At 70.6% G+C, this 57,671-nt stretch carries 41 protein-coding genes (1 of these 41 running past the window's edge); 30 read left to right on the plus strand and 11 right to left on the minus strand.

What is annotated here, in order from left to right:
- The coding region (locus tag B073_RS40620; RefSeq protein ID WP_037812342.1) for a transposase at nt 1-187 on the minus strand (187 nt) is incomplete at its 3' end.
- Between the two features lie 380 nt (nt 188-567).
- Nucleotides 568-894 carry a hypothetical protein gene (locus B073_RS46555; protein WP_158690176.1) on the minus strand — a complete coding sequence of 109 codons (327 nt, stop codon included), beginning with the start codon at nt 892-894 and terminating at the stop codon, nt 568-570.
- A gap of 62 nt (nt 895-956) precedes the next feature.
- Here B073_RS46555 and B073_RS0122040 point away from each other — a divergent pair, with 62 nt between their 5' ends.
- Complete coding sequence (locus tag B073_RS0122040) at nt 957-1,190, plus strand: hypothetical protein (protein WP_018540247.1); 234 nt, start codon at nt 957-959, stop codon at nt 1,188-1,190.
- Between the two features lie 719 nt (nt 1,191-1,909).
- Here the strand turns inward: B073_RS0122040 and B073_RS40625 are convergent.
- Entirely contained in the window at nt 1,910-4,249 is a 2,340-nt protein-coding gene (locus B073_RS40625) for a CRISPR-associated endonuclease Cas3'' (RefSeq protein ID WP_018540248.1), read from the minus strand.
- Nucleotides 4,250-4,460: 211 nt separating this feature from the next.
- Between B073_RS40625 and cas5c the strand changes: the two genes are divergently transcribed.
- The 3 genes from cas5c to cas7c are packed head-to-tail and all read left to right on the plus strand — an operon-like array spanning nt 4,461 to nt 7,938.
- A complete protein-coding gene (cas5c, locus tag B073_RS0122050) occupies nt 4,461-5,177 on the plus strand; it encodes a type I-C CRISPR-associated protein Cas5c (protein WP_018540249.1) in 717 nt (238 codons plus the stop codon).
- A gap of 1 nt (nt 5,178) precedes the next feature.
- Nucleotides 5,179-7,014, plus strand: coding sequence for a type I-C CRISPR-associated protein Cas8c/Csd1 (gene cas8c, locus B073_RS0122055; protein ID WP_018540250.1), 1,836 nt, complete (start codon nt 5,179-5,181; stop codon nt 7,012-7,014).
- A gap of 54 nt (nt 7,015-7,068) precedes the next feature.
- Nucleotides 7,069-7,938, plus strand: coding sequence for a type I-C CRISPR-associated protein Cas7/Csd2 (gene cas7c / locus B073_RS0122060; RefSeq protein WP_018540251.1), 870 nt, complete (start codon nt 7,069-7,071; stop codon nt 7,936-7,938).
- Nucleotides 7,939-11,756: 3,818 nt separating this feature from the next.
- Here cas7c and B073_RS40630 read toward each other — a convergent pair.
- On the minus strand, nt 11,757-12,425 hold the full coding sequence (locus tag B073_RS40630; RefSeq protein WP_018540253.1) for a TetR/AcrR family transcriptional regulator: 669 nt from the start codon (nt 12,423-12,425) through the stop codon (nt 11,757-11,759).
- Between the two features lie 343 nt (nt 12,426-12,768).
- Between B073_RS40630 and B073_RS0122075 the strand changes: the two genes are divergently transcribed.
- From B073_RS0122075 to B073_RS0122135, 13 genes are all read left to right on the plus strand, one after another.
- Entirely contained in the window at nt 12,769-14,277 is a 1,509-nt protein-coding gene (locus tag B073_RS0122075; RefSeq protein WP_078508113.1) for a class I adenylate-forming enzyme family protein, read from the plus strand.
- A gap of 188 nt (nt 14,278-14,465) precedes the next feature.
- Nucleotides 14,466-15,794, plus strand: coding sequence for a LysR family transcriptional regulator (locus B073_RS0122080; protein ID WP_018540255.1), 1,329 nt, complete (start codon nt 14,466-14,468; stop codon nt 15,792-15,794).
- 179 nt (nt 15,795-15,973) lie between these two features.
- Complete coding sequence (locus B073_RS0122085; RefSeq protein WP_078508118.1) at nt 15,974-17,122, plus strand: LLM class flavin-dependent oxidoreductase; 1,149 nt, start codon at nt 15,974-15,976, stop codon at nt 17,120-17,122.
- 32 nt (nt 17,123-17,154) lie between these two features.
- On the plus strand, nt 17,155-18,753 hold the full coding sequence (locus B073_RS0122090) for a (2,3-dihydroxybenzoyl)adenylate synthase (RefSeq protein ID WP_018540257.1): 1,599 nt from the start codon (nt 17,155-17,157) through the stop codon (nt 18,751-18,753).
- On the plus strand, nt 18,753-19,700 hold the full coding sequence (locus B073_RS0122095; protein WP_018540258.1) for a ferritin-like domain-containing protein: 948 nt from the start codon (nt 18,753-18,755) through the stop codon (nt 19,698-19,700). The genes B073_RS0122090 and B073_RS0122095 overlap by 1 nt, the downstream gene beginning before the upstream one ends.
- A 125-nt stretch (nt 19,701-19,825) precedes the next feature.
- Nucleotides 19,826-21,253: an MFS transporter gene (locus B073_RS40635; protein ID WP_267881427.1), complete on the plus strand. Its 1,428-nt coding sequence runs from the start codon at nt 19,826-19,828 to the stop codon at nt 21,251-21,253.
- 37 nt (nt 21,254-21,290) lie between these two features.
- Nucleotides 21,291-22,535 (plus strand): NAD(P)/FAD-dependent oxidoreductase, encoded by a 1,245-nt coding sequence (locus tag B073_RS0122105; RefSeq protein WP_018540260.1) that lies wholly within the window; start codon nt 21,291-21,293, stop codon nt 22,533-22,535.
- Nucleotides 22,535-23,488 carry an alpha/beta hydrolase gene (locus B073_RS0122110; protein WP_018540261.1) on the plus strand — a complete coding sequence of 318 codons (954 nt, stop codon included), beginning with the start codon at nt 22,535-22,537 and terminating at the stop codon, nt 23,486-23,488. The genes B073_RS0122105 and B073_RS0122110 overlap by 1 nt, the downstream gene beginning before the upstream one ends.
- A gap of 157 nt (nt 23,489-23,645) precedes the next feature.
- Nucleotides 23,646-30,215, plus strand: a complete 6,570-nt coding sequence (locus tag B073_RS40640) for a non-ribosomal peptide synthetase (RefSeq protein ID WP_018540262.1) — start codon at nt 23,646-23,648, stop codon at nt 30,213-30,215.
- Nucleotides 30,212-35,332, plus strand: a complete 5,121-nt coding sequence (locus B073_RS40645) for a non-ribosomal peptide synthetase (protein ID WP_018540263.1) — start codon at nt 30,212-30,214, stop codon at nt 35,330-35,332. The genes B073_RS40640 and B073_RS40645 overlap by 4 nt, the downstream gene beginning before the upstream one ends.
- On the plus strand, nt 35,329-36,453 hold the full coding sequence (locus B073_RS40650) for a saccharopine dehydrogenase NADP-binding domain-containing protein (RefSeq protein ID WP_018540264.1): 1,125 nt from the start codon (nt 35,329-35,331) through the stop codon (nt 36,451-36,453). The genes B073_RS40645 and B073_RS40650 overlap by 4 nt, the downstream gene beginning before the upstream one ends.
- A gap of 2 nt (nt 36,454-36,455) precedes the next feature.
- On the plus strand, nt 36,456-37,592 hold the full coding sequence (locus B073_RS0122130) for a Gfo/Idh/MocA family oxidoreductase (RefSeq protein WP_037812334.1): 1,137 nt from the start codon (nt 36,456-36,458) through the stop codon (nt 37,590-37,592).
- The gene (locus B073_RS0122135) at nt 37,592-38,347 is read left to right on the plus strand and encodes a thioesterase II family protein (protein ID WP_018540266.1); all 756 of its coding nucleotides are present in this window, start codon (nt 37,592-37,594) and stop codon (nt 38,345-38,347) included. Before B073_RS0122130 ends, B073_RS0122135 begins: the two co-directional genes overlap by 1 nt.
- A gap of 25 nt (nt 38,348-38,372) precedes the next feature.
- Here B073_RS0122135 and B073_RS0122140 read toward each other — a convergent pair whose 3' ends face one another.
- Complete coding sequence (locus tag B073_RS0122140) at nt 38,373-39,416, minus strand: methyltransferase (protein WP_018540267.1); 1,044 nt, start codon at nt 39,414-39,416, stop codon at nt 38,373-38,375.
- Nucleotides 39,413-39,826 carry a cupin domain-containing protein gene (locus tag B073_RS42870; RefSeq protein ID WP_078508114.1) on the minus strand — a complete coding sequence of 138 codons (414 nt, stop codon included), beginning with the start codon at nt 39,824-39,826 and terminating at the stop codon, nt 39,413-39,415. Before B073_RS42870 ends, B073_RS0122140 begins: the two co-directional genes overlap by 4 nt.
- A gap of 234 nt (nt 39,827-40,060) precedes the next feature.
- Between B073_RS42870 and B073_RS0122150 the strand changes: the two genes are divergently transcribed.
- The 4 genes from B073_RS0122150 to B073_RS0122165 are packed head-to-tail and all read left to right on the plus strand — an operon-like array spanning nt 40,061 to nt 44,110.
- On the plus strand, nt 40,061-41,065 hold the full coding sequence (locus B073_RS0122150) for a methyltransferase (RefSeq protein ID WP_018540269.1): 1,005 nt from the start codon (nt 40,061-40,063) through the stop codon (nt 41,063-41,065).
- Nucleotides 41,062-42,642, plus strand: a complete 1,581-nt coding sequence (locus B073_RS40660; RefSeq protein WP_018540270.1) for an AMP-binding protein — start codon at nt 41,062-41,064, stop codon at nt 42,640-42,642. The genes B073_RS0122150 and B073_RS40660 overlap by 4 nt, the downstream gene beginning before the upstream one ends.
- A complete protein-coding gene (locus B073_RS40665; RefSeq protein ID WP_018540271.1) occupies nt 42,639-43,016 on the plus strand; it encodes a hypothetical protein in 378 nt (125 codons plus the stop codon). Before B073_RS40660 ends, B073_RS40665 begins: the two co-directional genes overlap by 4 nt.
- Nucleotides 43,013-44,110, plus strand: a complete 1,098-nt coding sequence (locus B073_RS0122165; RefSeq protein WP_018540272.1) for a class I SAM-dependent methyltransferase — start codon at nt 43,013-43,015, stop codon at nt 44,108-44,110. Before B073_RS40665 ends, B073_RS0122165 begins: the two co-directional genes overlap by 4 nt.
- Nucleotides 44,111-44,157: 47 nt before the next feature.
- Here B073_RS0122165 and B073_RS48820 read toward each other — a convergent pair whose 3' ends face one another.
- Nucleotides 44,158-45,363: a cytochrome P450 gene (locus B073_RS48820; RefSeq protein ID WP_018540273.1), complete on the minus strand. Its 1,206-nt coding sequence runs from the start codon at nt 45,361-45,363 to the stop codon at nt 44,158-44,160.
- A gap of 145 nt (nt 45,364-45,508) precedes the next feature.
- On the opposite strand from B073_RS48820, the gene B073_RS40670 reads away from it, so the two are divergent.
- Nucleotides 45,509-46,801, plus strand: a complete 1,293-nt coding sequence (locus tag B073_RS40670) for a condensation domain-containing protein (RefSeq protein WP_018540274.1) — start codon at nt 45,509-45,511, stop codon at nt 46,799-46,801.
- On the opposite strand, the gene B073_RS0122180 is transcribed toward B073_RS40670, so the two are convergent.
- From B073_RS0122180 to B073_RS47245, 4 genes are all read right to left on the minus strand, one after another.
- On the minus strand, nt 46,791-47,198 hold the full coding sequence (locus B073_RS0122180; RefSeq protein ID WP_018540275.1) for a VOC family protein: 408 nt from the start codon (nt 47,196-47,198) through the stop codon (nt 46,791-46,793). The genes B073_RS40670 and B073_RS0122180 overlap by 11 nt on opposite strands.
- Before the next feature lie 99 nt (nt 47,199-47,297).
- A complete protein-coding gene (locus tag B073_RS42875; RefSeq protein ID WP_018540276.1) occupies nt 47,298-48,260 on the minus strand; it encodes a helix-turn-helix domain-containing protein in 963 nt (320 codons plus the stop codon).
- Entirely contained in the window at nt 48,244-49,914 is a 1,671-nt protein-coding gene (locus tag B073_RS40680; RefSeq protein ID WP_199788178.1) for a cation:proton antiporter, read from the minus strand. The genes B073_RS42875 and B073_RS40680 overlap by 17 nt, the downstream gene beginning before the upstream one ends.
- Nucleotides 49,911-50,129 (minus strand): hypothetical protein, encoded by a 219-nt coding sequence (locus B073_RS47245; protein WP_018540278.1) that lies wholly within the window; start codon nt 50,127-50,129, stop codon nt 49,911-49,913. Before B073_RS47245 ends, B073_RS40680 begins: the two co-directional genes overlap by 4 nt.
- A 131-nt stretch (nt 50,130-50,260) precedes the next feature.
- On the opposite strand from B073_RS47245, the gene B073_RS0122200 reads away from it, so the two are divergent.
- The 8 genes from B073_RS0122200 to B073_RS0122235 all read left to right on the plus strand — a co-directional run.
- A complete protein-coding gene (locus tag B073_RS0122200; protein WP_026247608.1) occupies nt 50,261-51,400 on the plus strand; it encodes a steroid 3-ketoacyl-CoA thiolase in 1,140 nt (379 codons plus the stop codon).
- Nucleotides 51,401-51,413: 13 nt separating this feature from the next.
- Nucleotides 51,414-52,634: a CaiB/BaiF CoA transferase family protein gene (locus tag B073_RS0122205; RefSeq protein WP_018540280.1), complete on the plus strand. Its 1,221-nt coding sequence runs from the start codon at nt 51,414-51,416 to the stop codon at nt 52,632-52,634.
- A 205-nt stretch (nt 52,635-52,839) separates the two neighbouring features.
- Nucleotides 52,840-53,589, plus strand: a complete 750-nt coding sequence (fabG, locus tag B073_RS0122210) for a 3-oxoacyl-ACP reductase FabG (RefSeq protein WP_018540281.1) — start codon at nt 52,840-52,842, stop codon at nt 53,587-53,589.
- On the plus strand, nt 53,589-54,524 hold the full coding sequence (locus B073_RS46560; protein WP_018540282.1) for a hypothetical protein: 936 nt from the start codon (nt 53,589-53,591) through the stop codon (nt 54,522-54,524). Before fabG ends, B073_RS46560 begins: the two co-directional genes overlap by 1 nt.
- Nucleotides 54,521-54,775: an acyl carrier protein gene (locus B073_RS0122220; protein WP_018540283.1), complete on the plus strand. Its 255-nt coding sequence runs from the start codon at nt 54,521-54,523 to the stop codon at nt 54,773-54,775. The genes B073_RS46560 and B073_RS0122220 overlap by 4 nt, the downstream gene beginning before the upstream one ends.
- Nucleotides 54,776-54,778: 3 nt before the next feature.
- Entirely contained in the window at nt 54,779-55,987 is a 1,209-nt protein-coding gene (locus tag B073_RS0122225) for a beta-ketoacyl-[acyl-carrier-protein] synthase family protein (protein ID WP_018540284.1), read from the plus strand.
- Complete coding sequence (locus B073_RS43320) at nt 55,984-57,144, plus strand: beta-ketoacyl synthase N-terminal-like domain-containing protein (RefSeq protein WP_199788179.1); 1,161 nt, start codon at nt 55,984-55,986, stop codon at nt 57,142-57,144. Before B073_RS0122225 ends, B073_RS43320 begins: the two co-directional genes overlap by 4 nt.
- Nucleotides 57,122-57,671, plus strand: the beginning of a protein-coding gene (locus B073_RS0122235; RefSeq protein WP_026247611.1) for a beta-ketoacyl synthase N-terminal-like domain-containing protein. Its footprint extends 572 nt past the window's final position; the window shows 550 of its 1,122 coding nt (coding positions 1-550); its start codon is at nt 57,122-57,124; its stop codon lies beyond the right edge, outside the window. Before B073_RS43320 ends, B073_RS0122235 begins: the two co-directional genes overlap by 23 nt.

Below are 57,671 nucleotides of genomic sequence, written 5' to 3' on the forward strand. Positions count from 1 at the left end.
GAAGGTAGGCCCACTGACAGCCGGTCCGCCCCTGGTAGAGGATCGCGTTCACGATCTCCCGCATCGCATAGGCGCCCTGATGACCGCTGACCGAGCGGTGCCGGTCCTTCCACGCGGTGATCACCGGCTCGATCAACGACCACTGCCCGTCCGATAAGTCGCTGGGATATGACTTGCGTTCACTCACCCCGCCAACCCCAGCAGACCCCACACGACGGACCCGCGGATTCCGCCCACACCTCACACCATCGGGCGACCACAGAACGACTCAAAGACTCACGAACCGCCCACTTAGAGGTTTCGATCCACAGTCGCACCCGGGGGCGAAGCCACTCTATGTCCCGTAGGTCATTGGCCCGCCGCAGGGTGATGTTGCGATCCACGGTCCCGCCGGAGGGCAACCGCCAACGGTCAGCTGCGGCTGCATGCCATGGAACGCGAGGACGTTGCGATCCCCGGCTGCCCGGTGGGCGACCGCCACGGTGCCCATTCGTATTGCACCAGGCTGCTGCAGTCGTTGCGATCCTCGGCCGCCCCAGAGGACGACCGCCACTCCGGCTCGCTCGGTTACGTGCTGGCTGACGACAAGGTGTTGTGATCCACGGCCGCCCCGGAGGACAACCGCCACCGGCGATGCGTTCGACGAACGGGCCGGAGGCGACGAGGTTGCGATCCACGGTCGCCCCGCAGGACGACCGCCACGCCCAGCTCGATGGACACCGACCGCAGGTAGTCGGCGCTGCGATCCACGGTCGCCCAGAAGACGACCGCCACCGCAAGGCCCCGGCCCGCACGCTGCGTCGTATCGAGTTGCGATCCACGGCCCCCCTGAAAGGCGACCACCACGACGATCCGTTTCCTGCTGGCGGCGACCTGCTTGTAGTTGCGATCCACGGTCGTCCCGGACGACGACCGCCACTTCCGGGTCGGCCGGCGGGGTTTCCACCACCGCATCGTTGCGACCCGCGGTCGCCCCGGAGAACGACCATGACGACGTCGGCGAACCATGCCTTGTACAGGTCGTAGAGGTTGCGATCCACGGTCGCCCCCGGGCGACCGCCACCCAGACCGGCAACCGCGTCTACGCGGTCACCCTCTACTGGCTGCGATCCGCGGTCGCCCTGGAGGACGACCGCCACAGTCCCCGCGGCCCCGTCGAGATCGACCCCGACAGCGCGTTGCGATCCTAGGTCGCCCCAGAGCACAACCGCCACTCTCGAACCCACATCAGGTACGGGCCGGGCCTGCGGTTGCGATCCGTGGTTGTCCCGGAGGACGGCCGCCACCAGGACGTCGGCCTTCTGCTGGGGGCTGTTGATGTTGTTGCGATCCTCGGTCGCCCCGGAGGGGAGGGCGACCGCCATTTGAGATGGTGCGGTCATCAGCCGACGTTGGGCACAGGGAGGCGATCTCATCACTCCCTCTGCCGGGGTGACCCTCGTGGTCCTGATCGGTCGTGTCCCCCGATCGCTTGCTGCCGACGAAGTCCAGTGACGGTTTGAAGGCGATGGACGACGCTATGAGGTCCTCCCACTGGCAGTCGCGGACAGGATGGGTGGAGACCATGCCGTCCGGTTCACCGCCGCTCTGCTGCGTCGCCCGACCGCTGCTATACACGGCGGCGTTATCGTGTTCGGCGCGAGTGGAGTCGCAACTTCCCGAGAAGACAGGACGGGGCGGGCCGTGGCCAAATAAGCCGTCACCATCGGTGCCCAGGCCGTCTGGTTCCAGCTTGGTGAGACCGTGCCTGTCACCGCACCGTGCCGCTGGCCCCGCCGCTGTCATGGACTGCCCGGCCATCGAAATTCCACGGCTCGGCTGACCTCAGCTTACGTACCCGCATCGACACGTAACGGAATTGCGCCCCTGGAGCCGTCGCAGTGTTGGCGAGGATCTCGCCGAGTGCACCTTACGAGGGCGGCTCGATGCCTCGTTGCGGATGATAGGGACCTGTCCACTCGTGCAGGTCGCCGACGATTTCGACCGCGTGGCCGGTGTTGATTGCTGTCTGCAGTTCTTGTTGTGGGATGGATGCCATGTGGTCCTGGAGTGTGCGGTAGGTCTCCGGGGTCGGTACTCCGCTGCGGAGTTGTTTGATGGCGTTTTGGGCGGTCTGCCGGTCCTTCTGGTTGAGTTGGGAGCGGATGACGACGACGGCCACGGATTGCTCGTTGTCGATCATGCGCATTCTGCGGGCGACTTCCGGGTAGTCCAGCTTCTCTCGTAGTGCCTCGATGGCTTCTCCGGTGGCTCCGTTGAGGTCTGTGGAGGAGCTTCCGGCCTGGAGTCGGTAGCGGTGCCGGTAGTAGGAGCGCAGTGCGTCGAGATCGTCTGGATTTTTCAGCCCCTGGCCGAAGCGGCGGGATGCTGCGGCGATGCCGCAACGGTTGTAGACCACGCGTGGCTGGAGGCCGTCTGATGGTTCGAAGATGGTCATGACGCTGTCCTCGGCCCGGTGGCGGCCTTCGCGGTTGATGCGTCCGGCGGCCTGCTGTTCAGACTCCGGAAGCGACCTGGCACGGAATCCACGCGGGAAGTCGAGGTCGACGCCGGCTTCGATCAACGACGTCGACACCAGCAGAGTGTCCAGGCCTGCCTCAAGGCGTTGCTTTGCCGCCTGGATGGTCTCTCTGCGGTGGCCGCCGGTCATGCGGGTTGACAGGTGCAGAGTGCCCGGATTTTCCTCGCGGTCGCCGAGCCACACTTTGTGCACGTGGCTGGCGTCCTTCGTTCCATTGACCACCACCAGAGCGTCGTCGTGCGTGGCGGCCTCTGCGGCGATGCTCCCGAGGGTCACCTCTGGACCGGTGCGCCACTCGTACCGGACCCGGCGCAGCTGATGGAAGAGCGGCGCTGGATTGGCGACGACGTTCCGCTGCGGCAGGCCGGTTTGCCAGGGGTTCAGTGCGGCGAGTTCCGGCTGGGTCGCCGACGACAGCACGAGGGTCACCCCGTAGTGCTCCACGAGTTGCCGCAGTCCGGACAGGATGGGTGTGAGCAGCGTGTCGGGGAGGGCCTGGACCTCGTCCAGGACGATGACGGAGTTCGCGAGGCGGTGGAGCCGGCGGGTGGCGGACGGGCTGTTTCCGAAGAGGCTCTCGATCAGGCGGACTGTGGTGGTCACGATGAACGGTGCGTCCCAGTTCTCCGCGGCCAGCTTCGCCCACGGGTTGGAGCGGACATGCCTCTGACCTGGGTGGACGCCCCCCGAGGTACCCGAGGGCCGCGACCCGCGCCGGTCGGACGCCTCGAAATTCACCGCGGAGTGGTGTTCCAGGACCACCTCTGACCCATGCTCTGGATCCAGCAGGCGCCGGTAGACCGCCGCGTTCTGCTCCGTGATCGAAATGAATGGGACCGCTACGATGACGCGCCGCAGCCCGTGCAGTGCGGCATGGCGGAGGGCGAAGCCGCCGCCGGCGAATGTCTTTCCCGCACCAGTCGGCAGGTGCAGCCGGTATACCCCAGGCTCGCTGGCGGCTGCTTCGATGGCCTCCCGATAGACATCCTCGCGGAGCCTGTCCAGCCACGAGGGAGCCTTGCAGCATTGGCGTTCGGCAACAGCCTCCCGCCGACGGGTCTCGTACCGCCCCCATAATTCCGTAATGCCCACGTGCGGCCGGGGGGGCGTGCCGGGCCTGAAGTGTGCGGCGGTGTCGAGGCGGTCCGCGTCCACTACAGCCGAGTAGGTCATGCGGATCAGCATCTCCACGCTGGTCCTGTCGCGCGGGTCAAGCCATTCCGGAGCGGCCGGGCACGTTCCGTCCAGGATCTCCGGCATGACTTCGGCGACCTGGCTAATCGCCTGGTTCACCTCTGCGGAGTCCAGCATCAGCCTCTTGAGCCGGATCCTGAGTTCCGACCAGGCGGACAGGCCGGTGTGGTGTCCCTCGATGACACCGGCAAACGGTGTCAGCACCGGATGGCGCCGGGCCGCCTGGGCGAACAGGAACGCCCCAGCGTCGTGGTGTGAGGGGCGGTGGACCTTGCGGCCGGTCGTGGCTTCTTCGATCAGTCCGTCCTGCCAGGCGCACGCGCCCTTGCCTGTGTCGTGGTCGCGCCCCAGCCGGTAGGCGAGTTCTCTGCCTCCCCAGGGTTCGGCGAAGCGGCGGGCCAGCTCGCCGGTGCCTCGGGCGTGGTCTTCGTACCAGTGCCAGATGCCCCGATGGCCGGGTGAGTGGGCTACCAGCCTGCCTTCCGGAACCGGAACCGGACCGCATAACGGTTCAACTTCCTTATTTTCAAGCATATTTGACTTCCCATCATTTTTGCGCTGAGATCCGAACAGGCCGCCACATTCTCCGCCGATCCGCGTAGCGCAAGTCGTGGATCGAGGTGACGCAACGACGCTAGCCGCCAGCACTGACAACGGGCCGGGCCAGCCAGTGCATGAGGGAGGAAGATGCATGATTACGGGGCATAAACGGCAGCGTGGGGAGAGGGGCGATCGGCCGCTTCACGTGCAGGTGGAGGCATGGGGGCCGCTGGCCTGCTTCACCCGCCCAGAGCTCAAGGTCGAACGGGTCTCCTACCCGGCCATGACCCCCTCGGCAGCGAGAGGGCTGCTGGAGGCGATCCTTTGGAAGCCGGAGATCACCTACCGGGTCGAGCGGATCGAACTGCTCAAGTCGGTGCAGTGGACCAGATTCCGGCGCAACGAGGTCAACAACTCGATCATCACCAAGAAGACCTACGAGGACCTGCGCGCCAACAACGGCTACCGCTACGACGTCGCCGAGGACCGCGGGCAGCGCGTCACCGTCGCACTGCGGGACGTCGCCTACCGCATCCACGCCACCATCAACGCCACCAACCGCCGCACCGCGCCGCTGCCGAAGTACCGCGACCAGTTCGACCGCCGAGTCGAGCGCGGTGCCTGCTTCGAGCAACCCCACTTGGGATGCCGAGAGTTCACGGCCTACTTCGGCCCTCGCGGATCAGCCGAGGAGTCCGGCGTCGTCACCGCCGCCGACCAGGCAGGGATTCCCCCGGTCGACGAGATCGGGCTGATGCTCCACCACATCGAGTACCTGCCGAAGGGCCAGGAGCGCTACCACTGGTTCCGCGCCCGCCTGGAACACGGTGTTCTCCACGTGCCGGACCGCCCGCTCGATCCCGCCCAGGTGGGCGGGATGCCCGGGGCCGAGGGCCGCGCCTCTGCCGAGGGGACGGCCTGACGTGCTGCTGCACAGCCTCGTCCAGCACGCCGACAGCCGCGAGGATGCCATCCCCGACTACTACCAGCGGCGACCGGTCATGTGGCAGATCGATCTTTCCAGCACCGACGACAGCGAGCCGCTGATCATTGATCTGCGCCCCAGCAAGGGGGACAAGCCACGGCAGGTCACCGCCCCCTACGGAGTCCGCTCTGGGAAGAACCCGCCGCCATTCCTGCTCGCCGACAGTGCGCTGTACGTCCTCGCCCACCCTGGCCTGGTGAAGCAGCTGGACGGAGAGAAGCTGCCGTCGACCAGCCCGAAGGACCTCACGAAGGCCCAGTATCGTCACGCCGCCTACCGCTCCATGGTGACCTCCTGGTGCGACGAACACCCCGACCTTCCCCAGGCCCGCACGCTGGCCAAGTGGCTGGACAGCTACACGTCGGGCCGCTGGCCGGAGGCGATGGACCAGGGGCATCTAGTGGCCATTAGTGTGGACGGCGAATGGATCCACGACCTGCCGCAAGCTCAGCGCTGGTGGGCCGAGATGGTCACGAGCGCCAAGAGCGGAAAGCCGGGCAAGAGCCAGGAAGGCATCTGCCTCGTCTGCGGACAGACGGGACCGTTACTGAACACTCTCCCGGTTCCCATCAAGGGCCTTCCTAACTCCGGGATGAACACGCAGCTGATCTGCCTCAACCAGCCCGCTCACTACCGGGCCGGCATCAAGCAGCTCGGCGCCACCCCCGTCTGCGTCCGCTGCGGAACCAAGGCCACCACCGCCCTGAACACGCTGCTGGCCGACCCCGAACACCGCACCTACGCCGGAGACTCGGCCATCGTCTGGTGGACCCGCGACCCCACCACCGAAACCGGCATGTGGACCCTGGACAACCCCGACCCCACGGAGGTTGCCCAACTCGTCGACGGGCTCCGCCACCCCCACAAGGGACGCGACGCGCTGACTGCCCTCGACGAGGACGCCTTCCACGCCGTCACCTTGCGGGTAAACACCAACAGGGTCATCGTCGCCGACTGGATCACCATCCCCGTCCCCGAGCTCAAGCGACGGCTGGGGACCTGGTTCGCCGACCAGCAGACCTGGGACGGCTGGAACAACACCTACGTCTACTGGTCAGTCTGGCGCCTCGCCCTGGCCGCAGCCCGCTGGGACAAGCGGAGAAACAAGTACATCGACACCACCATCCCCGTGCATCTCCAAGCCGACCTCGCCAAAGCCGCACTCCACGGCACCCCGCCGCCTGCCCACGTCCTGCCGGTCCTCATGCAGCGCATCCGCGCCGACCACCACATCGACCGGCCCCGCATCGCGCTGCTGCGCCTCGCCCTGACCCGTACAACCACCCGCCACAAGGAGCTGCGCGTGCCCCAGCTGAACGCCACCTCGACCGAGCCCGGATACGTATGCGGACGGATCATGGCCATGCTCGAAGCGATCCAGCGCAAGGCCATGCCCAAGGTCAACACCACCATCACCGACAAGTACCTGACCACCGCCGTCGTCTCGCCCCGAGCCGTCCTCACCCGGCTCCGCATCGGCGCACGCCCCCACCTGCGCACCATCGCCCGCACGAGCGAACCCGCGGCCAGGGCCATGGAAATCCGCATGCGGGAAGCCTTCGACCTGCTCGATGACCTCCCCGCCCACCTGAACGCCGAGCAGCAGGCCCTGTTCATCCTCGGCTACGAACACCAACGCGCCCACTCCGCACGTGCCGCAGCCGAAGCCATCAAGGCCCGCGAGGCCGGCAAGGACCTCGCCGACGACCAGGTAGCGGAAGCCCTCCCCGAAGCCGTCGAGGAGGCAGGCGCAACACACAGCGCTCTCCGGTAAGCGCCCAACACCCCACAACCACGACCAAACCTGGAAAGGACACCAAGCACAGTCATGACCGACGCACATCTGGACCCCACCCGCAAGCACGACTACGTCTTCCTCATCGACGTCAAGGACGGCAACCCCAACGGTGACCCCGACGCCGGAGGTATGCCCCGCATCGACCCCATCACCAGCCAGGGCCTCATTACCGATGTCGCCCTCAAGCGAAAGATCCGCAACACCATCACGCTCGCCCATCAAGGGCAGCCTGGCTTCGAGATGTACGTCGAGGAAGGCGTCGCCCTCAACCCGCAGATCCAGCGCGCCTACCACGAAGGCGGAGCCAAGGAAGGCAACACCGCCACCGCCCAGCAGTGGATGATCCGCAACTTCTACGACGTGCGCCTGTTCGGCGCCGTCATGTCCGTCGGCGACCAGAAGAAGCATGCAGGAAAGGCCCGCGGACCCATGCAGCTCACCTTCTCCCGCTCCATCGACCCCATCACCCCCCTTGAGGTCGGCATCACCCGCGTCGCCCCGAACAAGCCCGAAGACCTCGCGAACGGCAAGGTCACCGAAATGGGCAACAAGCACTACGTCCCCTACGGCCTCTACCGCGGCCACGGCTTCTACTCCGGAGCCCTCGGCACCAAGGCAGACGTCACCTCGAAAGACCTAGCCGCCTACTGGCAAGCCACGACCATGATGTTCGACCACGACCGAGCCGCCTCCCGAGGCGAGATGGCCATCCGCGGCCTGTATATCTTCTCCCACGACAACTCGTACGGGCGGGCACCCGCCCACAAGCTCTTCGACCGGATCTGCATCAAGCCACTGGGCCACAGCGAGGCACGATCCTGGGACGACTACGCCGACCAAATCGACATCGACGAAGACACCATGCCCGAAGGCGTGACCCTCACCCGCCTCGTTGGCTGACGGCGCCCCAGGAACGCAACACTTGCCGCATCGGCAACGACCGCACGTCTCAAGTGGCGGCTGCTCGTCAGGGTGGCCGAGGATCGCAACTGGGATGACGTATGGAAGGACGATGACAATATCCTGTGGCGGCCGTCCTGCGGAGCGGCAGGGGATCGCAACCGGCTAGAGGCCGGCGAGTCGGGACTGTTCCCGGATGTGGCGATCGTCCTCAGGAGCGGCCGAGAATCGCAATCCGGTAGCCTCGGCGGTCTTGCGCATCGGCCAGCGGGTGGCATTCGTCCTCCGAGGTGATCGTGGATCGCAACCTCTTTGGCCAGGGCGGTACGCGCTGCCTGCCGGAGTGGCGGTCGCCTCCGAGGCGACCGTGGGTCGCAACGAGATGGCCGACACCCAGGCCAACATCCGGGGCACGCGGCGGTCGTCCTCCGGAGCGACCGTGGATCGCAATCACCACCAGGTGGGGTCCTCCCCAAGGATCTCCTGAGGTGGAAGTCGTCCTCCGGGGCGACCGAGGATCGCAACTGGCTTACGCAGATCATGACCGAGGCCCACCGCGCGTGGCGGTCGCCCTCCGAGGCGGTCGAGGATCGCAACGTCGTCCCTCGCCGGGTGCCCCGCCCGGCAGCAGATGTGGCGGTCGCCTTCCAGGGCGTCCGAGGATCGCAACTCCTGAAGGTCCATGGTCACCACGCCATCCACGGTGGTGGCGGTCGTCCTCTGGGGCGACCGCGGATCGCAACGATGCGGTGGTGGAAACCCCGCTGGCCGACCCGGAAGTGGCGGTCGCCCTCCGGGGCGACCGAGGATCGTAATCTGGGAATGGCGGCATAGCCGATCAGACCGAGGAGGTGGCGGTCGTCCTGCTGGGCGAGCGTGGATCGCAACAGCTCCAACGACCCCCTGGGCAGTAACGAGGCGTTCACGTGGCAGTCGTCCTCCAGAGCAGCCGTGGATCGCGACTGTGGGGTGGTCTCGAAGTTTCCAGGGGGTACAGGTGTGGTGGTTGTCCTCCGGGGCAGCCGAGGATCGCAACACCACCGCCCTTCGGGTACGGAAGGAGGCCGTAGGCGTGGCGGTAGTCCTTCGGGGCGACTCCGGATCGCAACTCCTGACCGTCCGCAGTAGGCCGTAGATCTCCGCTGTGGCAGTCGTCCTCCGGGGAGACTGTGAATCGCAACCTTGGCGCAATCACCCTCGTGCCGCTGCTCAATTCGTGTGGCGGTCGCCCTCCGGAACTACTGTGGATTGCAACCACCAGGGGCCGAAGTAGCGGCGTGACCAGTCGGTGGTGGCGGTCGTCCCCTGGGGCGGCCGTGGATCGCAACCCCGGCATCGTTGCGGCCGCCGGTGGCGAGCCGAGTGGCGGTGGTCCTCCTAGGCGACCGTGGATCGCAACCAGTGGGACCGCGAGATCAGTAAGACCGTGTTCGGGTGGTGGTCGTCCTCAAGGGCAGCCATGGATCGCAACTGCTACCACCCCAAGGCACTGCCCCAACTCCCCCAGCGGTGGCGATCGTCCTGCGGGGCGGCCGAGGATCGCAACCTCGGCACCCGTACGGGCCTGACGTGGAGGCCGCCAGGTGGCGGTCGCCCTCCGGAGCGGCCAAGGATCGGAACCTTGCGGCGGCTGTGGGTGGTGCCGGCGCGGATGGCGCGGCAGTCGTCCACCAGGGCAGCCTAGTATCGCAATGCTGCGGCAGACAATCCGGAATGGCTGACTATGACGTGGCGGGTGTCTTCCGAGGGGACCATGGATCGCAACTTCCGCTCCACGGTTTACGCAGCCGTCCCCGGACGGTGCGGCGGTCGCCCTCCGGGGCGACCGTGGATCGCAACGTTCTGCACACCGCAGATTACGAGGAGTTCTGCCAGCAGGTGGCGGTCGCCCTCCGGAGCGGCCGAGGATCGCAACCTCGGCGGTCTGCCGCGTGCGGAGATGGACGCCCTGGTGGCGGTCGTCCTCCGAGGCAGCCGAGAATCGCGACTCGATGTTGAACTCCCGCACGCGGCGGGCGCCGAGGAGTGACGGTTGTCCTCCGGGCCGACCGTGGATCGCAACCAACGACGTATGGCGCTGGAAGCACGTGCACGGCGTGTGGCGGTCGTTCTTCAGGGCGACCGTGGATTGCAACATCAGCCCGAGGACGGCCAGGTCATGGCGCTCGCTGTGGCGGTCGTCCTCAGGGGCGACCGCGGATCGCAACTGCGACGGCACAAACGGCTACCTCGGGGCCAGTGGTAGCGATTGCCCTTTGGGGCAGCCGAGGATCGCAACTGTACGATTGCGTAGAGGCCCCGCCGGAGACGTGGGGTCGTGGTCGTCCTCCGGGACGACCGTCGGTCGCAACCTGGTGCCGGAAGGCCACACCCACGAGGATGTCTCCAGTGGCGGTCGTCTCCAGGGCGGCCGTGGTTCGCAACTGCTCTTCGCTGAGCCTCACTGAACGCACAACCCTCGTGGCGGTCGCCCTCGGGGACGACCGTGGATCCCAACGTCCTCGGGCAGCCGGAGGTTTTCCCGGATGACGACGTGGCGTGGCGGTTGTCCTCCGGGGCGGCCGAGGATCACAACATGCCGACGGTGACGATTCCGGCCACGGTGCGTGTGGCGGCGGCCGCCCTCCGAGGTGGCCGAGGTTCGCAACTCGATGATGAACTCCCGCACGCGGCGGGCGCCGAGGAGTGGCGGTCGTCCTCCGGGGCGACCGTGGATCGCAATGTCATCAGCGGGCGCAACCGCCTGCCGTGGGCCGACGTGGCGGTCATCCCACGGAGCGGCCGAGGATCGCAACCCGAGGGGAGCGTGCCGAAGGGGTACGACATCCCCAGTGGCGGTCGTCCTCCGGAGGCTGTGGATCGCAACATCGTCGTGGACGGCCAGCACTTCGTCCCGCTTTGGTGTGGCAGCCGCCCTCCGGAGCTGCCGTGGGTCGCACCAGCCGCTAGGGAAGTCGATGTTCCAGTGGTCGGCGGGTGGCGGTCGTCCTCCGGGCGGGCATGGATCGCAACTGGTACCCCGCCAGCGCCGTGCAGTCCATCGCCCTGTGGCGGTTGCCCCGGGGGCGACCGAGCATCGCAACCGACCCTCCCTGCGGCGGGTTGTGGGCAGAGTCTGGTGGCGGTCGCCCTACGAGGCGGCCAGGGGTCGCAACATGGAGTGGAACATCGACGGGTGCACCGAGTTCTGCATGGTGGTCGCCCCGGGGACAATCCTGGATTGAAACATGAACACTCAGCCAGGACACGTTCGAAACCATGGCGATCGCCCTCCCAGGCGACTGTGGATCGGAACACGGTGTAGGTGACCTCCACGCCGTAGCCGGTGAGTGGTGGCGCTCGCCGCCCGGGGCAGCCGGTGTTGGCGTACGTGGTTTCTGGCTCTGACCGCAGTTTCGTGAATCCCCAGGTCAGGGGTGGGAACGAGGGATCGTTTCAGCACGGTGTTCCCTGCCGTGGCGAGCAAGACGATCGAGGATGTGCTGTTTGCCGGGATCGGCGTGCGAGTGGAGCGCGTCAACGATGTCTCCGGCGGCCTGGTGCTGGAGGCGGTGTCCACGGCGCGTCCGGGCCGGTGCCCGGACTGCCGGAAGCGGGCGGAACGCGTGCACAGTACGTACCAACGCTCCCTGGACGAGAGGCCGTTGGGTCTGCGTCGGATCACAATCCGGCTCCGGGTGCGACGGAACGGCCCTTCGTGCACGTTCGCACTACCGGCACACTCTGTGCCGTGGATGAGCTGTGGGCCGGCGAAATCGCCGCTTCTGTTGGCCACTTGGTAGTGCCTGGACTAATTCGACTTGTGGCGGGAGGTGATGCTACGGGGTCTCGGTGGGCGGGGAGCTGGTGACGGCGTCCAGCAGTGCGGTGAGCAGGAGTTCCAGGTCTTCGCGGAAGGAGTTCCCCCGGGAAGCGGAGCGCCAGTACGAGGAGAGTGCCGCGATGGTGGGGTACGTCTGTGGGTCCGCTTCTGCGGGGATGGTCACCTGGGCCGGGGGTGCCGTGGCGCGGCGGTCCCGGTGCACCCGGTGGGTGAGTGAGCCGATCACGAAGTTCCACACGATGCGGTAGACCACGGCGGCTTGCTCGGGGGTGGTGCCGCACTGAGTGAGAGCGGCGTAGATCTTCTCCATCGTCCCCAGGATGGACGGCGGCATGAGATCCCCGGCCTGAACAATCGGGATGGCCCAGGGGTGGGCGCTCAGCCCGTGATACTGCCAGTCGATGAGCGTGATGAGGCACTGTCGGGGATCGTCGGGGAGAACGGGTTCCGGAGCGGCGGCCACGGAGCGGTCCAGAAGCAGGGTGACCAACTCGTCCCGGTCCCGGATGTGCCGGTAGAGCGCCATGGGAGTACAGCCGAGGTCGGCGGCGATACGGCGCATGGAGAGCCCCTCGAACCCCTGGCTCTCCACGAGCTGATGCGCGGTGTCCACGATGACTTCGCGCGACAGCGGGGTGCTCTTCCCGTGCCGTGGTTGAATCACGAATATATCCTTCCAGTCGCCAATCGGCGCTTTGGGGAGATCTTTGCTCAGAGGGCTTTGCCTGCGGTCCAGCTGGCGTGTATACGCGTATCCTTGCCGTGTCAGGGAGTATACGCATGGTCAGGATCTTCCCCTGGCCTGCGGTTATGCGAGATGGGCGAGATGGGGACGATCGGTTGTAATAGGTGTCTCCCCCCTGGCTCCCTGGTGCTCGCGTGGCCGTACGAGTAGCGTTCCGGCTGTGCACGGGGGAGAACCGCGGGGTCGGCGTGAACCCCTGCCACGCCAAGGACTATTCCGAATTCAGTCCTATCGAATCCGGCGGAGGGGTGATGGACAGGTTATGTCGCCTTCCCATGGCACGGTCTTGAGTGCGAGATTAATTTCCGCGGAGCGGGAAATTTACGGGGAAGAATTCGACCGGGCAGTCAATAGTGTGGTGGACGCACTGCTGGGTGCCGGACTCCGAAGTGGTGACCGTATCTCCTGGGTTCTTCGCAACCGCTACGAGATTCCGCTGATCGGCCTCGCCGCGCAGCGGATCGGGGCGACCGTCGTGCCGATCGGTTGGCGCAACACTCCCAGGGAGACCGGGCGCATGCTCGCCGCGGTGGAGCCCTCCGTCGTGGTGATGGAGGAGCGTACGGAACCCGTCTTGCGGGAGGCCCTTGCATCCGGCCCTCGGGAGTTGGACCCGCTGCTGATGGACGCCGGATCACTGCTGAGCGGATGCGGTGAATGCCACGCCGCGACGGAACCCGCCGCGCATGCGGACGTAGACGCGCGGACAGCGCGCCCTGACCGGCTCGGAGGTGGAGCGTCGATCGTGTTCACGTCGGGGTCGACCGGGGTCCCGCGGGCGGTGGTCCGCACCGGGGGGCATCGTGAGTTGGCCGGGCGCATCGGCGATGCGATGGGGATCGGGGCGGACACCCGGTACCTGGTCGCCGGTCCGCTGTACCACTCCGGGCCGTGGACCTGTGCGCTCATGGTGCTCAGCCGCGGGGGGACGCTGGTGCTCAACTCCCTTTTTCGGCCGGAGGGTTGGCTGGCGACTGCCGTCGAGCACGAAGTGAGCGCCGGGTTTCTTACGCCCACTCAGCTGCGCCGGATCGTGGAGTGTGCCGAGAGGGCGGCTCCGGTGCCCCGATCCCTGACCCATGTCGTGGTCTCCGGCGAGCGCTTCCCGACATCCCTCAAGCGGCGGGCCGTCGCGGCGCTCGGAGACTGCCTGATCGACTGCTACGGCAGCTCGGAGACCGGGCCCGTCTCCTGCACGGCACCCGGGGAACTCCTCACCCGGCCGGAATCCGCCGGTCATCTTTTTCCCGGTATTGAGATGGCTGCCTTTGACGGGGACCGGCAGCTTCCTCCGGGGAGTCATGGGGTGCTCCGGGTGCGCACCCCGCTGGCCTTCGACGGATACGCAGGACCGGACGGCGTGCAGCGGGCGGCAAAGGACGACTGGGTGACCGTACGGGACATCGGAACCGTCGACCGGGACGGCTGGGTCAGTGTGACCGACCGTGCCGACGACCTCATCATCAGCGGCGGGGTGAATATCTCCCCCGCTGAGGTCGAAGCGGTAGTGGAGGGCTGTCCGGGAGTGCGGCAGTGCATGGTTCTCGGACTGCCGGATCCTGAATGGGGAGAGGCCGTATCCGCCGTGCTGGTCGCGGACCGGAAGATCAGCGTCCAGGAGCTCAGGAACTGGCTCCTCGGCCGGATCGCCGATGACAAACGACCCCGCAACGTCTTCTGCCTCGACGCCATTCCCATGACCGGCACGGAGAAATCCTCGCGCCAGGCCGTGCGGAACCTGTTGACCGCCAGAAACACCACCGAAGCGTAGAGCCACCCGTGAACGACCGACCATACGGCCGACTCGCGGTACTCGCCCGACGGTCCGGCCGTGTTCCTGCGCACCGGTTTGCAAAAAGCCGCGTGCTACGCAACTTGGGGGATGAGTTGACGACCGCGACCATTGCCACAGCGGCCTGTACTGAGACCGAAGAGACCGATTCCTCGGGTCACGGCCCGATGTTGGACGCGATACCTGAGGAAATCCCTGGCCGAGAGGAGCTGAGGCTCCTTCAGCTCCTCGCTGAGAACGGAAGCCTGGAACAGGCGTCCCAGCGCTCCCGGCAGAGTCAGGAGACGCTGAGCCGTAGGCTGAACCGACTGGAGCGCCGGCTGGGCGCACCCTTGGTCGAAAACCACCGCAACCGACAGCGGCTGACCCGCGACGGATGGTCGCTGTTGGTCGCCGGCACCCGCCTGGTGTCCACGCTGGAATCGTTGCACCTCGGCGGCGCGGCACCCGGCGAGGGGTGCTGCGCGCGCAGCCGACTGTCCACCCTGCGGATGGCGACCCCGGAGACCGACTGCTGCGACATCACGGACTGCCTCGCCCGGCACGTCCCGGACATTATTCTCAGCGCCGAGGGCACCCATCCGGCAGGTGCTCTGGATCTCTTCGAGCGGTACGCCGTGGACGCCGCCTATTTGTGGGAGGGCGACGGCACGCCGCAGTGCCGGCGGCCCTCGACCTCGCAACTCGTCCTTGAGGAACCGCAGTGGGTCGCTCTCCCGGTCGGTCACCGCTGTGCCGACCGGAGCAGCGTGGAGCTGGCCGAACTCGCGGAGGACCCCTGGGTGGTGGGTGTCAGCGAGGACTCTCACGCCTTCTTCGCCCGTACCTGCCGCGGACGCATTGCACCTCGCGTCGGCTACGTGGTGGAGCGGGAGTCAGAGATGCGCGGCCTGGTCAGCCATGGGCAAGGCGTGGCACTGGTCTCCCCGCTCACTGTTGTCAGCTGCACGTCCGGTTTCGTCATCAGACCGCTCCGGGACGTCCCCGCGCGCCGTTATGTGCTGATCACCGACCCCGGTGCGGTCGGCGCGCAGCTCAGCCGGACGCTGACCGCCGCCCTGCGCAGTGCCTACATCAGTGCCGCAGAGCGGATCAACAGCGGGTTCCGCTGCTCCCGTTCCTTCCCGGTACGGAATGTGGAGGCCACAGCTGCGGGGGCCGGAGATGCCGCTCTGCTGCGCAGCCTCGCCCTGTCCTCCGCGCAGCGCGCACGGGGCCAGGACGTCTCGCTGGAGGTGGAGGACCTGCACCTGCTGCGGGTGGTCGGCAAGTGCGGCAGCCTCAATCGCGCCGCGCCGGTTCTACTGATCACTCAGCCCGCGCTCACCCGCAGGATCGGCCGTCTGGAGGAGCGGCTGGGCGTACGCCTGTTGCAGCGTGGTCCCCGGGGCACGGTGCTCACCCAAGCGGCGCAGCAGCTGATGGACGCCGTACGCGATGCCGAGACAGGTTTTGTCTCCGTGCTCCTAGGGCTGCGAGGGGAGCCCGTGAACTGATCCGGCCGCCGCAAGTGGTGCATCCACAGCTCAGAGCCGGTCCGCGGCACCGCCCGTCCCTGGGCGGCTATACCGAATCCCCGCGGCTATGCCGCCTCCCTCGTCCCTGTCGATTTCGTGGGCGGTGCGGTGGCAGATTTGCCGCACTCTGACGTCGCATCGAGGTGGTGGCCAAGGTGATGCCAGTACGGACCGCCGGGAATCTGGGGGCGGCGGCCGGGGGCGGGACCCCCGGGGCGGCGGAACCCCTACGGCTGCACTGGTTTCTCCCCGGGCACGGCGATGGCCGGGACATCGCGCGCAATCAGGACCGCTCGGATCTGCGGCGGGAGCCGGACATCAACTACCTGGCCCAGGTCGCCAAGGCCACCGACGCGCTGGGTTTCTGCGGGGTGCTGACGCCGTTCGGGATGTTCTGCGAGGATCCCTGGCTGGTGGCGGCGGCGCTGGCCGCGGCGACCGATCGGCTGCGGTTCATGGTGGCGCTGCGCCCCGGCCTGATGTCGCCGATGCTCGCCGCGCAGATGGCCGCCACGTGCCAGCGGATGTCCGGCAACCGGCTGATGCTCAACATCGTGGCCGGCGGCGACCGGGACGAACTCGCGCGATACGGCGACCGGTTGGACCACGACCGCCGCTACGCGCGAGCCGGCGAGTTCCTGGCGATCTTTCGCGGCGCGCTGAGCGGTACCCCGTACGACTTCTGCGGCGACCACTACGAGGTCAAGGGAGCCACCGTGCCGCGGCCGCCGGACCAGTTGCCGGAGATTTTCCTCGGCGGCTCCTCGCAGGCTGCCAAGGAGACCGCGGCGCGGTACGCGGACACCTATCTGGCCTGGGGCGAACGCCCCGAGGACATGGCCGCGCATCTGACGGGACTGAAGAAGGAGACCGCGGTGACGGGGCGCACGGTCACGGCCGGAACCCGCTTCCAGGTCATCTCCCGCGATACCTCCGCCGAGGCGTGGGCCGTCGCGGAGCGCCTGCTGGAGGGGATGGACCCGGCCCGGATCACCCAGGCACAACAGAGGTTCGCGCGGAGCGAGTCCGAGGGACAGCGCCGCATGGCGGCGCTGCACGGTGGCGACCCGACCCGGCTGGAGGTCTACCCCAACATCTGGACCGGCTACGGCCTGGTGCGGCCCGGCCCCACGGTCACCCTCGTCGGCAGCCACGAGGAGGTCTGCGACCGGCTGGCCGAGTTCCATGCTCTCGGCCTGCGTGACGTCATCCTCTCCGGCCAGCCGCACATCGAGGAGGCGTACTGGTTCGGCGAGGGCGTCATCCCACGGCTGCGCCGCCGCGGACTGCTGGATACGACGGCTTGATCAAGGACCGCTCCGGCGCTGGAGGAGTAACGATGGGCACCGACTTCCACCCTTGGCCCGACGAGTTCGCCGGCCGCTACCGCCGTGCCGGCCACTGGCGTGGCGAGGTGCTGGGCGACCTCGTACGCGACCACGCCCGGGTGCACGGGGAGCGCACGGCACTGGTCGCCGACGGGGGCCGCATGACGTACGCGCGGCTCGACCGGCTGGCGGACCGCCGCGCCGCAGGGATGGCCGCGCGGCTGGGGCTGCGGCGCGGCGACCGGGTCGTGGTGCAGCTGCCCAATTGCACCGAGTTCGTCGTCTCCACGCTCGCTCTCTTCCGCCTCGGGGCCGTCCCGGTTTTCGCGCTGCCTGCACACCGGATGCGGGAGCTGAGCCATCTGTGCGAGATGACCGGGGCCGCGGCGTACCTCAGCTGCGACCAGTGGCAGGGAGAGGACCACCGCGAGCTGGCCACGCGGCTACGCGCCGAGCTGCCCCGGCTGCGGCACGCGGCGCTCACCGGCGATCCGGGTCCGCACACGGGTCTGGACGCACTCACCGCCGAACCCGCCCTGCACCCCCGCCCGTCGAGCGCGGACGTGGCCTTCTGCCTGCTCTCCGGCGGAACCACCGGGGTGCCCAAGCTCATCCCGCGCACACACGACGACTACGCGTACCAACTCCGCACCACGGCAACCGAGATGGGGTTCACACAGGATTCGGTCTACCTGGCCGCGCTGCCCGCCGCGCACAACGCCGCGCTCGGCTGCCCCGGGGTGCTGGGCGCGCTGTACGCAGGCGGAACCGCCGTGCTGGCCGGCTCGCCCGCGCCGGACGAGGTGTTCGACCTGGTCGCCGCGGAAGGGGTGACCCTCACCACCGTCATGCCTGCCGTGCTCGAACTCTGGCTGGAAGCGGCCCGGTTGCTGGAGCCCGATCTGTCCCGGCTCACCGTGGAGATCGGCGGGGCTCCGCTCGACCCCGCGCTGGCCGTACGGGCTCACAGGGAACTGGGGTTGGGCATCACACACTGGTTCGGTATGGCTGAGGGGCTGCTCTGCTTCACCCGGCCCGGGGAGGCGGTGGAGGCGGCGGCCCGCACCCAGGGGCTTCCGCTTTCGGCGGACGACGAACTGCAGATCGTGGACGAGCGGGAGCGGCCGGTGCCCGAGGGGGAGAGCGGCGAACTCCTGGTGCGCGGGCCGTACACGCTGCGCGGCTACTACGGCGACCCGGCGCGGGGAGACGGTTCGCACTCGTTCACCCACGACGGATTCCTGCGCACCGGTGATCTGGTGCGGCGGGACCCGGAGGGCCGTCTCGTGGTGACCGGGCGGATCAAGGAGGTGGTCAACCGCGGCGGCGAGAAGGTGCCGGTGCACGAGCTGGAGCAGTTGCTGCGCGCTCACCCTGCGGTCGACAACGTGGCCGTCGTCGGGCTGCCGGACAGCGCGCTGGGGGAGCGGACCTGCGCTTTCCTGGTCATGACCGGGGAGGCCACCGGTGAGGAGCTGACGGAGTATCTGACCGACCTGGGCCTGGCCAGGTACAAGCTCCCGGACCGCTACGAGTTCCGCGAGGCTCTGCCCTACACACCGGTGGGGAAGGTGGACCGCAAGGTGCTGGTGTCGCAGGTGGCGCCCTGATGGAACCGATGACCGTCGGAGCCTCGGTGGAGTCCGTGCTGACCTGGGACTACCGTCCCGCTGACGGGCGTCTGGCGACGCTCTACGAACGGGCCAAGGCCGGTCAGTGGAACGCCGCCACCGATGTGGACTGGTCCCTGCCTGTGACGTTCGGCCGAGCGCTGAACCGGGACTCCGCGGCTGGCTGGGCCTCCTTCCGGGCTTCCCCGCTGGCCCGGCGCGGTCCCAGGGCCTGGGACACCTTCCGTTGGGAGCTGCAGTCCTGGATGGTCAGCCAGTTCCTGCACGGCGAACAGGCCGCGTTGGCCGTGGCCGGGCGGCTGGCTGGAGAACTCCCGGACCTGGACGGCAAGTTCTGCGCCGCCAGCCAGGCGGCGGACGAGGCGCGGCACGTGGAGGTCTTCGCCCGGTATCTGCACGAGCACGTCCCCGAGCCGTACCCGGTCTCTCCGCCACTGCGGTCGCTGCTCACCGACGTGCTCGCCGACGGTCGCTGGGACGTCACGGCACTCGGCATGCAGATCATGGTCGAGGCGCTGGCAATGGCCGCCTTCCGCCTCGGCGGCGAGACCTTCCACGACCCGCTCATCCAGCAGATCACCCGGCTGGTGGCGCGGGACGAGGCACGCCATGTTTCGTTCGGAGTGCTGTCGTTGGAGGGGCTCTACGCCGGACTGACCACGCCCGAGCGCGGAGAGCGCGAGGAACTCGTCGTCCAGGCCGCGGAGCTGATGCATCGGCGCTTCCTCCTGGGGGAGGTGTGGGAGCGCATGGAGGTGGACCGCGCGGAGGGCACCGCCCACGCCGCGGTCGATCCATTGATGGTCTCCTACCGCCGCACCCTGTTCACCGCGGTGCTCTCCGCGCTGCGCCGCATCGGGCTGTTCACGCCATACGTGAGGGGGAAGTTGGCGCTTCTCGGGCTCGTGGCTCCGGGTATCGGGTAGCCATTGCGTGGCGTTCAGTATACGCGTATACAGATGACGGTATGGCAGACGTCCAGGAGGTGTGAGCAGTGGCCGGGAAAGCGGAAATTCCACGTAGGGAAGACGGCAAGGGGCGAGTCCTCGCGGTGGCCTGTGCAGCTCAGTTCATGGTGGTTCTCGATTTGACGATCGTGAATGTCGCCCTGCCGTCCGTACAGAAGAGCCTCCATCTCGGGATGGTGCCACTGCAGTGGGTGGTGACCGCCTACACGCTGGCGTTCGGCGGCTTTCTGCTGCTGGGTGGTCGGGCCGGTGATCTGCTGGGGCAGTACCGAGTGCTGTTGGGCGGGCTGACACTTTTCGGGGTGGCCAGCCTGGTCGGCGGACTGGCGCAGGGCGAGGCGCAGTTGATCGGGGCGCGTGGAGTGCAGGGGCTGGGAGCGGCGCTGCTTTCGCCCTCCACGCTCTCCGTCATCAACGTCACCTTCGCCGAGGGCAAACAGCGCACCAAGGCGCTCGGCGCCTGGAGCGCGGTGGCCGGGATCGGCGGCGCGGTCGGGGTACTTCTGGGCGGAGTGCTCACGGACCTCGTCGGATGGCGCTGGGTGCTGCTGATCAACGTGCCGATGGCCGTCGCGGTGGCGGTTCTGTGCGCGGGCTCCGCTGTCCCGCGGCGCGGCGCGGCGCGGGTTTCGCTCGACCTGCCCGGAGCGGTCCTCGGCACGCTCGGGCTGCTGGCCCTCACCTACGGCGTGACCGGTAGCGACACGCATGGCTGGGCCTCGACGCAGACGCTGGTGTCGCTGGCCGTTGCGGCGCTGCTGTTGGTGAGTTTCGTGCTCGTCGAGCTGCGTACGGCGCAGCCGGTGGTGCGGTTCGGTGTGCTGCGTTCGCGCAGCGTGGCGGGCGGCAATCTGGTCGGCCTGCTGCTGGGCGCCACGATGATCGTCTGCTTCTACTTCGTCTCGCTGTACCTCCAACGGACCTTGAGCTGGAGCCCGTTGAAGACCGGGCTGTCCTTCCTGCCCTTCAGCTTCGGCATCTTCGCCGGGACAGTCATCGCCTCAAAGCTGCTGCCGCGTACCGGCCCGCGCCTCCTACTGCTGGCCGGGCTACCGGTGGCCGCGGCGGGCTCGTTGTGGTTCGGACAGGCCGGGGTCGGAGGCACCTTCCTGGGCACCCTGCTCGGGCCCTCCATGCTGGTCAGTATCGGTCTGGGGATCTGCATGGTCTCCATGACAGTGGCTGCGACCAGCGGGGTCGCCCCGGAGGAGGCGGGACTCGCCTCAGGGCTGCTCAACACCAGCAGGCAGGTGGGCGGCGCGGTCGGGTTGGCGGCGCTGGCCACCGTCGCATCCAGCCACACCCGGGACCAGCTTCAGGCGGGCCACGACCAGGCCACGGCGACCGTTGCCGGATACGACCTGACGTTCGTCGTGGCCGCCCTGCTCTTCGTCGCCGCCGCGGTCTGCGCGGTGATGATCCCCCGGCCCCGGCCCGAACCCGAGAGGACATCGGAGGACGAGCCATCCGGTCGGCCGCCCGCCGGGCGGCCGGCGTACGACCGCACATGAACCGGCCGCCCGAGGCGCGGTCGGGAGAGGAGAGTCCATGGAGACCCAGGTGGCGATCGTTGGAGGCGGGCCGGGCGGCTCGGCCTGTGCCATCCACCTCGCCCAGCGCAGCATCCGCTCCGTCGTCGTGGAACGCGAGACCTTCCCCCGCTTCCACATCGGCGAATCCCTGACCGGAGACAGTGGGGATCTGCTGCGTGAGATGGGCCTGGAAGAGCGGGTGGCCGCGCTCCGCCCGCCGGTCAAGTACGGCATCACGGTGTTCGGTCCGCACGCCCGCCACCAGTTCTTCGTCCCCATCAAGGGCCGAGGAGAACACGGGTTGTACGACAGCACCAGCTGGCAGGTGCGGCGCGCGGACTTCGACACCATGATGCTGGAGCGGGCCCGCGAGGCCGGTGCCGAGGTGGTCAAGGGCCGTGCCAGCGAACCACTGATGGACGGCGACCGCGTGGTGGGCGTACGGGTCCGCCTGGACAGCGGTGAGGTCCGGGAGATCCGCAGTGATGTGCTGGTGGACGCCTCCGGGCAGAAGACCTTCCTCGCCAACGCCGGGCTGGCCGGCCCCAAACGCAGCGGTGCCTACGCCCGGCAGATGGCGGTGTACTCCCATTTCACCGGCGCCGTACGGGACGAGGGTCCGGCCTGGGGCAATACACTGACGTTCTTCCGCGAGAAGTACCAGTGGTGCTGGTTCATCCCGCTCGACTCGGAGACCACCAGCATCGGCTTCGTGATCCCCACCGACTACTTCCACGGACACGACGAGTCCCCGACCGAGTTCGTCCGCCGGGAGCTGCGTGAGTTCAACAGCGAACTTGCCCGCCGCACCGAGGACGTGACGATGGTGGAGGACGTGCACGTCACGACGAACTACAGCTACACCACCGAGCGCTTCTCCGGCCCCGGCTGGGTCTGCATCGGGGACGCGCACCGCTTCGTCGACCCGCTCTTCAGCTACGGACTGAACATCACCGTGGCCGAGTCCCGGCGGGTCGCGCAGGACATCGCGCTGCTGTTCAGCGGGGAGATCACCGACACCCGGCGGCCGTTCGCGGCGTTCGAGGAGTGGTCGCGGCGCGGCACCGAGGTTGCCCAGACGATGTTGGACGGATTCTGGGAGAGCACCTTCACCTTCGGGATGCTCATCCGCGAGGAGGAGGACGGGTTCATCGACCTCTTCTCGGGCCGGCTCTGGATGACGGACAATCCGGCGCTGCCGAGGCTGGAGGCGGCGCTCGTCCGGAGCAGGGAGCGCCGTCCGGACGTGGTGACGGCGTAGTGCCGCCCGAGGCCGACGCGTCCGCGCCGGAGTGGCTGGACCCGGAACTCTCCCTCGCGGCGCGGATGTTGCCGGCCGTCGATGTCCTTGATCCGGCCGCGGCACGGGAGACGATCGCAAAGGCCATGGCGCTGGTTGCCCGGCGCTGGCCCCGTACGGCGGACGGCGTCGTGATCCGGGAGGAGCACGTACCGGGTCCGCCCGGTGCTCCGCCGGTACGGGTGAGTGTCTACCGTCCCGCCGAAGTCCCGGACGGGGGCCTTCCGGCGGTGCTGCTGCTGCACGGCGGTGGTTTCGTGGTGGGCAGCCTGGAGGCCGAGCACTACAAGGCGCTGCTGCTGGCCCGTGACGCCGGCTGTCTGGCGGTCAGCGTCGATTACCGGCTCGCACCCGAGCACCCCTTCCCGGCAGCTCTGCGGGACTGCGCCGCCGTCCTTGCGTGGCTGGCCGGCCGTGGCGGCGAGCCGGACGTGGACCCGGCACGGATCGCCGTGGCCGGGACCAGCTCGGGCGCGGGGCTCGCGGCCGGGCTGGCGCAGCGGGTACGGGACCGCGGCGGGCCGGCGCTCGCCTACCAGCAGCTGGTCTTTCCGGTGGTGGACGACGTGCCGGACCGGCCGTCGGTGCGTCGCTACGGGGCACGGTCCACCGCTGCCATGTGGCGGCAGTACCTCGGCCCCGCCCACGGAGCACCACCGCTGTACGCCGTGCCCAATCGCACGGCCGACCTCACCGGTCTGCCGCCCGCCTATCTGCTGACCGCGCAGGTCGACGCTTTCCGGGACGGCGGTTTGGACTACGGCAGAAGGCTGGTGGAGGCGGGGAATGCCGTGGAAATCCATCATTTCCCCGGCTCCTTCCACGGTTTCGACACCACAGTGCCGCGCGCCGCGGTGTCGAAACGCGCGCTCTCGGAACAGATCCAGGCGCTCCGTACAGCACTCCACCGCTGAATTCCGGCACCTCGGAATTCCCTGGGTATTCGCATTGCACAGGGCTTATGCGCGGCCCGAGAGCTCGCTTGTGACGCACCGTCCGGATGGCGTTGTGTCGTACGTACAGCCGTCCGGCCGGTGTCGTCACAGGCGAAGGTGAGGGTGCGCAATGGGAATGGACCGCGAGGCGTTGCGGAACACGGTGGCCGAGGCCCTCGGGGAGCCGGCCGCCTCGTTGCGCCCGGACGAGGACCTGGTCCGCCGTGGACTCGACTCCGTACGACTGATGCGGCTCGCCGCGCGATTGCGGCACGAGGGCGTGCGGCTTGCCTTCGCCGATCTGGTGGAGCGGCCGACCCTCAACGCCTGGTGGGAGCGGCTCGCCCGCCAGGAGACCGGTCCCGCCACCGAGCAGCAGTCACCGGACGAGGACCCCGACGCCTCCGGCCCCTTCTCGCTCGCGCCCATGCAGCATGCGTACTGGATCGGCCGTGGTGAGGGGCGTCCGCTGGGCGGCGTCGGCGCGCACTTCTACAACGAGTTCGACGGGCACGGCGTGGACCCGGACCGTCTGGAGCGGGCGGTACGGATGTTGATGGCCCGGCACCCCATGTTGCGCGCCCGGTTCTCCGACGACGGGACCCAGCAGATCACCGAGGGCAACTGGCCGGGTCTCACCGTGCACGATCTGCGCGGCACCGGGACCGACGGGCGGGAGCGGCGGCTGGCCGAGCTTCGCGAGGAACTCGCCCACCGGAAATTGGACGTGGCCGCCGGACAGGTCTTCGACATCCAGCTCAGCCTGCTGCCGGACGGCGTCACCCGTACCCATGTCAGCATCGACATGCTCGTCGCCGACGCACAGAGCTTCCGGGTCCTGCTCGCCGACCTCACCGCCTGCTACCAGGACCCGGAAGACGTCCCCGCCCCGGCCGCGTACACCTTCCGGCAGTACCTCGCCGCACAGCGGCGGGCCCGCGGCGCGGACCGCGACACCTACGCGCGCGATCGCGCCTACTGGCAGGAGCGGCTGTCGGAGCTTCCCGGGCCCGCCGAGCTGCCGCTGGCCGCGGACCCAGGAGAGCTCACCGCGACGCGCGTCACCCGCCGGCACCTCCGGCTCGATCAAGAGCAGTGGGACCTGCTCGCCGACCGCGCCCGCGAGCACGGCCTGACCCTCGCCATGGTCTTCGCTGCCGCGTACGCGGAGGTGCTCGGTGCCTGGAGCGCCCGCCCGCGCTTCCTGCTCAACCTCCCGCTCTACGACCGCGAGCCGCTCCACGCGGACGTCGACCGGATCGCCGGGGACTTCACCAGCCTGGTGCTGCTGCCGGTCGACGTAGGCGACGAGAAACCCTTCGCGGAGCACGCGGTACGGCTGCAGGAGGAGTTCCGCCGCTGCGCGGCACATGCCTCCTACTCCGGGCTGGAGGTGCTGCGCGACCTGGCCCGACGGGATCCCGACCGGCAGGCCGGGGCGCCGACGGTGTTCACCAGCGCACTCAGTCTCGGAGAACTCTTCGGCCCCGCCACCCGCGAGGTGTTCGGCCAGCCCGTCTGGACCATTTCGCAGACCCCGCAGGTCTGGCTCGACCACCAGGTCACCGAGCGGGAGGGCGGGATCTTCGTCAACTGGGACGCGGTGGACGGGCTGCTCGCCGAGGGAGTGCTGGACGCCATGTTCGACGCCTACCGCGGGCTCCTGGAGCGGCTGCTCGCGCCGGATGCCGACTGGCGGGCGCTGACCGGCGTGCCGCTCCCCGAGGAGCAGGAGAGGACGCGGTCCGCGGCCAACGCCACGGACGGCCCGAGCGAACCCCGTACCCTCCACGAACGGTTCTTCGCGCGCGCCGCCGAACACCCGGAGGCGACGGCCCTGTGCTGGGGCGAGGACGGCGCGCTCGGCTACGGCGAACTAGCCGACCGCTCGCTGCGTATCGCGGCGGCCCTGCGGGACCGAGGTGTCCGGCCCGGCGAGCCCGTGGCGATCAGCGTTCCCAAGGGGCCGGAGCAGGCCGAGGCCGTGCTCGGGGTGCTCGCCGCGGGCGGCGTATATGTGCCGGTCGGACCCGAGCAACCGGAGCGGCGGCGCGCCCGGATCCACCGCTCGGCGGGGGTGCGCCTGGTGCTCGCCGAGAGCGTGGCGGCGGCCCTGGACGACGGCACAGCATTGCTCACCCTGGAGTCGGCATGCGCCTCCGCGCCACTGGAAGCCCCCGTCCTCCCCTGGCCGGAGTCGCCCGCTTATGTGCTGCACACCTCCGGCTCCACCGGAGAGCCCAAGGGAGTTGTCGTCCCGCACCGCGCCGCGGTCAACACTCTCGACGATCTGACGGGGCGATTCGCGCTGGGCCAGGACGACCGGGTCCTGGGAGTGTCCGCGCTCGACTTCGACCTCTCGGTCTTCGATCTCTTCGCCCCGCTCTCCACCGGCGGTGCGCTCGTCCTGCCCGGCCGGGAGAGCGCCCGCGACGCCGAGGAATGGGTGCGGCTGGTACGGCGGCACCGGGTCACGGTCTGGCAGTCCGTGCCTGTGCTGATGGACATGCTGCTCACCGCCACCGAGGTGGACGGCGGGACCCTGCCGCTGCGTGTCGCTCTCCTCGGCGGCGACCGGGTGGCACCCGAGCTGGGCCCCCGCATGTCCCGGTGCTGCCCGGACGGTCGGCTGTTCGGCCTCGGCGGCACCACTGAGACCGCCATCCACTCCACCCTCCAGGAGGCCACCCACCCCTCGCCCGACTGGTCCTCGGTGCCGTACGGAGTGCCGCTGCGCAACCAACGGATGCGGGTCACCGACGAACAGGGCCGGGACCGGCCCGACCACGTGCCGGGGGAGCTGTGGATCGGCGGCGACTCGGTGGCGCTGGAGTACCGGGGCGACCCGGTACGCACCGCCGAACGCTTCGTCCAGTACCAGGGAGAACGCTGGTACCGCACCGGCGACCTGGCCCGCTACCGGCCGGACGGCACCGTGGAGTTCCTCGGCCGCACCGATCAGCAGCTCAAGGTCCGCGGCCATCGGATCGAACCGGGGGAGGTGGAGAGCGCCCTGGCCGCGCACCCGCGGGTGCGCGCCGCCGCGGTCACCACCACCGGGGAAGGTACCCACCGCCGGCTGGCCGCCGTCGTCGCCGGCCCCGGGCTCGACCCGCAGGAACTCCGGGACCACGCCGCCGACTTGCTGCCGCCGGCCATGGTGCCGGCGACCGTGACCGTGCTGGACGCGCTGCCGCTCTCCGCCAACGGCAAGATCGACCGGCGTGCGGTGCAGGAGGCCGCGGCGGCCGGCACGCCCCGGCAGAAGCCGGGCACACTGCCCCGCGGCCCCGTCGAGGAGGCGGTCGCCGATGTCTGGCGCGCTCTCCTCGGGGTGGATCGGGTGCACCGCGAGGACGACTTCTTCCTGCTCGGCGGAGACAGCCTGCTCGCCACCCGGATGGTGGCCGGACTCCGCAGTGTGGGGATGCCGGGCGCGGGGCTGCGGCTGCTCTTCGACGCGCCGGTGCTCGCCGACTTCGCCGCCCGGCTGGGCGACGGACGTCCGGACGACACCGCAGCGCGTCCGACGGAGGTGAGTCCGGACCCGGACCACCGCTATGAGCCGTTCCCCGCGACCGAGGTGCAGCTCGCCTACTGGCTGGGCCGAACCGGGGACTTCGCGCTCGGTGGCACCGGCACCACCTGGTACACGGAGTTCGACGGCGACGCGGTGGACCTCGACCGGCTGGAGCGGGCGTTCAACCGGCTCATCGCCCGCCACGAGATGCTCCGCGCCCTCTTTGACGTGGACGGCCGGCAGCGCATCCTGCCCGACGTACCGCCGTTCCGGATCTCCGTCGCCACACCGGAACCGGCGCATCAGGAGACCGCACTCAAGGCACTGCGGGAGGAGATGTCGCACCTGGTTCTCGACAGTTCCCGCTGGCCGCTCTTCGACCTGCGCGCCGTGAGCTACGGCGAGGGCCGAACCAGGATCGGCCTCACCCTGGACTATCTGGTCTTCGACGCCCTCAGCATCATGACCGTCTTCGAGGAGCTGGGCGCCCTCTACCGCGACTCGGAGGCCGAACTCCCGCCGGTACGGCTCTCCTTCCGGGACTACGTACTGGGAGTACACCCCGACCCGCGGCGGTTGGAGGAGGCACGGCGCTACTGGCACAGCCGCGTGCCCGAGCTGCCGCCGGCACCGCAGCTGCCCCTGGGCACCGACCCCGCCTGTGTCCAGAGCGTCCGCTTCGTACGACGCGAGCATCGGCTGCCCGCAGAGCGCTGGGCACGGTTGGTGCGCCGCGCCCGGGAGCACCAGCTCACCCCGTCCGCGGTCCTGGGCTGCGCGTACGCCGAGGCGCTGTCGGCCTGGAGCGGTCAGAGCAGGCTCAGCATGGTGCTCACGCTCTTCGATCGCGCGGAGGTGCACCCCGACATCGACCGGGTGCTGGGCGACTTCACCTCCCTGCTGCTCGTGGACCACACCCGCGCCGGCAGCTGGGAGGAGTCCGCGCGCACCTATCAGCGCAGGTTGTGGTCAGCGCTGGAGCACCGCGAGATTTCCGCTGTCGAGGTGCTGCGAGAGGTCGCGCGCCGCGGCGGCGAGGCGCAGGCCACAGTGCCGGTGGTCTTCACCAGCACGCTCGGGGTGGCGGACTCCCGGATCGACCACCGGATGCCGTTCGGTCGCCGTACCTATGGGCTGTCCCGCACCCCGCAGGTACTGCTGGACCACCAGGTCTCCGAGCACGAGGGTGCACTGTTCCTCCACTGGGACGCGGCGGAGGAGCTGTTCCGCCCAGGAGTGCTGGACGCGCTGTGCGACGCGCAACTGCGGTTGCTCGATTGGCTGAGTGCCGAGGACACCGACTGGGACACCCCTGTACCCGAACTGCTCCCCGCGGCGCAGCGACGGCGACGCGATGCGGTGAACGCCACCGGATCCGAGCTGAGCGGCGCCACTCTGCACGCCCCGTTCTTCGCCCGGGCCGCCGCCGAGCCGGACCGTACGGCCCTGTGCTGGGGTGAGGACGGCACCATGTGCTACGGCCAACTCGCCGACCGGGCACTGCGGGTGGCATCCGCACTGCACACCCGCGGCGCCTCACCGGGGAGCACCGTCGCCGTCACCCTGCCCAAGGGGCCGGACCAGATCGCCGCCGTGCTGGGGGTGCTGGCGGCGGGCTGCACCTATGTTCCGGTGGGGGTCGACCAGCCCCCGTTGCGGGCCGCCCGGGTGCGCGAGAGCGCCGGCGCGCGGCTGCTGCTCACCGACGGCCTGCACGAGGCAGGTCAGGCCGGGGAAGAGATCATCACCCTGGCCGAGGCACTGGCGGCGACGCCCCGGGCCGAGCCCTGCACACCGGACGACGGCACTCTCGCGTACGTGATCTACACCTCCGGTTCCACCGGGGAGCCCAAGGGCGTCGAGATCACGCACCGGGCCGCCGTGAACACCGTCGAGGACATCGGCTCCCGGTACGGCGTGGGCCCGGACGACCGGGTGCTGGCCGTCTCCGCGCTCGACTTCGACCTCTCCGTGTACGACATCTTCGGGCTGCTCGGGGCGGGGGGCGCCCTCGTCCTTCCCGACGAGGACGAACGGCGCGACGCCGCCGCCTGGTTCCGGTTGGTCGAACGCCATGGCGTCACGCTGTGGAACAGCGTCCCCGCGCTCCTCGACATGCTTCTGACCGCGGCCGGGCACCGCCCGCTGCCCGGGTCGCTGCGGCTCGCCCTGGTCTCCGGGGACTGGGTCCCCGCCGAGCTCCCGGCCCGGCTCGCCGACGCCGGGCGGGGACGCTGCCGGCTGGTCGCACTGGGCGGCGCCACAGAGGCCGCGATCTGGTCCAACGCCTACGAGGCCCCGGACGACGGCCTGGTGCCGTCCGGGTGGACGGCACTGCCGTACGGGCGTCCGCTGCGCAATCAGAGGTACCGGGTGGTGGACGAGAGCGGACGGGACTGCCCGGAGTGGGTGACCGGTGAACTGTGGATCGGCGGCGCGGGCGTGGCGGCCGGCTACCGCGGCGACCCGCGGCGTACCGCGGACCGCTTCGTGACCCATGACGGCAGGCGCTGGTACCGCACCGGTGACCTGGGCCGCTACTGGCCGGACGGCACCCTGGAGTTCATCGGCCGGGCGGACCAGCAGGTCAAGATCCGCGGCCACCGGATCGAACTCGGCGAGATCGAGGCCGCGTTGGGCAGCCACCCGCAGGTGCGGGTAGCGGTGGCCGCGGCGGACGGAGGCCGCCGGTTACTGGCGGCCTTCGTCCCCCACGCCGGCGAACCGCCCGCGGAGACGGAGCTGCGCGACCACCTCGCGGACCGGATCCCCGCCCACATGATCCCCGACCGCCTGATGCCGCTCGCGGAGCTGCCGCTGTCGGCCAACGGGAAGGTGGATCGCGCGGCGGTGGTTCGCGTTGCCGGCCGCACCGATCCGGCCGGCGGCGACGAGCAGCCGAGCGGCCCGCTGGAGCAGGAGATCGCCGGTCTCTGGGCCGCGCTGCTGGAGCGCGAGAGCGTCGGGCGTTCGGAACGCTTCCTGTCGGTGGGTGGCGACAGTCTGCTCGCCACCCGGCTGCTTGCGGCGCTGGAGGAGCGCTTCGCGGTCCGGCTGTCCCTACGGCAACTGCTCACCGCCTCCACCGTCGCCGAACAGGCGCAAATCGTCGCGGAACGCCCGGACTGCGCGCGCTCCGGTAGGCCCATGGGTGAGGCTCAGGACATGGAGGAGGGTGTGCTGTGAGTGTGGATCGAGCGACCGAACCGGACGTGCTCATTGCCGAGTTCGAACGGCTGGGCGTACAGCTGTGGGCGAAGGACGGCGGGCTGCGCTACAGGGCCCCGCAGGGAGTGATGACCGAGGAACGCCTCACCCTGCTGCGTACCCATAAGGAGACCCTGCTGCGGGCCCTGGAGCGGCCGCCGGAGCCGGCAGCGGTGCGGCCGGATCCCGCCCACCGGTACGCCCCCTTTCCGCTCACCGACGTGCAGGCCGCCTATCTGCTGGGCCGGGGCGCGGCGTACGAGTACGGCGGCGTGGGCTGTCACGGCTACGGCGAGATCGTCCACGCCGAGCTGGACACCGCTCGGATGGAGGCCGCCTGGAACCGCTTGATCCGACGCCACGACATGCTGCGCGCCGTGCTCGACCCCGGTGGCTCCCAGCAGGTACTGCGCGAGGTGCCCGACTTCCGGATCGCGGAGACCGATGCGTCCGTCGCGCCCGCGCAGGAGGCCGAACGGGCGCTGCGTGACGTCCGCGCCGAGATGGACCACCGCCTCTACCGGCCCGAGGAATGGCCGCTGTTCGACCTGCACATCACCAGGCTCCCCGACCGGGCCGTGCTGCACCTCTCCATCGACTTCTTGATCTGCGACTTCGTCAGCCTCCACGTACTCCTCGACGAGCTGCACACGCTCTATGAGGATCCCGCGCGGGAACTCCCGGAGCATGGCACCCAGTTCCGTGACCATCTGCTCGCGGCGCGAGTGCAGCGGGACAGCAGTCGATACGAGACGGACCGCGGATACTGGTACGACCGCATCGACACGCTGCCTCCCGCCCCCGAACTGCCGCTCGCCCCACGGCAGGAGACGGCCCGGCCGCGGTTCCGCCGCCATCAGGCCGTGCTCGGCATCGAGGAGTGGGCCGGGCTGCGCCGCCGCGCCGCGGCCAACGGGCTCACCCTCTCCGGCGCCGTGCTCGCCGCGTACGCCGAGGTGCTGGCGCGGTGGAGCAGGCGTCCGGACTTCTGCCTCAACCTCACGCTGCTCAATCGTCCCGCCACCCACCCGGACCTCCCACGCCTGGTGGGCGACTTCACCTCGGTGAGCCTGCTGGAGGTGCGCGGCGGTGCGGGCAGCTTCGCCGTCCGCGCCGGGCAGCTCCAGGAGCGGCTCTGGCAGGATCTCGATCACCAGCTGTGCACCGGTGTGGAGGTGATCCGGGAGATCTCCCGACGGCACGGCGCCGACGCCGCGCTGATGCCGGTCGTCTTCACCAGCGCCATAGGCCTCGGTGACGCGACACCTCGACGCGCGGGCGTGGATGTCGAGCTGGGGGAGGGGATCAGCCAGACCCCGCAGGTGTGGATCGACTGCCAGAACGCCGAACGCGGCGGTGGCCTCGCCACCAACTGGGACGTGCGCGAAGGGGTGTTGCCCGACGGTGTGGCCGAGGAGATGTTCCGCGCCTATGAGGCGCTGCTGCGCCGCCTCGCCACCGACGACACCGTATGGGAGGACGACGACCCTGTGCCGCTCCCGGCCGCGCAGCGCGAGCGGCGCGCCGCGTACAACGACACCGCGGCCGACGAGGCCGGCATGCTGCTGCACGAACCGGTGGTGCGGCAGGCGCAGCGCACCCCCGGGCGTCCGGCTGTCATTACGACCGATATCACCCTCACCTACGGTGAACTCCTCGGCGCCGCCACCCGTACCGCCCGCCGGCTCGCCCATCGCGGAGCCAGGCCCGGCAGCCACGTCGCCGTGGTGATGGACAAGGGCTGGGAACAGGTGGTCGGCGTGCTCGCCGTGCTGCTGACCGGCGCCGCCTATCTCCCCGTCGACACCCATCAGCCCGCCGCCCGCCGCGACGCCATGCTCCGCGGCGCGGGAATCCGCCTCGTGCTGACCCAGGACCATCACCTGACCGGGGCGGAGTGGCCGGAGGGCGTCGAGCCGCTCACGGTGGACCCACCCGCTGGACCGGAGGTCCCGGAGCCCGCCCCGTGCGGCGGCCCGGACGACCTGGCGTACACCATCTACACCTCCGGATCGACCGGCTCCCCGAAGGGCGTCATGATCAGCCACCGGGGCGCGGTCAACACCGTCGCGGAGATCAACCGCCGCTTCTGCGTGGGTCAGGAGGACCGGGTGCTGGGCCTCGCGGCGCTCGGCTTCGATCTGTCGGTCTGGGACATCTTCGGTCCGCTGGCGGTCGGCGGAGCGCTGGTTCTGCCCGATGCCGACCGGCGCGGTGACCCCTCGCACTGGGCGGCCCTCGCCGAGGAGCACGGCGTCACCGTCTGGAACTCCGTGCCCGCGCAGATGCAGATGCTCCACGACTACCTCGCCACCCCCACCGCGGGCGGCGCCGGGCGGCTGCGGCTCGCGCTGCTCTCCGGCGACTGGATCCCGGTGCCCCTCCCGGACGCGATCCGCGGCGCGGTACCCGGGATCGAGGTCGTCTCGCTCGGCGGTGCCACCGAGGCGTCGATCTGGTCGATCTGTCATCCGGTGGGTGAGGTGCCCGCGCACTGGACAAGCATTCCCTACGGCCGTCCGCTGTCCAACCAGCGGTTCTACGTGCTCGACCAGCGGATGCGCGACTGTCCGGACTGGGCGACCGGGGAGCTGTACATCGGCGGAACCGGGCTCGCCGAGGGCTACCTCGGCGACGCCGAGCGGACCGCCGAGCGCTTCGTCCGGCATCCCCGCACCGGGGAACGGCTTTACCGCACCGGGGACCTGGGACGCCATCTGCCCGGCGGCGACATCGAGTTCCTCGGCCGGGAGGACGCGCAGGTCAAGATCCGCGGTCATCGCATCGAACTCGCCGAGGTCGAGTCCGCTCTCCAGGCCGCCGACGGAGTGGGCACCGCGGCCGTGGTCGCCGTCGGGGAACACCCCCTGGAGCGGCGGCTGGCCGCCTTCGTCGAGCCGGCGCGGGTACCCGCCCATGAGGACCCCGCACAGACCGGTAACGCCGTGCGGGCCGCACTCCGCGTCGGGGACGCGCTGCTGACCCAGGTGGACCGCGAGCGGTATCTGCGTTACACCGAGCGGCTGGACCGGGCCGCCCTGTCCGCCATGCTCGGCACCCTGTGTGGCCGCGGATTGTTCACTACCCCTGGCGCCGCTCACTCCCTGGACGAGGTGTACACCCGTACCGGTGCCCCCACCGAACGGCGGCGGCTGCTCCGGCGCTGGCTGGACGCCCTCGTCCGGGAGGGACTGCTGGAGCGGGACCCGGACACCGGCCGTCATCGCCGTCCGGTCACGGACCGGCACGGTACCGGTCTCTCCCGGGTGGACGGCGATTGGCGGCTGCTCGCACAGGAGGCCGAGGCGCTGGGCGAGGACCCGGCGCTGCTGGACTACTTCCGCGCCTGCGCCGACAGACTGCCCGAACTCCTCGGTGCCGAGGGCGACCCGGTGCGGTTGCTCTTCCCCGAGGGCCGGCTCGATGTGTCCGCGCAGCTGTACGAGAAGGCACTGTTCAACCGCTGGGCCCACACCGTGGCCGCACGGCTGGTGGGTGAAGCCGCCGCCGTCGCGCGCGGGCCGGTGCGGGTGCTGGAGGTCGGCGCCGGCGGGGGCGGCACCACCGCTGCCGTGCTGGAGGCGCTGGAGAGTGCCGGTGCGGACTACGACTATCTCTGCACCGATCTCTCGCCGTTCTTCCTGGACGCCGTGCGGGAGCGGTTCCCCGGCAACCCGCGGCTGCGCTGCCGCGTCTACGACCTGGACGCCGACTTCCGTCCCCAGGGACTCGATCCCAACTCCTTCGACCTGGTCGTCGCCGGGGACGTGCTGCACGCCACCCGGGACATCGGCCGGGTCCTTGACTCCCTCCGCGAACTTCTCGCGCCCGGCGGCCTGTTGACGCTGCTGGAGATGGGTCGCGACCACTACCAGATGATGACCTCGCTGGAGCTGATGATCCGCACCGGACCGGACGGCGCGGACTTCACCGACCTGCGCGCCGGACACGACCAGGTGTTCCTGACTCCCGGACAGTGGCGGCGGAAGCTCACCGAGGCCGGCGGTAGCGACATCCAGGTGCTGCCCGAGGAGGGCGATGTCTTCCTCGGGGAACTCGGCATGCACGTGTTCACCGCACGCTTCAAGACCGACCGGGCCCCGATCGATCCTCGGCGGCTGCTGGACGACGCGGCCGGCCTGCTGCCCCGCTACATGCTTCCCGCCACGGTCGAGATCAGCGACCATCTGCCGCTGACCGCCAACGGCAAGGTCGACCGCAACCGGCTGATCGCGCGTGCCGTCCTCCCGCAGGAGGACGCCGGGACCGCTGGCGGAGCTCCCCCGGAGGGCGAGCTGGAGATGGCGATCGCCGCCGTCTGGAGCGAGGTGCTGGCCCGCGACACCGTGGGCCGGGACCAGAACTTCTTCACGCTGGGCGGTGATTCGCTGCTCGCAGCGAAGCTCGCCGGACGGCTCCTGGAACGGATACCGCAGATCGAGGGCCGGTACTTCGACGAGCTGCTGCGCGAGGTCCTCGACCACCCCACGGTCGCCGGGCTCGCGGACCGGTTCACCGGCGCGTCCGGCGCGCAGGAGGACAGCGCGCCACGATGGGAGGCGCACTGGTGGAACGAGGAGTGCGACGGAATGCCGCTGGTGCTGCTGCACGACGGAGCCGGGGGCCCGGAAGAGGTCCATGCGGAGGTCGCCGCGGGCGTTGGACGGCCGGTCCTCGCACTGGTCCCGGCCGGGCTGCCCACCGCGGAGCCGGACGGTCTGTTGGAGTGGGCCGCCGACGCGTGTGTACAACGGCTGCTGGACGAGGGTGTGTGGGAAGCGGATCTGCGCGGTCACGGAGTGGGTGGACTGCTGGCCGTCGCAGTCGGGAGCCAGCTCACCGAGGCGGGCGGAGAGGTCGGCACCCTCACCGTGCTGGGCTCCTGCCCGCCGGACGGCGCCGTGCCCGGCCAGGCCCCCGACCGGGACGCGCTGCTGAAGGCCGCCGAGGGGTACCGTCCGCCGCTCTACCCCGGCGACTTGACCTTCCTGTATCCGCCGGGCACGCCGGCGGTCGCGGCCGACACCTGGCGCCCGCTGTGCCTCGGCGACGTCCGCGTCGTCGAGGAGCCGGCCCCGGGAGAGGGGCCCGCATGACCGCCGGGCCTCCGCTGGTAGCGGTGCTCGGCGCCGGCGGCGCCGTCGGGGCCGCCGCCACCACGGTGCTCCAGGACCTCGCTGTCCGGGCTCCGTTGCGACTGCGCGTCGGTGCCAGGACCGCCGACCGCGCCCGGCGCGCCGCTGCGGTAGCGGGACAGGGAGCCGAGGGCCGCGCGGTGGACGCCACCGATCCGCGGAGCCTCGCCGAGTTCGCCGAGGGTTGCACGCTGCTCCTCAACTGTGCGGGGCCGGCGACCCGGTTGCAGCAGACAGTTGTCCGGGCGGCAGCGGCAGCGGGGGTGCACCTCGTGGACGCCGCGGACGGCAGCGGTGCGATGGCCGGGCGGTGCGCGGTCTTCGGTGCGGGGCTCTCCCCGGGACTCACCGGGCTGCTCCCGCGCCAGCTGCTCGGCCCCTCCCCGGCACCCGGGACCCGGCTCACCGGATACGTCGGCGGGCTGGACCACTTCACCCGCTCCGCAGCCCTCGACTACGTGGCCGGTCTGAGTGCCTCGGCGGAGGGCGCCCCGCTCGCCGGCTGGCGCGACGGACGGCGCGTGGAGCGAGCCCTGGAACCGCTGAGCGATGTCCGGCTGCCGTACTTCCCGCGACGGGTGGTCGCCCGGCCGTTTCTCAGCGGTGAGACCGAGCGGCTGGCCCGCACGGCACGACTGGCGGCTGTGGACTGGTACAGCGTCTTCGACGGCCCACAGGTGCTGGCCGCACTCGCCAGGCTCCAGCCGGGTGCCGGGCCTGGTGAGCTGGACGCCGCCGCGGACGCGGTGAGTGCCGCAGCCGAGATCGATCTCTTCGGGCGCGATGCCTACCAACTGCTCCTGCTCCGCTGTGAAGGACCCGCGGGTTCCCGGGAGTTGGTCCTGCGGGCTCCTGGCGCGAGCGAGCTGACCGGAGCCCTGGCCGCGGTGGCGGCCGTCGAGGTCCTGGCCGGGCGGGTACCGACTGGGCCCCACCGCGCCGCCGAGGTCCTGGACCCGGACACGGTCACCGCAGTGCTGGCCGCGCTACCGGGCATCTCCGTACGGGAGTCCGCCGACGAGGAGAGCACCGCCACCGCACCGCCGGTAGCGGCGGAACAGGTCGAGGAAGGCCGGGTGTGACGATGAAGGTCGTGGTCTGTGGCACCAAGTTCGGGCAGGTCTACCTGGAGGCGTTCCGTGGCGCCACCGGCCCGTACGAACTGGCCGGGGTCGTCGGGAGCGGCAGCGGCCGGTCCCGGGCCTGCGCCGAGCACTACGGGGTCCCGCTCTACACCCGGGTCCAGGACGTGCCGGGCGAGGTGGAGGCGGCGTGCGTGGTGGTCGGTTCCGGGCTGCTCGGGGGCCCCGGGGCGCAGCTCGCGAAGGAGTTCATGGACCGAGGGATCCACGTGCTCCAGGAGCATCCCCTGCACCATGACGAACTCGCCGACTGTCTGCGGCACGCCCATCGCAGCGGCGTGCAGTACCGGCTCAACTCCTTCTACCCGCACCTCGCCCCGGTGCGCCGCTTCCTGGCCGCCGCACGGGAACTGCTGCGATTGCGGCCCGTACTGTACGTGGACGCCGCCTGCGGCTTCCAGGTCGCCTACGCGCTGTTCGACATCGTCGGCCGGTCGCTGGGCGGGTTGCGCTCCTGGGCCCTGTCCGAACACCCGCAACTGCCGTCCGTGGTCCGGCGCATGACCGCGCTGGAGGTACCGTTCCGCAGCGTGGACGCGGTGCTCGGCGGTGTCCCGGCGACGGTACGGATCCAGAACCAGATGGACCCCAGCGACCCGGACAATTACGCGCATCTGCTGCACCGTGTCACCCTCGGCACCGAAGCTGGCAGCCTGACCCTGGTGGCCACCCACGGGCCGGTTGTGTGGAGCCCACGCCCGGACTTTCCGCACGACGTCCGGGACCCGTCCGCCGCGCCGCACTTCGCGGTGGGCAAGGAGCCCGACCCGCACCTGACGGTGGGCAGTGGCCGGATCATCGGGCCCGCCGGCACACCCGGCTATCACGAGATCTTCCACTCGGTGTGGCCGGCCGGGGTGCGTACCGCGCTGGACGAGTTGCGCGCGGCGGTGCGCGCCGGGGAGGATCCCCGGCGCGCCGGCCAGTACGCCCTTGCGCTGTGCCGACTCTGGCAGGAGGTCACCGAACGGCTCGGTCCGCCGGAGCTGATCCGCGCCGAACGGCCGCGCCCTCTGGGCCCCGACGAGATCGCCCTGCTGGAGAAGGCGGCCGGCGCTCCGGAAGCGGGCGCTCGCTGATGGGACTCGCCGACAGCCTGTGGCTGCGCCGCTTCCGCCCCGTACCGCACCCGCGGGTCAGGCTGGTCTGCCTGCCACACGCGGGAGGCAGCGCGTCCTTCTACCGGCTCTGGGCCGACGCGCTGCCCTGGGACGTGGAACTGGTCGCGGTGCAGTACCCCGGCCGGATGGACCGGCTGCGGGAGCCCTGCATCGAGGAGGCCGGGAAGATGGCCGATCTGCTGTGCGAGGAACTGCGGTTGCTCTCCGGTCGGCCGCTGGTGCTCTTCGGCCACAGCCTCGGTGCGCTGCTGGCGTACGAGGTGGCCCGGCGGCTGGACCGGCCCGGCACGCCCGCGCCCGCCCAGTTGGTGCTCTCCGGGCGGGCCGCGCCCGGCACCCGGCCGCCCACCACCGTGCACCTGGGGGACGACGAGGAACTCTGGGCCGAGCTACGGCGGTTGGGCGGCACCAGCGATGAGGTGAGCGCACAGCCGGAGCTGCGCTCCCTGGTGCTCCCGGCGCTGCGCAGCGACTACCGGCTGGCCGAGACGTACCGGCACGTTCCCGGTCCGCCGCTGAGCTGCCCGGTGACCGTGTGTGTGGGGGAGCGCGACACCGAAGTGAGCCGGGAGCAGGCGGCCGCCTGGTCCCGGTACACCCGCGGCGGCTGCGAGGTCGCCGTCTTTCCCGGCGGACACTTCTACCTGAATCCGGAGCGGGACCGGCTGTTGGAGCTGCTGAGCGGCGCACTCGCTCGACACACCCTGCCCTGAGCCGGCGCCTAGCGGCCCACCGCCCTCAGCCATCCGCCGGGCGGGCCTCCAGCACCGTGAGCGTGCTGGTCGGACGCCGCCGCTGCAACCGCAGCCCGGCACCGCGCAGCAGCCGGTCCAGTTCCTCCACGGTGCGGTGACGGCCGCCGGTCAGCACCAGCGTGTGCAGATCGATCAGTTTGCCCAGGTCGAACTCGTTGCCCGGCAGCAGCACCGCCTCCAGCAGTACCAGCGTGCTGTCCGGACGCATCGCTGCGCGGACCCGTCGTAGCAGCGTGGAGGCGCGCTGGTCGTCCCAGCCGGGCAGCACGGTCTTGAGGAGATAGCAGTCCGCGCCGGCCGGAATATCCACGAAGAAGTCCCCGGGCACCGTCTCGCAGCGGTCCGCCACCCCCGCCTCCCGCAACACATCGGGAGCGCCCTCCAGCACATGCGGCTGGTCGAGCAGGATCCCGCGCATCTCCGGGAAGCGTGCCAGCACGGCGGAGAGAAAGGCCCCCTCACCGCCTCCCACGTCGACCAGGGTGCGTACACCCGCCCAGTCGCAGTGGGGGAGGACGCTGCGCAGATGCAGGGTGTTGACGCCGCGCATGGCGCCGTCGGCTCGTGCGCTGTCCGCCGGCCGACGGGCCAGGTAGTCGTGGTACTCCTCGCCGTTGACCTTCGCGAAGGCTGACTCCCCGGTGCGTACCGCATGGTCCAGAGCACTCCAGGCGCGGACGTCGAAGGGCAGCAGAGGGCAGGAGTCGGCGAAGGAGAGCGGATGGTCACTGCGCATCACCTCCGACAGCGGCGTCAGCCCGAAGACGCCCTGCTCGTGCTCGGCGAAGACCCCGCGGCAGGCCAGCGCGCGCAGCATCCGGCACAGCGAGCGGGTATGCGTGCCGGTCCGCTCGGCCAGTTCCGCCACCGGTAGCGGGCCCTCCCGCAGCAGATCGGCCAGGCGCAGGTCACAGGCCAGGCGCAGCGCGAACGGCACCACATAGTCGGCGAGTTCGCCGAGCCTGGCGTACGACTCCAGGTCCAGCCGCGGCCGTCGGCCGGTGCGCCGGGTGGCCGGCGTACTCACTCCTGCCCCTCCCCGTCGGCACCCTCCCACCGGCGGTGCTCGGTGCGTCCCATGGGGGTGATGTGCAGCGCCCGGGACGGCTCGTGCACCACGGCCCGGTGCCAGGCGCCCTGGGGCACCACGCAGCTCTCCCCGGTGCGCAAGGACACCGTCTTCTCCCCGTCCGCGAATTCGACGACGAAGTCGAGCCGTCCGGAGACCAGGGTGACGATCTCGTCACCAGCGCAGTGCCGCTCCCACACGGGCCAGGTGCCGTCCATGGCCAGCACCCCGATCAGGATGTCGTCCTCGCCGTTGGCGCCGTGCTCCCCGCGCTGCGCGGCGTCGGCGTCCCACAGCCTCGCCGCGTGCTTGCCGTCCAGTTGCACAAACGTGTCGGAGAGCGTGAACACGTGCTGCACAGAGGGCATTTCCTCACCTTTCCGAGATCTACGGGAGCGCGCTGGCCTCGGTTTCCGGCCGGCGCCGTCCCCTCATGCAACCACGCCCGCCGCCACGCGGCGGGCGTCGTGAACAAGACGCATAACTGAGGCCGGAAGGGCATGAAGATCCGCCTTGTACGGCTTGGACGGCACTCACTAGCTTCGGCCTTCGCGGCAGCGCGCGGCTGCGCGAGACGGGGAGAGGAAGCTGCGGTGACAGCCATGGAAACCAGCCTGCTCGACGACGTCCACTACGTGTCCGACCTGGGGGACTTCATCGTTCCCGCCACGTTGCGCGTGGTCAGCGACCTCCGGATCGCCGACCATCTGCGCGACGGCCCCCGGAAGGTCACCGAACTCGCCGAACTCACCGGCGCCCATCCGCGCGCCCTGCTGCGGGCGCTGCGCGTGCTGGCCGCACGCGGCATCTTCCGCGAGACGGATCCGGAGAACTTCGAGCTGACCCGCCGCGCCCAACTACTCCGAGGCGATCACCCGTTCTCGCTGCGCGACGGACTCACCCTGCTCTCCTGCGACGTGGAAGCCTTCGCCCGCTTCGATCACAGCGTTCGAACCAACGAGGCGTCCTTCGACCATGTGCACGGCGAGGGCTACTGGGAGTGGATGAGCCGCCACCCCGACGAGAGCGCCCGCTTCGACGCCACCCAGCAGGGCGCCACCCGGCTGGAGCTGCGCGCTTCGTTCGCCGCGTACGACTGGTCGGAGCTCGGCAGTATCGCGGACATAGGCGGTGGTAACGGCGCGTTCCTCGCCGGGCTGCTCTCGCGCTACCGCTCGTTGAAGGGCTGCCTCTTCGACCTTCCGCACGTCGTCGAGGGGGCTCCGCGAATCCTCGACAAGGCGGGCGTCACCGAGCGCTGCGAGATACGCGGCGGGAGCTTCTTCGAGGCGGTGCCCGCCGGGTACGACGCGTACCTCATGAAGCGGATTCTCTACAGCTGGCCGGACGACAAGGTGCGGGCTGTCCTGCGCACCGTACGGGCCGCGATGCGCGAGGACAGCAGGATGCTGCTGATCGAGCCGATGGAGACGCCGGGCAACGCCCGCGAGCCGGGCAAGGTGTACGACCTGCTCATGCTCGCCCTGGGAGGCGGTTCGGCGCGTTCCGAGGACCATCTCGCCGCGCTGTTCGACGAGGCCGGCCTCCGCCTTGAGCGCGTGGTGCCCACCTTGATGTACCCCATTGTCGAGGCCCGGCCGCGGTGATACTCGACCGGCTCGCAGACCTGGACCCGGAGCGTGGCATCCACTTCGCCCGCGGACGCGATGGCTGGGAGTTCCACAGCTACGCCGCTCTCTCCGCGCGGGCGCACGCGGTTGCCGGGGCGCTGCGCGACCGCGGGGGCGCACCGGGCCGGACCGTGGCCCTGCTGCACCGCACCGGGCCCGACTTCGTGGCAGGACTGCTCGGGTGCCTGCTCGCCGGGGCCGTTCCCGCTCCCCTCGCGCCACCGCCGCTCGGTCACCCGGAGGCTTTGTACGCGCGGCGGCTGCGCCAACTCCTCATCGCATCCGGGGCGGTCCTCACGCTGGCCGACGCGTCGCTGAGCCCCCTCCTATCGCCGGATCACCCAGCCCTGACCACCTCGGAGCTCACCGCCACCCCAGGCCCTGTCCCGCTGGAGCCGGCCCGCCCGGCCGGACTCCTCCAGTTCACCTCCGGCTCCAGCGGTCCTCCACGCCCGGTCCGCATCCCGTACGAGGCGCTGTGCGCCAACATCGCGGCGATCGGCGACTGGCTCGGTCTCGGCGAGAGCGATGTGACCGCGTCATGGCTGCCGCTCCACCACGACATGGGGCTGACCGGCTGCCTTCTGACACCCGTCGCGTACGGCCACGACATCTTCCTGATGAGCCCCGAGCAGTTCCTTCGCGACCCGCTGCGTTACCTGCGCTGTTTCGACGAGGGTGGTGCCACGGTCTCCAGCACCCCCGCGTTCGGCCTCGCCCATCTGCTGAGACGGCTGACCCCGCAGCACCTGGCCGGCCTCGACCTGTCCTGGCTGCGCGCCCTGATCGTCGGGGCCGAACGCGTCAGCCCCGCGCTGCTCGACCGCGTGACGGCACTCCTTGCCCCGCACGGCCTGCGGCGTGGAACCCTGCTGCCCGCCTACGGACTGGCCGAGGCCACCCTCGCGGTCACCGGTGTGCGTCCCGGGCACAGCTGGACCACGCGCGCCGAACCCCCGGGCGACGCCCCGGCCGTGGTCTCCTGCGGACCACCGGTGTCCGGTGTGCGGGTCAGCGTGCTCGGCGAGGACGGCGCAGAGCTGCCCGAGGACATCGTCGGTGAAATCGCCGTACGTGGCGGCTCCGTGGCGCACCAGGGGCCGGAGGCGCTGCGGACCGGCGACGCCGGTTTCCTGCACGGCGGCGAACTCCACATCCTCGGCCGCCTCGGGGACGGGCTCAAGGTCCGCGGCCGCATGGTCTTCGCCGAGGCACTGGAGGAGCAGCTTGCCGCCGCGGGCGTCCCCCATCGGCGAACCGCCGCGCTGCTCGGCGTGCACCGAGGCCGGGCCACCGCCGTGGTGCTCCTGGACCGCCAGCACCCCGGTTGGGTGGACACCGCCCACACACTGCTGCGCCGCGAACTCCCGGACGCGGACCGGGTGGTGCTGTCCGTCCCCGTCGGCGTGCTGTCCCGCACCACCAGCGGGAAGCCACGGCGCCGCCCGCTATGGCACGACTATTGCGAGGGCCGGCTGCCGGGGGAGCCCCTCGCGCCGCCCGCCCCGCCGACTTCCCCTGCCCTTCATCCCGTACGAGGAGGAACCCGATGACTCAGCCCGCCGCTTCCACCGAGGCAGCGCCCACCGAGGCCGAGGTCCGCGCGACCGTAGAGCAGCTGGTGCAGGAGATGGCGCCCGATTCCGAAGGGTTTGCCTGCCCGCCGCCCCCGGACGCCAGGCTGGTGGAAGACCTCGGCTACCACTCGCTGGCCCTCCTGGAGTTCGCCTTCGCCCTTGAGGACGAGTTCGACCTGCCGCCGATCGACGAGGAGACCGCGCGCGCCATCCTCACCGTCGGCGCCGTGCAGGACCACGTTGTCGGCATCCTGCGGGAGCGCGGCCGGCTCGGCTCGGACACCGGTGCCGCTGGGACTCCGGGCGCCGCTGAGGCCGCCGGGGAGAAGGGCGCGGGAGCCGCCGGATGACCAGCGGAGCTGCCCCCGAGAACGAGGCGCTCGCGCTGAGCAGCCGGATGTTCATGGCCATGCTGGCCACCCAGGAACTGCTCACCAGCTACCTCGGGATCCGCCTCGGGCTGTACGAGGCGCTGGCCGCGGGACCGGCCACCACCACGGAGCTCGCGGAGCGCGTCGGCATCTCCCCCCGGTACGCCCGCGAGTGGCTGGAACAGCAGGCGGTCGCGCACCTGGTCACCGTGGAGGACCGGAGCCGGCCCGCCACCGCGCGGCGCTACGTGCTGCCCGCCGCGCACGCCCGGGTGCTCACCGTCTCCGACGACCCGCTGTCAATGGCCGCGCTGACCGCCCTGCCACTCGGTGGAGTGGCGCGCGCTCTGCCCGAGTTGCTGGAGGCCTACCGCTCCGGGCGCGGTGTGCCCGACGAGCGATACGGCGCCGACTGGCGGGAGGGCCACTCCGGTGCCAACCGCTCGCTGTTCCGGAACGACTTGCCCGGCTGGCTCAAGAGCGCCGTACCGGGAACGCATGAGCGGCTCTGCCGCCCCGGTGCGCGGATCGCCGACGTCGCCTGCGGGGTCGGCTGGGCCGCACTGGCCCTGGCCGGTGCCTATCCCGACGCCGAGGTCGACGGCATCGACCTGGATGCCGAGTCGATCGCGATGGCCCGCCGCCACGCCGAGGCCGTGGGCGTCGCCGACCGTACGCGCTTCGTCGCCGGGGACGCGGCGGGCGGGCTGCCCGAAGGGCGCTACGACCTTGTGTGCCTGTTCGACTCGCTGCACGAGATCGGCAAGCCGGAGAAGGTGTTGCGCGCCTGCCGGGCGCTGCGTGCGGACGGCGGACAGGTGCTGGTACTGGACGCGAAGGTGGCTGACGTCTTCTCTCCGGACGCCGGAGAGGTGGAGCGGTTCCAGTACGCCACCAGCGTGCTGCACTGTCTGCCGGCGGCGCTCTGTGACACGGACGATCCGGAGACGGCCACCGGTACCGTGCTTCGCCGCGGAACTCTGCGCGGACAAGCGCTGCGCGCTGGCTTCACGAAGGTGCGGACGCTGCCGGTGGAGGACCGCTTCCACCGGCTGTACGCGCTCGACGGCTGAACGCGGCGCCCAGGGGACGGAATCCGGCCGGCCCCCGGGCGCCGCGTTCAGACTGGGCGCACCGCGACCGGGACCGTTCCGTACGCCCGGAAGCTGGAGTCCGTACGGCGCAGCGCGGGGCCGTCGGGCTCCAGGGCCGCAAAGGTGTCCAGCAACCTTCCGAACACCACACGCCCCTCCAACCGCGCCAGCACCGCACCCAGACAGTGGTGCATCCCGCCTCCGAAGCTCACCTGCGGGTTGGGGTCACGCCCGATGTCCAGCCGGTCCGGGTCGCGGAAGACCTCGCCGTCCCGGTTGGCGGAGCCGAGCAGGAGTACCAGCACCCGGCCGGGCCGCAGCGTGCGGTCCCCGACCGTCACCGGTTCGCGTACCAACCGCGCGGTGCCCTGGATCGGCGCGTCATACCGCAGGAACTCCTCCACCGCGGAGGGCAGCTGACTCCGGTCGGCGCGCAGCCTGGCCAGCTCGCCGGGGTGCTCCAACAGCGCGGCGCAGCCGGTGGCCAGGAGGTTCATCGTGGTCTCGAACCCGGCGAAGAAGGAGAAGACCGCGTTGTCCACGATCTCCGCGTGGCTGAGTGTGGCACCGGCCTCCTCCGCCGCCAGCATCCGGGAGAGCAGATCCTCGCCCGGCCGCCGGGCACGCTCGGCCAACACCTCGTCGAGGTACTCCCGCAGCCAGGTCACCGCGGCATCGGCGGCCGACCGGTCCTCCTCGGGGACCACCGCGGCGAACGCCTTGCCCAGGTCCACCGCGCGTGGCCGGATCAGATCGCGGTCCGCCGCGGAGAGCCCCATGAGTTCGCACACCACCATCACCGGCAGAGGGAATGCGAGATCGGTCACCGCGTCGAACCGCCCGGTGTCCCGCGCGGGTTCCAACAACCGGTCGACCAGTCCGCCGATCCGCGCCTCCAGTGAGCGCACCAGCCGAGGGCTGAACGCCTGCCCCAGCAACCGCCGGAGCCGGGTGTGGTCCGGCGGGTCGCGGTACAGCACGATCCGGCGGAAGAACGCGCCCGCCGCGCCGTCGCCGGCGGAGGCACGGTGGTATGCCTCGGGGAACTCGCTGCCCAGTCTGCGGTCCTTCAGCAGCGTCGCGACGTCCTTGTGCCGGGTGACCCCGTAACTCCCCGGCCCCATCCGGCACAGGGGTGCGGTGGCGCGCAGCCGCGCGTACGCGGGATACGGGTCGTCCAGCACGTCGGGGGCCAGCGGGTCGAAGCGGGGAAGCAGCTCTCGCAACACCATGCAGGCGATCCTGCGCCCGCCCACCGGGTCCGGCAACCACGAAAGGGCGGATCTGTTATGCGTCTTGGCCGCGCTCGCTGCGCCGGTCATGCGTACCCGCCTGCACCGGCCGCCGCACCCCCGGTGCCCGGCTAACGTGCTGCCCATGGCTGTCCAGACACACCCGGCCTCGGTAGGGCAGCGGCTGCTGTGGATGATCGGGAGGCACCGTCCGGACTACGGCGCCCTCAACTGCCCGGCAGTCTGCGAACTTGCCGGCCCGCTCGACCTCGAAGCGCTCACCGATGCCGTCGGGCGCCTGGTGGAGCGGCATGCCGCGCTGCGCACCACCATCACCGGGCGCGGCCGTTCGCTCGTGCAGCAGGTGCACGAGACGCTGACTCTGCCGCTGGAGCGGGAGGACCTCGGCACCGCCCCCGACCCGGACGCCGCGCTGCGGGCCGCGGTCGCCGAGGAGGTGGGCCGGCCGCTGGACCCCACCACCAGCCCCTTGCGGGCGCGGTTGTGGCGGCTGTCGCCCAACCGGCACGTGCTCTGCCTGACTGCCCATCATCTGGTCAGTGACGCCTGGTCGACCGGGGTGCTGCTGCGTGATCTACACGCTCTCTACGACGACCGCCCCGACCCCCCTCCGCCGGCGTGGCAGTACACCGACTTCACCGCCTGGCAGGACACCTTCCTCGCCGGGGAACACTCCCGTAGCCACATCGACTACTGGCGGCGCAGGTTACGTGGCGCGCAGCTCGCGCCCCTCCCGCCCGCCCCCGCAGTCCCGGAGCGGGGACCGGCGCTGGTCACCGCGCGGGTACGGCCCGCGGCGGCCGAGGGGCTGCGGGCCGTGGCTCGGCGCTGCGGCGTCACTGAGTTCAGTGCGCTGCTGGCTGTCTACTTCCTGCTGCTGCACACCCTCACCGGACGGCGTGACCTCACCACGGCCACGCTCTTCGCCAACCGCTCCCGCCCCGAGACGCGGGACGTGGTGGGCTTCCTCGCCGGCATGGTCCTGCTGCGCAGCCGGCAGCCCGCACGCGGCAGCTTCGCCGACCTCGTACGGATCACCCACACCACCGTCCGGGGCGCTTTCGGACACGCGGAGGTGCCCAGCCAACTGCTGTCGCTGCCGGAGCTGACGCGGGAGCCGGGGCGGCGTCCGGACGACATGGTCTTCCAGCTGGTGGCCGAGGCGCCCCGGTTGCTGCCCGCGCGGGGCCTGAGCTTCGACCTGCTGGTCCCGGAGGGCCTTGGGACCCGCTTCGCCTGCGACCTCACGCTGGTCCCCGTACGGGGAGGCTATGACGCCCTGCTGTACCACGACCGGGCGCACCTCGCCGACGCCCCGGCCGCGGTACTGGCCGGCTCCTACGCCGAGCTCGCCGCGCGTGCGGCGGCCCGGCCGGACGCGGACGCCACCGAGCTGGCGACGGGGCTCAACTGGTGAGGTGCGAGGCGAAGAACCAGAGGTTGCCCTCCAGGTCCCGCGCTCCGTACTCGCGCAGTCCGTAGGGCATGTCCTGCGGCTCGTACTCGATCACCGCACCGGCGTCCTTGGCGTGCCGGTAGTGCGCGTCCACGTCCTCGACGGTCATCATCACCCCGGCGTGCACGGCGGGCAGCTCCGAAGCGGGCTGGAGCTTCATCTCGGCCCGTGCCTGTCCGATGATCACGGTGTGCGAGCCGATCCCCGCCTGTGCGTTGACCACCTGCCCGTCGACCTCGTTCACCATCCGCTTCTCCAGTCCGAACGCCTCCAGCAGGAAGGCGAACCCCTTGGCCGGATCCTTGTAGAACAGGTACGGGCTGATGCTGGGGGCGCTCGGGGCGGGCTGCTGCTTCATAAGGACTCCTCGGGTGGGGGCCGATCGGTTGCGTACGCGAGCCACGCTAGGGGCCTGTCCGGGGCGCCGTCTTGTACGGATTTCACCTCGAACGGCTACTCAGTCGGCGCGCAGCCCCCCGCCGTCCGGCAGCCAGGACCGGGAGAACGCCGACGGGGAGCGCCCGGCGTAGCGGGCGAATTCGCGGCTCAGATGGGACTGATCGGTGTACCCGCAGCTGTGTGCGATGTCAGTGAGGCGCGTTCCGGTGTCGATCAGCCGTACGGCGCTGCGGAAGCGCATCACCTGCGAGAGGGTTTTCGGGGCGAGCCCGATCTCGTCGCGGAAGCGGTCGATCAGATGCTTGTGGCTGTAACCGGTGGCCGCCGCGAGGTCCCGCACCGCGACCTGCCCGGCGCTGCGCCGCATCTGTCGCCAGGCCCGCTCGGTGGGTGAGGGGGCGAGCTTGTCCGGGCCGGCGGTGAGCCGTCGGGTGAGCAGCGCGTCCAGGGCGGCGAAGCGCTCCTCCCAGCCGGCCTTGCCTGCCAGCTCCGCCAGCCGTTCCAGCAGGGGTGCATCCAGCAGTTCGGCGCCGCCGACGGCCTGGTTGGCCATCAGGTGCATCGGTAGACCGAGCAGGACCCGCGCGCCGACAGGGGTGAAGCGGACGAGAATTCCGCTGGAGACCGGGGCCGTCTCCGTGCAGCGGTAGCGGTCCTGGGCGCCGGTGACGAAGATCTGCTGCCGCAGTCCGCCCTCCGGCTCACCGCCGTCCTCCGCCCGCTCGCCGCGCAGCACACGGACGGAGAGTTCGAAGCCGACGACGAGTGTGATCAGGTCGGAGGGGAGTTCGCGCCGCACCCGGAAGCTGCGGCCGCTCTCGTCGTAGCCGAGGTACCCGGCCACGAAGCGGCGCAACGACGGCGGAGGGCGGCGCCACACGGTCTCCCAGCAGCCCAGCTCCGACTCGTGCCGCACCTGGCGCAGCCGCGCACCAGGGGAAGGCGGAGGCGGCAGCGCGTGCCCGGCCAGCGGCCGTGCCCCCATGGGCCGTTCACCGACCAGGTCACCGCTCGGCGACATGCCGCTCCACAAGGGATTTGGGTGCCTGGCCCGCCCACGCCTCGGTGACGAGTTCGGCGACCTCGTCGCGGTCGGCGTGTTTCAAGTGCACCTTGAGGAACTCGCTCTGCCCCCACGTCAGGATCTCGAAGGTCTCCGGCGACGCTTCGACGCAGGCGTGTACCTCGTCCGCGGGGGCTTTGATGACGGCGATCCCGGCATCCGGCCAGAGCGTGGTGAAGATCCGGCCGCGGATCCGGAAGGACGGCCGCCCGCGATGGTCCTGTTCCTCGGCCTCGGGGAGCGAGAGAGCCAGCTCTCGTACCTGATCCGTACTCACCATGGACGTTCGCATCCTCTCCGGTGACACAGGGGCCCTATCCGGCAGGCTACCCCCGGGCGCCGTCAAAGGGAGTGTCTCCATGGGCGTGCCAGCCCGGCCGCCCCGGGCGACCGCGCGTACCAGCAGCGGCCCCGCCATGAGCGAGGTGACCAGCGCGACCAGCACCACCACCGTGTACGCGCCGGGCGACAGCAGGCCCGCACGCAGACCGGTCGCGGCGACCACGATGCCCACGATCCCACGGGCGTTCAGACAGGCCGCCAGCGCCAGCCGTTCCCACCGGGCGGTACGCGTCGGCAGCGCCCCCAGATACACCCCCGCGAACTTCCCGCAGATCGCCACTACCAGCAGGCCCAGCGCGCTCAGCAGCACCATCGGACGGGCCAGCGCGGACAGGTCCATGCGCAGTCCGGCCAGTGCGAAGAACAGGGGTGCCGGCACGGCCGTGACGAAGGTGCGCAGCGGCGCCAGCCGTGCAGTGGCGCCCGGTGCGGCGGCCAGCACCGTCCCGCAGAGGAACGCGCCGAGCATCGCCTCAAACCCGGCCGCCTGCGAACCCGCGGCGCAGACCAGCAGCGCCACCACCGTCAGCTGGATCAGCCGCCCGGTGTCCGGGCGGCGCAGCCGCAGCCGTAGTACCGCATACCTCGCCCCGCCCACCGCCGCGACGGCGAGCAGGGCCGCAGCCGGGAGCAGCCAGAGGGCGTGCACCAGGGCGGACCCGGTGGTCAGAGCGGTGACGGCCCCCAGCAGCAGCCAGCCGCACACATCGTCGAACACCGCCGCCGAAAGGGCGAGTTGACCGATCGGACGGGCGGCCAGCCGCAGATCCGTGAGGATCTTCGCCAGCACCGGCAGCGAACTCAGCCCCAGCGCCGCCCCGAGGAAGAGCGCGGATGCGGACCGCCCCGTGGAGTGCGGGACCAACTCCTCCGGCAGCAGGAAGCCGGCCCCGGCGCCCAGCGCCACCGGCACCACCAGCCCACCCACCCCGACGGACACCGTGGTGCCGAGCCGGGCGCGTACCGCCGACAAATCCATCTCGGCGCCCGTCAGACCGATCAGCAGGACCACCGAGATCTGTCCCACCGCGTCCAGCAACCGCAGCTGTCCGGGATCGGTGAGGTGCAGCCACGCCAGCTGCGGCAGCCGGGCGCCCAGGGTCGGGCCCAGCGCCACCCCGGCCAGCAGTTCACCGGCGACCGCGGGCATACCCAGCCTGGCAGTGGCGCGGCCGAGCAAACCGGCCAGTGCGATCACCGTGGCCAGTTGCAGCAACAACACCGTGACCTGCTGTGGGGGGAGCGTGGCTGCTCCTGCCAGGGCGCTCACCGGGCGGACCGGAGCGGCATCGTCACGGCTGTGAGCACCAGGTCCCCCTCGACCACGAAGCCCGCGGTGAATTCCCGGCATCGCGAGGATGAGGTACGGCCCGGACAGCGCTCCTCCTCGGCGTGCAGACCGGTGGTGGGGAATACCCCTTGGATTTCGGCACCGGCCGCGTACCCGGCCAGAACGCGGTGGACCAGAGCAGAGGAATCCGGCATGACCGGCACGCTAGCGAGCCGGGACGGCGGCGGAAACGCCCGCCGCGAAAGGCGAGTTATGAAAGGAACGGTGCCGAAGTGCCGTGGAAAGGCATTACCGGTCCGGCTCACTCGTCGAGCATTCTGCCCCCATGGGACGCCCAGTGATAGTGGAAGCGGTCCGCACTCCGATCGGCCGGCGCGGTGGTGCGCTCGCCGGGCTGAAAGCCGTGGAACTGCTGCGCCATGTGCAGGTCGAGGTGGTGCGCCGGGCAGGCGTCGACCCCGCGGCCGTCGAGCAGATCATCGGCGGTTGCGTCACCCAGGTCGGCGAGCAGAGCCTCAACGTCACCCGCAATGCCTGGCTCAGCACCGGCCTTCCACCGGAGGTGGGCTGCACGACCGTGGATGCCTCCTGCGGATCGGCGCAGCAGGCCAACCATCTGATGGCCGGGCTGATCGCGGCGGACGCGGTCGGCATCGGGATCGCCTGCGGCGTGGAGTCCATGAGCCGGGTCCCGGTCGGCGCCAACATCGAGGCGGGCCCGGGGCACTACCTCACGCCCGACTATCCGTACGACGATCCGCCGCGCATGCAGTTCGGCGGCGCCGAGCGGATCGCCCGCCGCCAGGGTCACACCCGCGAACAGCTCGACGCCTACGGGCTGCGCTCCCAGCAACTGGCCGCCCGCGCCTGGGAGTCCGGACACTTCGCCGACGAGGTCACTCCGGTGCGCGGCCCGGAGGGCACGCGGGTCGTACGGGACGAAGGGCTGCGGCACAGCGCCCCGGAACAGCTGGCCGCCCTCCGGCCCACGCTGCACGGGGGGTTGCACACCGCCGCCACCACCTCGCAGATCTCCGACGGCGCCGCGGCCGTGCTGTGGATGGACGAGGACCGAGCTCGCTCCCTCCGCCTGCGGCCGCGCGCCCGTCTCGTGCACCAGGTGCTCACCGGCGCCGACCCGTACTACCTGCTGGACGGACCGGTCGCCGCCACCGCGCAGCTGTTGGAGCGGGCCGGAATGAAGCTCGACGGCATTGACCGGTACGAGGTCAACGAGGCGTTCGCCTCGGTGGTCCTCAACTGGGCCGAGCAGCACGACGCCGCCCTGGAGCGGACGAACCCGGACGGCGGTGCCATCGCCCTGGGGCACCCGCTCGGCGCCACCGGTACCCGGCTGCTGGTCACCGCCCTGCACCGGCTGGAGGCCACCGGCGGCGAACACGCCCTGATCACCATGTGCTGCGGTGGCTCCCTGGGCACCGCCTCCCTGCTGCGCCGGATCTGAGGAAGGAATCCCAGTGGAACGCGCCGAATTCTTCCGCGACAGCCTCCCGGACCACCCCGGCCCACTGGCAGGGCTCCGGGTGCTGGACGTGTCCAAGGTGTGGTCGGGGCCCATGGCCGGCTGTGTGCTGGCGGACATGGGGGCCGATGTCGTACGGGTGGAGATGCCCGGCAACCGCGAGGGCGAACTGCCCCCGGCGCTGCCCGGGACCACCCGTTCGTGGTTCCGGGAGAGCGTCAACCGCAACAAGCGGAGCCTCTCCCTCGATCTGCGCAAGGACGGTGCCGCGGAGGTGTTCCTGCGCCTGGTGGACAGCGCCGACGTGGTCCTGGAGAACTACCTTCCCGGCACCATGGAGCGCTGGGGCGTCGGCTACCGGCACTGCCGCGAGCGCCGGCCCGACATCGTCTACGTCTCGCTCTCCGGCTACGGCCAGTACGGTCCTGGAGCCGGCCGGCCGGGCTATGACCCGGTCGTGCAGGCCGACACGGGCTGGATGGCGCTCAACGGCACGTGCGGTGGCGGCCCGGTACGTGCCCCCACCTTCCTCGCCGACGACCTCGCCGGACTGCATGCCGCGCTCGGCGCGCTCGCCGCGCTGCGGCATCGCGACGCCACCGGCGAGGGCCAGCACGTCGACGTGGCCATGCAGGACGCCCTGCTCTTCCAGAGTGCCGGATATCTCACCCTCGCCGCTGCCGGCGCACCCCCGCGCCGCTGGGGTAACCAGACCGAATTCGTCGCCCCCTCCAACATCTACGACTGCGCCGACGGGCAGGTCTACGTCACCGTCGCGCTCGATCGCCAGTGGCGGCGCTTCACCGAGCTGGCCGGCCGTACGGACCTGGCACGGGCTCCCGGCTACGGCCGCAACACCGAACGCCTGGCCAACCGGCACGCGGTGGACCGGCTGCTCGCCGAGTGGTGCGGCGCTCATGACAGCCACGAAGCGGTGCGCAAACTCCAAGAGGCCGGGATCACGGCCGCTAGGGTCAGGGACTATGCCGAGGCCGCCGCGGACCCTCAGGTGCGGGAGCGCGAGATGCTGGTGGACACCGAACTCGCCGACGGCTCGACGGCGCCGCTGACCGGCACCGCGGTGAAGTTCTCCCGGACCCCCACCACCGTCCGCCGAGCCGCCCCGCTGCCCGGCGCTGACACCGATGCGTTGCTCGCCGAGGCAGGCTACGACTCCGCGGCGCGAGCCCGGCTGCGGGAGCGCGGCGTGGTGTGAACCGTGCCCCGGGCTATGCGCCTGGCGCCCCGCATATGACGTCCGTCCACGAATTCTTGGAATGCCCGCGAGCACCTCCCTAACGTCGTTGAGGCACTTGGAAGTTACGTACGGAATGTGCCGTCACGGGTTCCGGCAAGGAGATTTTCGGAACCTGGGAGCGGCTTCTTCCCGCATCCGGGATTTTCCGCAGGAGGCAGGTTCCATGCCCGAGAAGCACGCACCAGGATGTGTCCTCATCACCGGGGTGTCCCGGGGAATCGGGCGCAGCGTGGCACTTCAACTGGCCGCCGAGGGACACGACGTCGCCGGCTGTTTCACCGCGCACAGCGAACAGTCGGAGAAGACCCGCGCCGAGGTCGAGGAACTGGGCGTCCGTACCCACTTCACCCCCTGCGACATCACCGACCCTGACGCAGCGGACCGCCTCGTCAAGGAGGCCGAGGAGGCACTCGGACCGCTGGACGCCGTGATCACCAACGCCGGCATCACCCGCGACCGGCACCTGGTGCTGATGGACCATACGGACTGGGACGATGTCCTCACCACCAACCTCACCGGGACCTGGACCGTCTGCCGCGCAGCCGCGTTCCGCTTCATGAAGCGCGGCGGCGGAAGCATAGTCACGCTCTCCTCCGCCGCCGGGGTCTACGGCAACGCCGGGCAGACCAACTACGCCGCCAGCAAGGCCGGGATCATCGGCTTCACCAAGGCGCTGGCCAAAGAGGTAGCCCCCTACGGGGTGCGGGTCAACGCCGTCGCCCCCGGGCTCATCGAGACCGACATGACCGCCGGACTGGACGGCAAGGTCCGCGACGAGGCGCGCCGGCGCGTGCCGTTGAGCCGCTTCGGCACCCCCGAGGAAGCGGCCGCCGTCGTGTCCTTCCTGGTCTCCGGCCGCGCCTCCTACGTGACAGGGCAGGTGTTCCAGGTGGACGGAGGGATGACTCTGTGATGCCGTCCGCCACCGCCGCACCGCTCGACGCGGTCCGCTCGGTCCGTACGCACCCCGCGGACGGCGGGGCACTGCTGCGGGCCGAGCAGCGAGTGGACGCGGACCAGCTCTACCTCCGCGCGCACTTCCCCGGAGAGGCCGTCTATCCAGGGGTGTTCCTGCTGGACACCTTGCAGCAGGCTGCCGCCGGCACGGTGCCCGATGCGCGAATAGCCCGGGTCATCTCGCTGCGCTGTCTCGCACCGCTCGCCGGGGGCGCGGAGTTCGTGCTGGAAGCCACCACACGCCCCATGGGCGGGGGCTGCACCGAGGTCACCGGGTCGTACCTCCGCGCCGACGGGGTGTGTGCGGCGCGGATCCGGGCCGAGCTCGGCCCGCCGCTGCCCGAGGCGGACCCGGTGCGGCCACCCCGGACGGCGGGCACGGCCGGCCCGGAGCCCGCGCGGCTGCGCGAACTGCTCCCACACGGCTGGCCGATGCTGCTGGTGGACCAGGTCATCCACCTGGAGCCAGGGAAGCGACTGACCGCGCTCAAGGCCGTCACAGCCGCCGAGCCCTGCTACCGGAACGTGCCGCGTGCCGCCGCAGCGGAGGAGTACGACTACCCCTTCTCGCTGCTGCTGGAGTCCTTCGGCCAGTCCGCCGCGGTGCTGTGGCGGACGGCGGCCCGGGAACAGGAGGACACCGGCATCCCCATGTTCGTCGCTGCTCGTGACGCCCGGCAGTACTTCCCGGTGCGGCCCGGAGACGTCGTCACACACGAAGTCGTGCTGGAGCACGTATCGACCGGATCCGCGCTCGCCCACGGAACGAGCCACGTCTCCGGCCGCGCTGTCGCCGGCTGGCGCTCGCTGATGGCGGTCTCCCGGCCGCCCCGACAGGTCCTCCCGGCCGCTGCCGCGCGGCCGGGGCAATCCCAGGAGGAACGCTCATGACCACCGCCACAACCCACCTCACCGAACTGCGGGAGATCGTCTCCGAGGTCTTGGAGCTGGAGCCCGACGAGTTGACCGACACCGGCGACTTCGTCGAGGAGTACGAGGCCGACTCGCTGCGTGCCATCGAGATCCTCGCCCGGATCGAGAAGCAGTACGACTGCGAGATCCCGCAGGCCGAGCTGCCGCAGATGCGCAACCTCAAGGCCGTGTACGAGGTCGTCGCGGCTCACGCGGGCTGGGAGGACTGAACAGTGCCGCGGGTCCTGGTCACCGGGCTGGGACCAGTCTCCAGCATCGGCACCGGAGTCAAGGAGTTCCGGGAGTCCCTGCTGACGGGCCGCTCCGGGATCTCGCCCATCAGCAGTTTCGACACCACCGGCTTCCCCTACGTGCACGCCGGTGAGGTCTCCGGCTTCCGGCCGGAGGAGCTCCTGTGGAAACTGCCGGCACCGAAGTGGGGAAGGTCCGGCCGGTTCGCCGCCGCGGCCGCCCGGCTCGCCGCCGAGGACGCCGGACTTGACCAGGAGGGGGCCTTCGCGCCGCAGCGGGCGGCCGCCGTCGTCGGCACCACCAGTGGCGAGTCCCAGGAGGTCGAGGAGCTGACGGCCCAGCGGATGCACGGCGGGTTCCCCGCGGCCGACGGCGAGGTCTTCCGCAGACTGCCGGCGGCACGGGTCAGCCACGCCGTCGCCGCCGAACTCGGCCTGGAGGGTGAGGTGCTGACCCTCGCCACCGCCTGCTCCGCGAGCAACTACGCGCTCGGGTACGGCTATGACCTGATCGCCTCCGGCGAGGCCGACGTGGTGTTCGCCGGCGGCGCCGACTCCGTGTGCCGCTGGGCACATGCCGGGTTCCACCGGCTCGGCGCGCTCACCGAACGCGCCTGCGCTCCCTTCGACCGGGACCGCTCCGGCATCCTCACCGGAGAGGGCGGCGCCATGCTCGTCCTGGAGAGCGAGGACTCCGCGCGGGCCCGCGGCGCCCTGCCGTACGCCGAACTCCTCGGCTACGGGGTGAACTGCGACGCTTCGCACATGGTCGCGCCGGATGCCGCCTCGATAGCGGAGTGCATGCGGCTGGCCCATCGCAGCGCGGGCATCGAGCCGCACCAGGTCGACTACATCTGCGCCCATGGCACCGGCACCCCGGCCAACGACGCGGTGGAGGCCCAGGCCGTACGCGAGGTGTTCGGGGAGCGGACACCGCCGATCAGCTCCATCAAGTCGATGCTCGGCCACACGATGGGCGCCGCGAGCGGCTTCGGAGCGATCGCGTCCGCCCTTGCCCTCGCCCACGGCTTTCTGCCGCCGACCGTGAACCATCAGCATGCGGACCCGGAGCTCGGGGATATCGACCCGGTACCGAACACCGCGCGCCCGGCCCGGCCGCGAGTGGTGCAGAACAACGGATTCGCCTTCGGCGGCAACAACGCCATCACCATTCTGGGGGTGCCCTCGTGACAACCGCTGCCCCACATACCACCCCTGCCGCGCCCTTCACCGGTTCCGCCGTCCGGGCCGTGATCACCGGGTGGAGCGTGCTCTCGTCCGCGGGTCCCGACCGCGCGGCCTTCACCGAGGCGGTGGCCCGCTACCGCGCGCAGGGCCCGAGCGCGCTCCCCGCAGGCGTGGGGGCGGTGCTGTACGACGATCCGCTGCCGGGCCCGGCGCAGCACGTGGTACCGGATTTCGACGTCCGGGCTGCCCTCGGGCGGAAGGGCACCGGTTCCTACGACCGCAACACCGGTCTCGCCGTGGTCGCCTGCGGCCAGGCACTTGCCGACAGCGGCATTGACGTGGCTGCGGTGGGCAACCGCACGGTCGGTGCCGCGCTGGGGACCACGGTCGGCAGCCTCCGCTCCACCAGCGACTACAGCCTGGAAACCCTCACCCAGCCGCGCCCGTACCTGGTCAACCCGGCGCTCTTTCCCAACACCGTGATGAACTGCGCGGCCGGGCAGGCCGCCATCCGGTACGGGCTGCGCGGGGTCAACGCCACCGTCGCCGGGGGCACGCTCGGCTTCCACGGTGCGCTGCGCTACGCCCTGAACGCACTGCGCCGGGGCGCCGTCCGGTCCATGCTCACCGGCGCGGTCGAGGAGTTCACTCCCCACTCGGCCTGGGCCTGCCACCACATTGCCGGTGCGGCTCCGCCGGGTGAGGCCGCGGCGGTGTTCCTGATCGAACACCCGGGCAACACGGCAGGTGGTCCGCCCCGCGCGGAGATTCTTGCTGCCTGCTCCGCCACGGCGCTCACTCCCCAGGACACGGAGCGGGCGCTGGCCCGGTGCGTGTCCAGCGCCCTCGACCGCGCCGGGATCGCGACCGAGGAAGTCCGCCTGGTGGTCACCGGCGACGGTCAGGGCCCCGGGGGCGTACAGGACCGGGCTGCCCGCACGGCCCTCGGCGATGGCCCCGAGGTGCTCGACATCCTCGGCCTCACCGGCGACTGCCAGGCGGCGAACGGAGCCCTCCAACTCGCCACGCTGCTTGCCGTGCAGGAGGCCGGGACGGAGCCGGCCGCGGCTCTCGGCGTGGTCACCGGGTGCACGCCGGACGGTGCGGTCGGCGCGATGGTGGTCAGGGGGTGCGGCCATGGCGGTGCTGATCGCCGCTAGCGCCGTGCGCACCTGCTTCGGTGACGCGGACGAGACGTACCGCGCGCTGCTCGCCAGCCGCTGCGGCGCCGCCCCGCTGCGCGGGTTCGACACCAGGCGGTTTCATGTGCACCACGGGTACCAGCTCCCGGAGGACCCCGCCGACACGCGACCGTTCCGGGCCGGCCGTCTGCTGGCCCGATGCGTCGACCAGGTACTGAAGGAAGCCGGACTCGACCCCTCACGCGAGCAGGTACGGGCCGTGGTCGGCTCCGGCCTGCGGGAGCTGCGCTCCATAGAGGACGGCGCACCCGAAGCGGCCGGCACCGCCGAGCGGCAGCACTTTGCCGGCTCCCTATCCCACGCCGTGCCGCGGACCCTCACGATCGCCAACGCGTGCAGCGCAGGCGGCCATGCGCTCGCGCTCGCCCAGGACCTCCTCGAACTCGGCGACGCCGACGCTGTGGTGGTCGGCGGCACTGACGAGATGACTGCGTCGATGCTGGCGATGATCGGCCGGGTGACCGACGAACCCGCCGACCGGCTAA

The organism is Streptomyces sp. MspMP-M5, from assembly GCF_000373585.1.
Lineage (GTDB): Bacteria > Actinomycetota > Actinomycetes > Streptomycetales > Streptomycetaceae > Streptomyces.

Excerpts from the sequence above, each read along its gene's own strand:
- B073_RS0122135 (WP_018540266.1), top strand. The coding sequence starts at position 37,592 with ATGGGACTCGCCGACAGCCTGTGGCTGCGCCGCTTCCGCCCCGTACCG.
- B073_RS42870 (WP_078508114.1), bottom strand. The coding sequence starts at position 39,826 with ATGCCCTCTGTGCAGCACGTGTTCACGCTCTCCGACACGTTTGTGCAA.
- B073_RS40670 (WP_018540274.1), top strand. The coding sequence starts at position 45,509 with ATGGCTGTCCAGACACACCCGGCCTCGGTAGGGCAGCGGCTGCTGTGG.
- B073_RS0122165 (WP_018540272.1), top strand. The coding sequence starts at position 43,013 with ATGACCAGCGGAGCTGCCCCCGAGAACGAGGCGCTCGCGCTGAGCAGC.
- B073_RS40650 (WP_018540264.1), top strand. The coding sequence starts at position 35,329 with ATGACCGCCGGGCCTCCGCTGGTAGCGGTGCTCGGCGCCGGCGGCGCC.
- B073_RS0122180 (WP_018540275.1), bottom strand. The coding sequence starts at position 47,198 with ATGAAGCAGCAGCCCGCCCCGAGCGCCCCCAGCATCAGCCCGTACCTG.
- B073_RS0122080 (WP_018540255.1), top strand. The coding sequence starts at position 14,466 with ATGTTGGACGCGATACCTGAGGAAATCCCTGGCCGAGAGGAGCTGAGG.
- B073_RS0122220 (WP_018540283.1), top strand. The coding sequence starts at position 54,521 with ATGACCACCGCCACAACCCACCTCACCGAACTGCGGGAGATCGTCTCC.
- B073_RS42875 (WP_018540276.1), bottom strand. The coding sequence starts at position 48,260 with ATGTCGCCGAGCGGTGACCTGGTCGGTGAACGGCCCATGGGGGCACGG.
- B073_RS0122085 (WP_078508118.1), top strand. The coding sequence starts at position 15,974 with ATGCCAGTACGGACCGCCGGGAATCTGGGGGCGGCGGCCGGGGGCGGG.
- B073_RS0122090 (WP_018540257.1), top strand. The coding sequence starts at position 17,155 with ATGGGCACCGACTTCCACCCTTGGCCCGACGAGTTCGCCGGCCGCTAC.
- B073_RS46560 (WP_018540282.1), top strand. The coding sequence starts at position 53,589 with ATGCCGTCCGCCACCGCCGCACCGCTCGACGCGGTCCGCTCGGTCCGT.
- cas7c (WP_018540251.1), top strand. The coding sequence starts at position 7,069 with ATGACCGACGCACATCTGGACCCCACCCGCAAGCACGACTACGTCTTC.
- B073_RS0122130 (WP_037812334.1), top strand. The coding sequence starts at position 36,456 with ATGAAGGTCGTGGTCTGTGGCACCAAGTTCGGGCAGGTCTACCTGGAG.
- B073_RS40625 (WP_018540248.1), bottom strand. The coding sequence starts at position 4,249 with ATGCTTGAAAATAAGGAAGTTGAACCGTTATGCGGTCCGGTTCCGGTT.
- B073_RS0122095 (WP_018540258.1), top strand. The coding sequence starts at position 18,753 with ATGGAACCGATGACCGTCGGAGCCTCGGTGGAGTCCGTGCTGACCTGG.
- B073_RS48820 (WP_018540273.1), bottom strand. The coding sequence starts at position 45,363 with ATGGTGTTGCGAGAGCTGCTTCCCCGCTTCGACCCGCTGGCCCCCGAC.
- B073_RS0122105 (WP_018540260.1), top strand. The coding sequence starts at position 21,291 with ATGGAGACCCAGGTGGCGATCGTTGGAGGCGGGCCGGGCGGCTCGGCC.
- B073_RS47245 (WP_018540278.1), bottom strand. The coding sequence starts at position 50,129 with ATGCCGGATTCCTCTGCTCTGGTCCACCGCGTTCTGGCCGGGTACGCG.
- B073_RS0122200 (WP_026247608.1), top strand. The coding sequence starts at position 50,261 with ATGGGACGCCCAGTGATAGTGGAAGCGGTCCGCACTCCGATCGGCCGG.
- B073_RS0122075 (WP_078508113.1), top strand. The coding sequence starts at position 12,769 with ATGTCGCCTTCCCATGGCACGGTCTTGAGTGCGAGATTAATTTCCGCG.
- B073_RS40665 (WP_018540271.1), top strand. The coding sequence starts at position 42,639 with ATGACTCAGCCCGCCGCTTCCACCGAGGCAGCGCCCACCGAGGCCGAG.
- B073_RS40640 (WP_018540262.1), top strand. The coding sequence starts at position 23,646 with ATGGACCGCGAGGCGTTGCGGAACACGGTGGCCGAGGCCCTCGGGGAG.
- fabG (WP_018540281.1), top strand. The coding sequence starts at position 52,840 with ATGCCCGAGAAGCACGCACCAGGATGTGTCCTCATCACCGGGGTGTCC.
- B073_RS0122150 (WP_018540269.1), top strand. The coding sequence starts at position 40,061 with ATGGAAACCAGCCTGCTCGACGACGTCCACTACGTGTCCGACCTGGGG.